This is a genomic window from Nonomuraea sp. NPDC049750, assembly GCF_040659625.1.
Lineage (GTDB): Bacteria > Actinomycetota > Actinomycetes > Streptosporangiales > Streptosporangiaceae > Nonomuraea.
The window spans coordinates 276,327-333,997 of record NZ_JBFANB010000010.1; the positions used below are offsets into that span (position 1 = coordinate 276,327).

At 71.2% G+C, this 57,671-nt stretch carries 29 protein-coding genes (2 of these 29 cut by a window edge); 12 read left to right on the forward strand and 17 right to left on the reverse strand.

Translation table 11 applies throughout. The features are described 5' to 3' along the window. A protein-coding gene (gene ugpC, locus AB0J16_RS26810) for a sn-glycerol-3-phosphate ABC transporter ATP-binding protein UgpC (protein WP_358544396.1) crosses the window boundary here: on the forward strand, positions 1–780 show its 3' portion. It extends 330 nt beyond the left edge of the window; only the last 780 of its 1,110 coding nucleotides appear in the window; its start codon lies off the left edge, out of view; the stop codon is at positions 778–780. A 47-nt stretch (positions 781–827) separates the two neighbouring features. After that, positions 828–3,344 (forward strand): ATP-binding protein, encoded by a 2,517-nt coding sequence (locus AB0J16_RS26815; RefSeq protein WP_358544398.1) that lies wholly within the window; start codon positions 828–830, stop codon positions 3,342–3,344. A 46-nt stretch (positions 3,345–3,390) separates the two neighbouring features. Here AB0J16_RS26815 and panD read toward each other — a convergent pair whose 3' ends face one another. Further along, on the reverse strand, positions 3,391–3,807 hold the full coding sequence (gene panD / locus AB0J16_RS26820; protein ID WP_358544400.1) for an aspartate 1-decarboxylase: 417 nt from the start codon (positions 3,805–3,807) through the stop codon (positions 3,391–3,393). Positions 3,808–3,937: 130 nt separating this feature from the next. Between panD and AB0J16_RS26825 the strand changes: the two genes are divergently transcribed. Then, the gene (locus tag AB0J16_RS26825) at positions 3,938–4,948 is read left to right on the forward strand and encodes an iron-siderophore ABC transporter substrate-binding protein (RefSeq protein ID WP_358544401.1); all 1,011 of its coding nucleotides are present in this window, start codon (positions 3,938–3,940) and stop codon (positions 4,946–4,948) included. A 62-nt stretch (positions 4,949–5,010) separates the two neighbouring features. Here the strand turns inward: AB0J16_RS26825 and AB0J16_RS26830 are convergent, their stop codons facing one another. The 7 genes from AB0J16_RS26830 to AB0J16_RS26860 form a co-directional block, all read right to left on the reverse strand. After that, on the reverse strand, positions 5,011–28,875 hold the full coding sequence (locus AB0J16_RS26830) for a non-ribosomal peptide synthase/polyketide synthase (RefSeq protein WP_358544403.1): 23,865 nt from the start codon (positions 28,873–28,875) through the stop codon (positions 5,011–5,013). 5 nt (positions 28,876–28,880) lie between these two features. Continuing rightward, positions 28,881–30,704: an ABC transporter ATP-binding protein gene (locus AB0J16_RS26835; protein WP_358544405.1), complete on the reverse strand. Its 1,824-nt coding sequence runs from the start codon at positions 30,702–30,704 to the stop codon at positions 28,881–28,883. Next, on the reverse strand, positions 30,701–32,521 hold the full coding sequence (locus AB0J16_RS26840) for an ABC transporter ATP-binding protein (protein WP_358544406.1): 1,821 nt from the start codon (positions 32,519–32,521) through the stop codon (positions 30,701–30,703). The genes AB0J16_RS26835 and AB0J16_RS26840 overlap by 4 nt, the downstream gene beginning before the upstream one ends. Before the next feature lie 53 nt (positions 32,522–32,574). Then, positions 32,575–32,820, reverse strand: a complete 246-nt coding sequence (locus AB0J16_RS26845; RefSeq protein WP_225295555.1) for an MbtH family protein — start codon at positions 32,818–32,820, stop codon at positions 32,575–32,577. 94 nt (positions 32,821–32,914) lie between these two features. Continuing rightward, a complete protein-coding gene (locus tag AB0J16_RS26850) occupies positions 32,915–33,970 on the reverse strand; it encodes an iron chelate uptake ABC transporter family permease subunit (RefSeq protein WP_358544407.1) in 1,056 nt (351 codons plus the stop codon). 104 nt (positions 33,971–34,074) lie between these two features. Next, positions 34,075–35,139 carry an iron chelate uptake ABC transporter family permease subunit gene (locus tag AB0J16_RS26855; protein ID WP_358544408.1) on the reverse strand — a complete coding sequence of 355 codons (1,065 nt, stop codon included), beginning with the start codon at positions 35,137–35,139 and terminating at the stop codon, positions 34,075–34,077. Next, entirely contained in the window at positions 35,139–36,464 is a 1,326-nt protein-coding gene (locus tag AB0J16_RS26860; protein WP_358544409.1) for a SidA/IucD/PvdA family monooxygenase, read from the reverse strand. The genes AB0J16_RS26855 and AB0J16_RS26860 overlap by 1 nt, the downstream gene beginning before the upstream one ends. 81 nt (positions 36,465–36,545) lie before the next feature. Between AB0J16_RS26860 and AB0J16_RS26865 the strand changes: the two genes are divergently transcribed. From AB0J16_RS26865 to AB0J16_RS26875, 3 genes are all read left to right on the forward strand, one after another. Continuing rightward, positions 36,546–37,484 (forward strand): methionyl-tRNA formyltransferase, encoded by a 939-nt coding sequence (locus AB0J16_RS26865; RefSeq protein ID WP_358544410.1) that lies wholly within the window; start codon positions 36,546–36,548, stop codon positions 37,482–37,484. A gap of 187 nt (positions 37,485–37,671) precedes the next feature. Then, the gene (locus AB0J16_RS26870; RefSeq protein ID WP_358544411.1) at positions 37,672–39,225 is read left to right on the forward strand and encodes a M28 family peptidase; all 1,554 of its coding nucleotides are present in this window, start codon (positions 37,672–37,674) and stop codon (positions 39,223–39,225) included. A gap of 104 nt (positions 39,226–39,329) precedes the next feature. Then, positions 39,330–41,258 (forward strand): cytochrome c oxidase assembly protein, encoded by a 1,929-nt coding sequence (locus AB0J16_RS26875; protein ID WP_358544412.1) that lies wholly within the window; start codon positions 39,330–39,332, stop codon positions 41,256–41,258. On the opposite strand, the gene AB0J16_RS26880 is transcribed toward AB0J16_RS26875, so the two are convergent. The 4 genes from AB0J16_RS26880 to AB0J16_RS26895 are packed head-to-tail and all read right to left on the reverse strand — an operon-like array spanning position 41,175 to position 46,264. Continuing rightward, positions 41,175–43,094 (reverse strand): hypothetical protein, encoded by a 1,920-nt coding sequence (locus tag AB0J16_RS26880; protein ID WP_358544414.1) that lies wholly within the window; start codon positions 43,092–43,094, stop codon positions 41,175–41,177. The two genes, AB0J16_RS26875 and AB0J16_RS26880, sit on opposite strands and share 84 nt — an antisense overlap. Before the next feature lie 29 nt (positions 43,095–43,123). Next, positions 43,124–44,014, reverse strand: a complete 891-nt coding sequence (locus tag AB0J16_RS26885; RefSeq protein WP_358544416.1) for a carbohydrate ABC transporter permease — start codon at positions 44,012–44,014, stop codon at positions 43,124–43,126. Beyond that, complete coding sequence (locus AB0J16_RS26890) at positions 44,004–44,876, reverse strand: sugar ABC transporter permease (protein ID WP_358544418.1); 873 nt, start codon at positions 44,874–44,876, stop codon at positions 44,004–44,006. Before AB0J16_RS26890 ends, AB0J16_RS26885 begins: the two co-directional genes overlap by 11 nt. 11 nt (positions 44,877–44,887) lie before the next feature. Then, positions 44,888–46,264, reverse strand: coding sequence for an extracellular solute-binding protein (locus tag AB0J16_RS26895; protein ID WP_358544419.1), 1,377 nt, complete (start codon positions 46,262–46,264; stop codon positions 44,888–44,890). Between the two features lie 101 nt (positions 46,265–46,365). Here AB0J16_RS26895 and AB0J16_RS26900 point away from each other — a divergent pair, with 101 nt between their 5' ends. Further along, positions 46,366–47,139, forward strand: coding sequence for a FadR/GntR family transcriptional regulator (locus AB0J16_RS26900; protein ID WP_358544420.1), 774 nt, complete (start codon positions 46,366–46,368; stop codon positions 47,137–47,139). Positions 47,140–47,260: 121 nt separating this feature from the next. Here AB0J16_RS26900 and AB0J16_RS26905 read toward each other — a convergent pair whose 3' ends face one another. The 3 genes from AB0J16_RS26905 to AB0J16_RS26915 all read right to left on the reverse strand — a co-directional run bounded on the left by AB0J16_RS26905 (position 47,261) and on the right by AB0J16_RS26915 (position 51,112). Next, positions 47,261–48,706 (reverse strand): peptidoglycan recognition family protein, encoded by a 1,446-nt coding sequence (locus AB0J16_RS26905; protein WP_358544421.1) that lies wholly within the window; start codon positions 48,704–48,706, stop codon positions 47,261–47,263. A gap of 127 nt (positions 48,707–48,833) precedes the next feature. Then, positions 48,834–50,111, reverse strand: a complete 1,278-nt coding sequence (locus tag AB0J16_RS26910) for an ABC transporter substrate-binding protein (protein ID WP_358544423.1) — start codon at positions 50,109–50,111, stop codon at positions 48,834–48,836. A gap of 128 nt (positions 50,112–50,239) precedes the next feature. Continuing rightward, complete coding sequence (locus tag AB0J16_RS26915) at positions 50,240–51,112, reverse strand: AraC family transcriptional regulator (protein ID WP_358544424.1); 873 nt, start codon at positions 51,110–51,112, stop codon at positions 50,240–50,242. A 104-nt stretch (positions 51,113–51,216) separates the two neighbouring features. On the opposite strand from AB0J16_RS26915, the gene AB0J16_RS26920 reads away from it, so the two are divergent. After that, the gene (locus AB0J16_RS26920) at positions 51,217–52,065 is read left to right on the forward strand and encodes a phytanoyl-CoA dioxygenase family protein (RefSeq protein WP_358544426.1); all 849 of its coding nucleotides are present in this window, start codon (positions 51,217–51,219) and stop codon (positions 52,063–52,065) included. 163 nt (positions 52,066–52,228) lie between these two features. After that, positions 52,229–53,191, forward strand: a complete 963-nt coding sequence (locus tag AB0J16_RS26925) for a D-glycerate dehydrogenase (protein WP_358544428.1) — start codon at positions 52,229–52,231, stop codon at positions 53,189–53,191. Between the two features lie 178 nt (positions 53,192–53,369). Here AB0J16_RS26925 and AB0J16_RS26930 read toward each other — a convergent pair whose 3' ends face one another. Continuing rightward, a complete protein-coding gene (locus AB0J16_RS26930) occupies positions 53,370–54,500 on the reverse strand; it encodes an ice-binding family protein (RefSeq protein WP_358544430.1) in 1,131 nt (376 codons plus the stop codon). A 106-nt stretch (positions 54,501–54,606) separates the two neighbouring features. On the opposite strand from AB0J16_RS26930, the gene AB0J16_RS26935 reads away from it, so the two are divergent. Then, positions 54,607–55,446: a L,D-transpeptidase gene (locus AB0J16_RS26935; protein ID WP_358544432.1), complete on the forward strand. Its 840-nt coding sequence runs from the start codon at positions 54,607–54,609 to the stop codon at positions 55,444–55,446. An 11-nt stretch (positions 55,447–55,457) separates the two neighbouring features. Here the strand turns inward: AB0J16_RS26935 and AB0J16_RS26940 are convergent, their stop codons facing one another. Next, on the reverse strand, positions 55,458–56,297 hold the full coding sequence (locus tag AB0J16_RS26940; RefSeq protein ID WP_357952221.1) for a universal stress protein: 840 nt from the start codon (positions 56,295–56,297) through the stop codon (positions 55,458–55,460). 162 nt (positions 56,298–56,459) lie between these two features. Between AB0J16_RS26940 and AB0J16_RS26945 the strand changes: the two genes are divergently transcribed. Next, a complete protein-coding gene (locus AB0J16_RS26945) occupies positions 56,460–57,014 on the forward strand; it encodes an MFS transporter (RefSeq protein WP_358544433.1) in 555 nt (184 codons plus the stop codon). A 200-nt stretch (positions 57,015–57,214) separates the two neighbouring features. After that, positions 57,215–57,671, forward strand: partial view of a PepSY domain-containing protein gene (locus tag AB0J16_RS26950; RefSeq protein WP_358544434.1) — the 5' portion only. The gene runs 974 nt beyond the window's last position; the window shows 457 of its 1,431 coding nt (coding positions 1–457); it begins with the start codon at positions 57,215–57,217; its stop codon lies beyond the right edge, outside the window.

Below are 57,671 nucleotides of genomic sequence, written 5' to 3' on the forward strand. Positions count from 1 at the left end.
GAGATCGACCGCCGGGTACGGGAGGCCGCGGGCCTGCTGGACCTGACCGAGTTCCTCGACCGCAAGCCCAAGGCGCTCTCCGGCGGGCAGCGGCAACGCGTGGCCATGGGCCGGGCGATCGTCCGCGAGCCGAAGGTGTTCCTCATGGACGAGCCGCTGTCCAACCTGGACGCCAAGCTCCGCGTACAGACCCGCACCCAGATCGCCGCCCTGCAGCGCAGGCTCGGCGTGACGACCGTCTACGTGACCCACGACCAGGTCGAGGCCATGACGATGGGCGACCGGGTCGCCGTGCTCAAGGACGGGGTGCTCCAGCAGGTCGACACGCCGTTGCGGCTGTACCAGCACCCGGCCAACGTCTTCGTGGCCGGCTTCATCGGCTCGCCGTCGATGAACCTCGCCGAGTACCCGGTCGAGGGTGACGAGGCGATCCTGGACGACACGCGGGTGCGGCTGAGCCGCGAGACGATCCAGGCGCTCAAGGAGGAGGGCGGCGACCGCGTCATCCTGGGCTTCCGGCCGGAGGGCGTCGAGGTGGTGGGCGAGGGCACGCCGGGCAGCTTCCCGGTCACCGTCACCGTCGTGGAAGAACTCGGCTCGGACGCCTTCCTCTACGGCCAGTACGCCGACACGACCGACCCGGTCCGCCTCGGACAGACCGTCATCGCCCGCGTCGACCCCAACATGCCCCCGGCCAAGGGCGAACGGGTCCGGCTGCGCATCCTGCCGGGCAAGGAACGCCTCTTCTCGGCGGCCACCGGCCGGCGACTGCCCGCCTGACCGGGTCCGTTGCCGTTCCTGTGTGGTGTGACATCTGGGGGAAGAGGATGGCCGGGAACGGGACCTGGGCCGCCAGTGCTGAGAACCAGCGGCTGCGTGGGCTCGCGCTCGCCTCCGTCGGCCTCACTGAGACCGAGGTGCTGAAGTACGCGTTGGACCAGGCGGTCGCCGAACTGCGCGGGCTGAGCGGGATGGTGCACTGGTCCGGAACGCTGGGCGGCAACGAGAAGCCGCGTCTGGTGGCGGCTTCCGGGATGCCGCCCGTCCGGCTGCAGGCCTGGGACGAGATCCAGGACGTCATCGTCCGGGTGTTGCGCGAGGGGGCGTCCACGTGCGCATCCGTCGCCCTGGGCGCCGGGTGCGCTGAGAAGGCCGGGCGCGGGAGCGCTGAGAAGACGGGCATGACCACCCCGCCCGTCGGGACCCTGACGACCGTGCCACTGCGCGTACCCGACAGGCCCATCGGCGTGCTGTCCGTAGTCTCCTGCGGGCTCGCCCAGCCGACCGGCCGCGAGCGGGCGTTCCTGCGGTCGCTGGCCGGTTGGCTGACCCAGCGGCTGGCCGTATCCGGCACCGGCTCGGACACCTGGCACCCGTGGGAGGAGGATCTCTCCGCCGACTCTCATCTCCGGGAGGCGCTGAAGGCGACCAGGATCGGATCCTGGGACTGGAACATCGTCACCGGCGAGCTGTACTGGGACGAAGCCGCCCTGACCATCATGGGGATCGACCCGGCCACCGGCCCTCACACGATCGACTACTGGGCCGACCTCGTCCACCCGGATGACTATCCCCGGGTGATGGCCGCGACCGAGGAGGCCATCCGTACCAAGGCGCTTTACGAGGTCGAATACCGTGCCCGCCGTCCGGACGGAACCACGGGCTGGCTGCAGGCACGCGGCCGGATGGTGCTGGACGAGGGCGGCGAGCCGGCCCGCATGATCGGCACGGTCTGGGACACCACGGAGAGCCACATCGCCCGCGAATCGGTCAGCCGCGCGCTGCGCTACATGAGCGACGCCTTCCTCGCGGTGGACCGCGACTGGCGGCTCACCTTCGTCAACCTCGACGCCGAACGCCTCTTGAGGGTTACCGGCCCCCATGGTCAGGTGCTGTGGGACCTGCTGGCGGGAAAGTTGCCGAACCTGCGGGCGGCGTGCCGCCGGACCGTCGCCGAGCGGGAGCCCGCCACTCTCGACGTACGGTGGCCGAGCGACGGTCGCTGGTACCACGTGCGACTGTTGCCGGTGCCCGACGGCCTGACCCTCTATTTCACCGACATCACCGACAAGCGCCTGAGAGAGGCCGAGCGCGAGGCCGCCGAGCGGGCCGCCGCCGAGCGGACCGCCTGGATCCAGGAGCTGACCCGAGCCCTCGGTGACGCCGTGACCGCCCATGATCTCGTGCGGGTCATCGTCGAACGGGTGCTTCCGCCGTTCGGCGCGGCGGGCCTGATCATGTTGACCGTCGACCGCGGCCACCTGCACGTGGCCGGAGCTTTCAACTACGCCGCGAGCGTTCTTGCCAGGCTGGAGGGCCAGGTGCCCGTGGAGCCGTCCGCCCTCTCCGACGCCCTGCGATCGGGTGCCCCGGTTTTCATCATCTCCAGGGCTGAGCACCGCCAGCGCTATCCGGACTTCGCCGAATGGACGGCCCCCAAGAGTGCCGGCAACCCAGAGATGGGCGCCTGGGCGATCCTGCCACTGCTCGTGCCCGGCCACTATCAGGGGTGCTGCGTGATCTCCTACGACCACCCGCACCGCTTCCCCGGCGAGGAGCGTACGCTGCTCACGGCGCTCAGCGGGCTGATATCCCAGGTTCTGGCGCGAGCCCGCCTGTATGACAAGGAGCGCGCCCGCGTCAAGGAGCTGCAGCGCCTGCAGGCGGGGCTGCGCGAGTCCCTCGATCGGCAGCGGCGCTTCACCGCCGACGCCTCCCACGAGCTGCGCACCCCGATGGCCGGGCTGCGGGCCCAACTGGAGGAGGCGCAACTCCACCCCGAGCAGACCGACCTCGGCGACCTGCTCGAACACGCCTTGCGCGACGTGGATCGGCTACAGGCCATCACCACCGACCTCCTGCTCCTGGCCCGGCTGGGGGCCGGCCAGGACATCGCGCTGGAGAAAGTGCACCTGACCCGGCTGATCGAGACGGAGATGCCTTGCCGCGCGAAGGGTCCGCGCCCCGTGCGGCTCCGGCTCGAACCCGATGTGGTGGTCGAGGCCGTCCCCGGGCAGATCATCCGAATACTGAACAACCTGCTCGAGAACGCGCAGCGTCATGCCGCGCGCCACATCGACGTCGGATTGCGGTGCGATGGCGACCACGCCGAGCTCACCGTCACCGACGACGGCCCGGGAGTCCCGGCGGCCGAACGCGAGAACATCTTCCAGCGTTTCACCCGGCTGGACACCGCCCGCAGCCGCGGCACGGGAGGCACCGGTCTCGGCCTGGCCATCGCCCGCGAGATCGCCCACGCCCACCACGGCACCCTGCACGTAGAAGCCCCGCCCACCCACGGCGCGCGCTTCATCCTCCGCCTCCCGCTCGCCCATCAGGGGTGAGGAGCCCGGTCACCTCCCGCTCGACCGTCGGGGGCGTGGAAGCCGGTCAGCCGACCGTCGCGCCGGACTTCTGGCCGATGGCGCCCGGCACCGGGGCGGCCGGGTCGGATCCGAGATCAACGATCCGGTTGCGCCCGTCGACGTGGACGACGGACGGGACGTACGACTTGACCTCGCTCTCGTCCACCTGCCGGTAGCTCATGATGATGACGAGGTCATCCGGGGACACGAGGTGGGCGGCCGCGCCGTTGATGCCGATCACCCCCGAGCCCGCCGGCCCTTCGATGACGTAGGTCGTCAGCCGGGAGCCGTTGGTGATGTCGACGACGTGGACCTGCTCGCCCTCGACCAGGTCGGCCGCGTCCATGAGGACTCTGTCGATCGTGATCGAGCCGACGTAGTGCAGGTCGGCCTGGGTCACGGTGGCCCTGTGGATCTTGCCGCCGAGCAGGGTGCGCTGCATGTCCATGCCCTCCGAAGAGTCGGTAAAAGTTAGGTAATGCTATCCTAAGTAGACCCATCGACTCCCGCCTGTGCAACCCCCGGGCCAGCGGTCACCGAGACGCCGGAGGGCACAGAGACAAGGAACTCAGATGACTCCTCCCGGCACCATCCGTCCCTGGCGAGCCGCGGCGATCGCCGTGGTGTGCGTCCTCATGATGGGTTCGCTGATCTCGTGTTCGAGCTCGGCGCCGGCCCCTAAGGCCGCGGCGGCGGCCGATCCGGCCTTCCCCGTGTCCATCGAGCACAAGTTCGGGTCCACCACGATCAAGTCGCGGCCCACCCGGGTGGTCACCGTCGGGTGGAACGACCAGGACTACGCCCTCGCCCTCGGCGTCGTGCCGGTGGGCACGCGGGAGTGGTTCGAGGAGTACCCAAGCTATCCGTGGGTCAAGACGGCGCTGGGCGGCAAGCCGTTGCCCACGTTCTCGGCGGAGATCAACTTCGAGGCCATCATCAAGCAGCGGCCCGACCTGATCATCGCGATCTACGAGACGATCAACAAGCAGACGTACGACAAGCTCTCGCAGATCGCCCCCACGGTGATTCAGTCCAGCGCGTATCCGGACGAGCAGACGCCGTGGGACGTCCAGACGCTCACCACGGGTAAGGCACTGGGCAAGTCCGCGCAGGCGCGGGCGCTCGTCGACAAGGTCAACGGCAAGATCGCCGCGGCGAAGCAGGCGCATCCCGAATTCGCCGGGAAGGTTCTGGTGGTGGACTACGGGCCCGAGAACGGGCAGCACTACCTGATTCCGGGCCGCGACCCGCGCCGCGCGCTCTTCGACGCGCTCGGCTTCGCCGCCCAGAGCCAGAGCGGCGACATCAGCGAGGAGCGGCTGGACCTGCTCGACAAGGACGTGCTGTTCGTCAACGGCTCGACCAAGGCGAAGATGACCTCCTCGCCGGTCTTCTCCCGGCTGAACGTGGTCAAGACCGATCGGACCATTTATACGGACTTCTCCACTCCGCTCGGGGGCGCGTTGTCGTACAGCGGGCCGGACGCGCTGCTCTACGCGCTCGACGTGCTCGTGCCTCAGCTGGCGAACGCGGCCGACATGAAGCCGTCGACCGCGATCACCGACCTGTCCAACGTCACCTGACCGGTCCTCACCCGGCTCCCACCTCAGCTCCCGCCCGGCCCTCGCCCGGCCCTCGCACGACCTCACCGGATGAGGTGGTGGGCGATCAGCGGGCCCAGGGTCTCCAGAGTGCGGGTGTCCAGCAGTTCGGAATGCCCGCACTCGACGGCGAACGTCCGTAGCTCTCCCCCGACGTACCCGCGCCACTGCTCGGAGGCCGTCCCCGCGAACCCCTGCTCCGGTACGGTCGCGTCGACGAAGACCACGTCTCCGGGGAAGACGCCGTACTCGGCCCGCTCCATCAGGCGGTCGCCGGCCAGGTAGTTCTCCACCACCCGAGCGATCTGGGCGTCCGCCAGCACGGCCACGCCGCCGCCCAGATCCCGGACGTACCCGACCGCGTCGGCGATCGACAGCGTGGCCCGCCGCCCTTCCGGCACCTGGCAGCCCATCTCGCTCAGCAGGTCGGCGATCGCCGCCGGCCGGTCCCATGCGCCTTCGGGCCTCTCGGCGAAGTCCTTACGCGTGTCGAGCATGCCGAGGAACGTGATCTCGCGCCCGCCGGCCGCCAGGCGGACCGCCACCTGGTGGGCCACCGCACCGCCGAACGACCAGCCGAGCAGGCTGACGGGCCCCTCGGGCGCGGTCCGGTCGATCAACCCGGCGTACTCCTCGACCAGCTCGGGCATCGTCGCCGGCAGGTCGGCAGTACGGCCCAGGAGGGGCGACTGCAGCCCATAGAGGGGTACGTCCTCGGGCAGGTAGCGCTTGAGCCCGGCGAACTGCCAGCTCAGGCCGCTGGCGGGCGGCAGGCAGAACAGCGGTGGCCGGGTGCCGCCGGCCCGCAGGACCAGCAGGGGAGCCATCGCGTCGCCGGCGGTCGCGGGGTTGCCGGCATGTGCGGCGCCACCGACAGGCCCAGCCTCACCGATGGACCCCGCCTCGCCGGCGGTCCCGGCAGGGGCAGCGTCGGCGACGCGCTGGGCGAGGGTGGCGGCCGTGGGTGTCGTGAACAGCTCCGCTATCGGGAGGTCGGCGCCGAGTTCCCGGCGCAAGGCCGCGGCCAGCCGTACCAGCAGCAGGGAGTGGCCGCCGAGGACGAAGAAGTCGTCGTCCACGCCGACCGAGTCGAGCCCCAGCACCTCCGCGATGACGGCGCAGACGGCCGCCTCGGTACGCGAGCGCGGCGCGGCGGGAGTGGTCAGCCGGGCGAAGTCGACGTCCGGCAGGGCCGCGCGGTCCACCTTGCCGTTCGGGGTGAGCGGCAGCTCGTCGAGTACCGTCACGACCGAGGGGACCATGTACGACGGCAGGCGCTGGGCGAGGTACTCCCGCAGCGGTGGCGTCGCTGAGGCGTCGCCAGTGGTGACATACGCGAGGATGCGGGTTTCGCCCTGCGCGTCCTGGCGGACGGCCACCGCGGCCTGCCGGACGGCGGGATGCCCGGACGCGACCGACTCGATCTCGCCCGGCTCGATGCGGAAGCCGCGCACCTTGACCTGCTGGTCCGAGCGGCCGAGGAACTCCAGCGAGCCGTCACCGGTCCAGCGGGCGAGGTCGCCGGTGCGGTAGAGGCGGGCACCGTGCGTGTACGGATCGGCGACGAACCGGGCCGCGGTGAGGCCGTGGCGGCCCAGATAACCCCTGGTGACCTGAGCCCCGCCGAGATACAGCTCACCGACGGCGCCGGGAGGCACCGGGCACAGGGACGCGTCCAGGAGGTGGACCGTGGTGCCCGGCAGGGGACGGCCGATCGTGGGGCGGTCGCACCAGCCGGTATCCACTGCGGCGAATGTCGCCCAGACGGTCGCTTCCGTGGGTCCGTACAGATTCGTCACGCTCCGGGCTCTGGCCACCAGCTCCCGGGCCAGCGGGGGCGGGAGCGCCTCGCCGCCGACCAGCGCCCGCACACCGCCGAGGTCGGCGTCAGGTGACTGTGTCAACGCCGACCACAGGGACGGGGTCGCCTGCATGACCGTGACCTGTTCGGCCTCGGCCAGCGCGGCGAGCAGTCGCGGGTCGCGTACCTGCTCCTCCGTGGCCATCACCACGCATCCGCCGGCGCGTAGGGGCGCCATCAGCTCGAGTACGGAGATGTCGAAGGACAGGGTGGTCACGGCGAGCAGGCGATCGGAGTCGCCGATCGGGGCGGCGGCGGCCACGGCGACCAGGAACGTCTCCAGATCGCGATGGGGGACCACCACGCCCTTCGGCCTGCCGGTGGATCCCGAGGTGTAGATGACGTACGCGGCGGCGTCCGGATCGGGCGAGACGGGGTGGAAGGGTCGCGCGGGCGCGCCGTCAAAGTCGCAGAGGGCTTCCTTGACCACCTTCCCCTCCGCATCCGCTTGACTCCGGCCGAGGTCGATAAGCGACGTGCCGTCAGGCAGGACGGGGAACAGCTCACGCGAGTGCTCGTCGATGACCACGACGGCGGGCCGGGCGTCATCGATCATGAATCGCAGCCGCTCGGCCGGGAACGCGGGGTCGAGCGGCAGGTACGCGGCCCCCGCCTTGGCGACGCCCAGCACCGCCACCAGCAGATCGGCCGAGCGCGGCAGAGCCAACCCGACCAGGCTCTCCGGGCTGACGCCGAGGTCGGCGAGCCTGGCGGCGAACGCGTTCGAGGCCGCGTCGAGCTCGGCGTAGCTCATCGTCCGGCCGCCCGACACGCAGGCATCCGCGTCGGGCGCCGCCTTCGCGCGTGCGGAGAACCGCGCGTACCAGGACAGGTCACCCCGTTCCACCGGCCCGCCTGACCGCCACCTGGCGAGGTCGTCGAGGTCGGTCGCGGCGAGTACCGGGATCGTGCCGACCGGCTGTTCCGGCCGGACGGTGAGCTCGCCGAGCAGCACGATGAGGCGGTCGAGCAGGCGCCGCGCGGTGCCGTCGTGGAAGCGTGCGGCGTCGTACTCCAGAGTGAGTTCGACCGGCTGTCGCGGGCCGGCGTCGACGAAGGTGAAGTTCAGGTCGACTTTCGGATCGGAAAGGTACGAGGGCGTGTCGCCCGTGGGCAGGCCCAGGGCGGCCTCGTGGCCGGTCGGCCGGTGCAGGAAGCCGATCATTACCTGGAACAGCGGGTTGCGGCCCTGTTCGCGTACCGGATTGACCGCCTCGACGACCTGCTGGAAGGGCACGTTGGCGTGCTCGAACGCGGCCAGGTCGGTCTCGCGCACCCGGCGCAACAGCTCGGTGAAGGACGGCGAGCCGGAAAGGTCGGCGCGCAGTACGACGGTGTTGACGAAGAAGCCGACCAGGTCGTTCAGCACCGCGTCGGCGCGGCCCGAGGTCGGGCTGCCGATCGGGACGTCGGTACCCGCGCCGAGGCGTTGCAGCAAGGTAGCGAGTGCGGCGTGCAGCACCATGAACAGACTCGCCGACTCGGCACTGCCCAGCTCCCGCAGCGGGTCGATCAACCCCGGCGAGAGCGCCGCGGACACTTGACCAGCCCGCCGGGCGTCATGAGCCTGACCGGCCCGCTGGGCGTGATGAGCCTGACCGGCTCGGCGGGCGTCGGGAGCCGGCCGGGGCCGGTCGGCGGGGAGGGGGATCTCGTCCGGTAGGCCGCGCAGGCGCTCCTGCCAGTAGGTCCGCTCGGCGGCGTGTCTGCTGGCCGGATTCCTGGGGTCGCCGAGCAGTTCGCGCTGCCACAGGGTGTAGTCCGCGTACTGCACCGGCAGCGGCTCCCACTGCGGGGCATGACCGGCCCGCCGTGCGGCGTAGGCGGTGTCGAGGTCGCGCAGCAGCGGCCGGTCGGACCACTCGTCCATGGCGATGTGGTGCAGGATCAGGGCCAGCACGCTGTCCCCGGTGTCCTGCTCTTGGATCAGGGTGACCCGCAAGGGCGGGTCCGCGGCCAGGTCGAAGGGTCGGGCCACCGCCGCCGACACCACGCTCCCGGTCTCGGCGGCCGGGCACTCCACGAGCGCGACTTCGATCGGGGACGGATCGAGCACGTCCTGGAACGGCTGGTCGTCCATGACCGTGACCAGCGTCCGCAGCACCTCGTGCCGCGCCACGACGTCTCCGAGCGCGGCCCGGAGGGCGTCGTGGTCGACGGATCCGCGGAGGCGGACGAGCAGCGGGTAGTTGTACGCCGTCGAGGTGGGGTCCAGTTGCTGGAGCAGCCAGAGCCGTTCCTGGGCCGCCGACAGCGGTGGGCGCTCCTGCCGCGGGCGGGAGGTGAGCCTGGGAAGTGCGGTCCCGGCTCGGTCGGCGAGACGAGCGGCCAGGCGCGCGGGCGTACGCGTGTCGAACAGGTCGCGCAACGACAGCTCCACGCCCAAAGTCGCACGCACCAGCCCGAACAGCTGGATGGCGAGCAGGGAGTGCCCGCCCCGGTCGAAGAAGTCGTCCTCAGCGCCGAACCCGCCGAGATCGCCGAGATCACCGAGATCACCAAGGACCTCGCCGAACAGTTCGCACAGCCGCCGTTCCAGCTCACCCGCCGGCGCCCTCGAACTCGACGGCAGCGACCGCGGCGCGGGCAGCGCGGCGGTGTCCAGCTTGCCGTTGATCGTCAGCGGCAGGGCCTCCACGACCGCGAAGGCCGACGGCACCATGTACCCGGGCAGCACCGACTTCAGCTCGCGATGGACGGCCACAAGCAGCGAGTCCTCATCACCGGGCTCCTCGGGAACGACATAGGCCACCAACCGTTTGCCACCCAACGGACTGGGAACCGCGAGCACCGCGCTCTGGTGCACGCCTGGCCGTGCCGTCACGGCAGCCTCGACCTCCGCCGGTTCCACCCGATAACCGCGGATCTTGACCTGATCGTCAGTACGGCCCAGGAAGTCGAGGTTGCCGTCGGCACGGGCACGTACCAGGTCGCCCGTCCGGTACATCCGCCCACCGGACACGAACGGATCCGCCACGAACCGCGAGGCGGTCAACGCGTACCGGTCGAGGTATCCACGGGCCAGCCCCGCCCCGCTGATGTACAGCTCGCCGGGCACGCCCACGGGCACCGGGCGCAGGGCGGCGTCCAGCACGTAGCCTCGGGTGTTCCAGATGGGCCGGCCGACCGTGGTGCCCGCGCTGTCCTCGGTGCCCGCGCCGAGGGTGTTGATCGTGTACTCGGTCGGACCGTACAAGTTGTATCCCGCCACCCCCTCGGCCTCGCTCAGCGCGTTCCACAACGTCTGCGGCACCGCTTCGCCACCGAGCAGCACCAGAGCCGGACGGTACGAACCGGGCGCCTCCCCATACCGTGCGCCGTCAAGCAGACCCTGGTCGAGCAGGTGCTGGGCGTACGTCGGGGTCACGTTGACGACGTCGACGCGGTGCCGGTCGCAGTACGCGACGAGCGCGCGGGCGTCGCGGCGCAGCTCCTCGTCACAGATGTGCACGTGATGGCCCTCGACCAGCCACAACAGCTCCTCCCACGACATGTCGAAGGAGAACGAGACCGTGTGCGCGATCGTGAGGATCCGGTTCCCGGCGGCGGCGATCGTGGGGGCGAAGATGGCCTCGCGGTGGTTGAGCTGCATGTTCGTCAGCCCCCGGTACGGCGTGACCACGCCTTTGGGCCGTCCGGTGGAGCCGGAGGTGTAGATGACGTACGCCGGGTGGTCGAGCCGTCCCGGACTGCCGGGCGCGAAGTCGCCCAGCTCGTGGTCCTCGATCGGGTCCGCCGATCCGGTACGCCCGCCGGCGCCGTCCAGGCACAGCACCGGCACGGGATGGGAGGCGAGCCGGGGCGCCACCGCTTCGGTGGTGACCAGCAGGACCGGCCCGGCGTCGGCCAGCATCGCCAGCAGGCGGTCGTCGGGATGGTCCAGTTCGAGGGGAAGGTAGGCGGCCCCGGTGCGGAGGACGGCGAACAACGCGGCCACCATGTCGATGGACCGGGGCACGGCCAGCGCGATGATCCGCTCGGGGCCCGCTCCCCGGTCGAGCAGCAGGCGCGCGAGCTGGTTCACCCGCGCGTCGAGCTCGGCGTAGGTCAGTGTCCGCGCGCCTGAGGTGAGCGCGGCGGCGTCCGGTGTCCGCCGGGCCTGGGCTTCCATCAGCTCCGCGATGGTCGCGGCACCGATGGGATGGGTGACGGCGTCCCATTCGGCCTCCAGCGCCGCGCGCTCGTACGGGAGGATGACGGGCACGTCGGCCACGGTCGTGGCGGGGTGCTCGGAGAGGTGGAGCAATACCTGCTCCAGCCGGGACAGCAGCGCCCGCGCCTGCTCCGGCGCGACCACGTCGGCGCGGTACTCCAGCCGCACCGCCAGCCGCGCCCCCGGCGTGGCCACCCAGGTGAGCGGGTAGTGCGTGGCGTCCACGCTCCGCACACCGACGATGCCGTGCTCGTGCTCCAGGTCGGTGAAGGTGTCGTCGTCGAGGAAGTTCTGCAGGACGTACAGGCTGTCGAAGAGCTGGTCACGGCCGGCCGCGCGCTGGATGTCGCCCAGGCCGAGGTACTCGTGCGGCATCATCTCCACGCGGTCGGCCTGCACCCGCCGCATGACCTCCAGCGCGGGCTCTCCCGGAGCCAGCCGGACATGGACCGGAACGGTGTTGAGGAAGACCCCGATCACCGAGTCGATGCCGTCCAGCTCGGTCGGCCGTCCGGCGACGGTCGTCCCGAACACGGCCTCCTGACGGCCGGAGGCATGACTCAGCACCATCGCCAGCGCCGTACTGAACAGCGCGTTGAGCGTCACCCCGCCACGGCGCGCCCGATCGGTGACGCGCCCGGTCTGCTCCCGGGTCAACCGGAACGACAGGCTGGTGGCCAGCACCGGCGCGGTCCCCACGGCCGCCGGGAACAGGATGGTCGGCTCCTCGACCCCGGCCAGCGCCCGCGCCCACGCCCGCGCGGACGCATCCGTGTCCTGCCGCCCCAGCCAGGCAAGGTAGTCGATGAACGTCGCCGTCTGTTCGGCGGTTTCTGGGGTCGGGCGGTCGTCGCGGGCGAGGGCGTATTGGCCGAACAGCTCGCGCAGCACCAGCTCCCGCGACCATCCGTCCCACAGCAGCAGGTGGTACGTGAGCAGCAGCCGGTCGCGCCCGCCGGGCAGCCGGACCACGGTCAGGCGGCACAGCGGCGGCCGGGCCAGGTCGAACGGCCGCCGACGATCCTCCTCCATCAGCACCCGGAGCCGGTCATCGTCGACCGCCCCCAAGCCGTTGTCGGCCGCTCCCGAGTCGCCGTAGACCACTTCCGAGTCGCCGTAGACCGCTTCCGAGTCGCCAGCGGCCACGTCCGACAGGTCAATCACGCCGACCGAGCTGTCCAGCGCGGTCCCGACCAGGGCGACGGGCCGGGTCGTGCCCTCGGCGGTGAAGCCGAGCCGCATGGCCGCGTGCCGGTCGAGCACGGCGGCGTAGGCGCGGCGGAGGGCCGCGACGTCGAGCCGCCCGGCGAAGTCGAACACGTTCTGCGCCACGTAAACGTCGGCGTCACCCGCGTAGCCCGCCTGGAAGTAAAGGCCCTCTTGAAGCGGCGACAGGGGCCAGATGTCCTGTACGTCGATCGGGGCCGCGGCGACCACCCGATCGATCTCATCGGGGGTGAGGGTGGGGTGGGTGACCGGGGTGGGCCGGACGGACCGGTCCGTCCCACCGGGCTCGGAAGTCGCGGAACCGGAGGACGCGGCGGCCAGCTCGCGGGCGGCCGTCACCCAGCCGTCGGCGAGCGTGTCCATGTCGGCCGCGGCGAGCCCGCCGCCCGCGTAGGTGAACACCGCGTGCAGCTCCGGCCCCGCCGCCGTGTCGTGGCAGGCGACGTTGATCTCCAGCAGGTACGGGGTGCCCAGGTCGGGGTCCGGGTGTACGCGCAGCGCCGTCGCCTCGGGTGCGGAGTCCCAGTCGCCGGATCCCCCGATGGGGAATCGGCCGAGGTAGTTGAAGAGCAACTGGGGTGTTGCCAGCCGGGCGAGCGCGGGCGCGGTGCGGGCGTTGCAGTAACGCAACTGCCCGTACCCCAAGCCCCGGTCCGGGGCGGCTCGCAGTGCCTGATCCACGTCGCCGAGTACGTCTCGGGGGCCACCGGTAACGGCGGGCAGGCGTACGGGGGCGATGGCGGTGAACCACCCCACGGTTCTGGACAGGTCGTCTCCGTCCGCGATCTGCTCGCGCCCGTGCCGCTCCAAGTCGATCACCAGCGGCGCCCCGGACTCACCGCCACGCTCCACACGCCAGCGCGAAACGGCGAGGTGCAGCGCGGCAACGAGCACAGCGGTCACATCGGCGACGGGGGCGGCCGACGCGGTGGTCAGCAGCGGTGCGGCCACCTCAGGGGGCAGGCGCACAACGTGGTCCCGGGTTTGGCCTGCTGTCAGGCTAATGGCCGGGGTTGACGGGTCGAGTTCGCCACCCGGTGCCAGGGTCGTCGTCCAGTGCTCGAACTCGGCGAGGCGGGCCGCCTGAGTGGCGTTCTCGGTGATGGACCGTGCGAAGGCGCGCAGGGACGTGCCGACCGGTTCGAGCCGGACGCGGCGCCCGGCGCTCACGGCGTCCCATCCCTGTCGCAGGTCGTCGGTCAGGATCCGCCACGAGACCCCGTCGACCACCAGGTGGTGCGCGACGAGCAGCAGCCTGCCCTGGTGCTCGGGCCCCCGATCGAACCACACCGCCCGCAGTACGTGACCGCCGTCGGGGTCCAGCCGATCGGCGGCGGCGTCGGACTCGGCGGCGACCAGGGCGCGCAGGGCGTCCTCGTCGAGACCCACCGCGTCGACCGAGGTCACGACGGGATCGGAGGCACCGGCAGGTTCCGAGGCACCAGCAAGATCGGAGCCACTGCCCGGACCGGAGACACTGCCCGGACCGGAGACACTGCCCGGACCGGAGACACCAGCGAGGCCGGAGACACCAGCGAGGCCGGAGCCGCCGGCCGGACCGGAGACGCCAGCGGGGCCGGTGACACCACTGGGACCGAGGATGTCAGCGGCCGGGCGGACCTCCAAGGACCACAGCAGCGGAGACGGCCGGTGCAGTCGCAGCCGGAGCGCGTCGTGACGCCTGACGAGCGCGTGGATCAGCGCGACGACCTGCTCGTGGGTCGCGCCCGGTGGGGTGAGCAGCAGCTCGGACTGGTTCAGCCGGGAGATCCGCCCGCCCAACTCGGCCAGCCGGTGCACGATCGGCATCAGCATGACCTCGCCCACCCCGTCGGACGCGAGCTCCGCCGACGCCCAGCCAGATCCGGACTCACGTTCGTCCGGCGCCCGCCCGGATCCGACCGCGACCTGCGCTGGCGCCCGGCCAAATCCGGACGCGAGCTCGTCCGGCGCGCGGCCGGGGCCGGTGTCCGCGCCACCGTGACCGACCGTCCCAGCAAGCGCGCCCCGCACACCATGGCCGACCGCTCCACGCTCACCGTGGCCGATCCCCCCGGCAACCACAGCCTGCGCACCGTGGCCGATCGCCTCAGCGAGCGCGGCCGGAGTGCGGTGGACGAACACGTCCCGGGGGGACAGCCGCAATGACCGGCGCCGAGCCAGGTTGACCAGCTGGATGGCGATGATGCTGTCACCCCCCAGCACGAAGAAATCGTCATCGGGGCCCACACCGTCCAGCCGTAGAACCTCCGCGTACAGCGTCCGCAACACAGCCACAGGCGACCCCCCGGTGTCGCCAACGACGGCGGCCCGAGCGGGCGAAGGGGCGGGCAGGGCAGCGCGGTCGAGCTTGCCGTTCACCGTAAGTGGCAGCGCGTCGAGCGGGACGAACGCCGAGGGGATCATGTAGCCGGGCAGCCTCTCGGCCAGGTGGGCGTGGGCCTCGGCGGCACCGAGACGCACCCCGTTCCGCACGACCAGGTACGCCACCAGCCGCCGCCCCGGCTCGTCTTCCCGCACGGTGACGGCCGCGTTCACGACGCCGTCCAGCGTGAGCAGCGCGGACTCGATCTCGCCGGGTTCGATGCGGTATCCCCGTACCTTGACCTGTTGGTCGGAGCGACCCACATAGACCAGGTCGCCGTCGGGAGTCCACCGCGCGAGGTCGCCGCTGCGGTAGAGGCGGGCGCCGCCGGTGTGTGCCACGAACCGCTCGGCGGTCAGGCCGGGGCGATCGAGGTAGCCGCGGGCGAGCTGATCGCCCGCGACGTAGATCTCGCCGGTGACCCCCGGCGGGACCGGCTGGAGACGGCCGTCGAGCAGGTGTACGCCGAGACCGGGCAGCGACCCGCCGACGACGCTGTCGCCGCTCGCGTCTTCAGCGTCGGCCGAGGTCAGCGCACGGAACGACACGTGCACACAGGTCTCGGTGATCCCGTACATGTTCACCAGGCGCGGCGTACCGTCCGCGTGACCCTGATACCAGGGCGCCAGGCGCGCGAGGTCCAGCGCCTCGCCGCCGAAGACCACGTACCGCAGGGGGAGCGCGCCCGGCCGCTCCCGTTCGGCCTCCATCAGCGGGTAGAACGCGGACGGCGTCTGGTTCAGTACGGTCACGCGTTCGCGTTCCAGCAGTGCCAGGAAGCGGCGCGGGTCGCGGGCCACATCGCGGTCGACGACGACCAGGCGACCGCCGTGCAGCAGCGCGCCCCACAGCTCCCATACCGAGAAGTCGAACGCGTACGAGTGGAACATGGTCCACACATCAGAGGGACCGAAGTCGAACAGCTCCCCGGCCGCCGCGAACAGCGACAGTACGTTGCGATGGGTCACCGCCACACCCTTGGGCAGGCCCGTCGAACCCGAGGTGTAGATGACGTACGCCGCGTTGTCCGCCGCCGTCGGGACCAGGGGCGGCGGGGCGGCGGAGTGGTCCGCGAGGACGTGCGGGTCGTCCAGCAGCATGACCGGCACCGTGAGCGGGGGCAGCGAGTCCAGCGTCGCGCTGTCGGTCAGCAGGCATACGGGGGCCGAGTCGGCGAGGATGTGGCTCAGCCGTCCGGCCGGGGCACTGATGTCCAGCGGCACGTAGCAGCCGCCCGCCTTCACGACCGCGAGCAGGGCGACAACGAGGTCCGCCGAGCGAGGCAGCGCGACGGCGACCCGCGACTCCGGCCGTACGCCTCCGGCGGCCAGCGCGCGGGCCAGCCGGTTGGCGGCCGCGTCCAGTTCGGCGTGGGTGAGCGCGGTGTTGCCCGAGGTGACGGCGATGGAGCCCGGCCGGACCGGCGCGGCGGCGTACGCGTCAGCGAGCGTCAAGCCGTCCGCCACCAGCACGTCCAGCCGCGAGACCGGCATGCTCGGCGCGGTGGCCAGCCGGTCGAGGACACGTCCCACCTGGTCGAGCAGCCGACGGGCCGCCTGCTCCCCCACCAGCTCGACGTCGTACTTGATCTCCAGCGTCAGCCGCTCCCCAGGAAAGGCCACCAGAGAGACCGGATAGTGCGGCGCATCAGTGCCGGTGAAGCCCAGCACGCTCAACCCATCCCGCGCCCCGGCCCGCACAGCGGGGAAGTTCTCCACCACCACCATCGTGTCGAAGAACTCCCGGACCCCCGCCACGGCGGCGAGCTCTCCGAGCCCCACCTGCTGAACGTCCAGCAGGTCCGTCTGCTGCTCCTGCAGCCGGGCGAGCACCTCCCGCAGCGTGTCACCGGGACGCCAGGACATCGGCACCGGGACGGTGTTGATCAGGAGGCCGACGATCGACTCGACGCCGGGCAGCTCTCCACCCCGCCCCGACACCGTGGAGCCGAACACCACCCGCTCCCGCCCGAGCAGCCTGCCGAGCAGCAGACCCCAAGCCCCGTGCACGAACGTACTGAGGGTCACCCCCTGCTCGCGGGCGGCCTCGACGAGGGCACCCGTGCGCTCGGCGGGCAGCGCGAGGTGGACGCTGTCGTGCCGGGACACCTTCTGTCCCTGGACGGCCTGTCCCTGGACGGCCTGTCCCTGGACGGCCTCCCCCTCCGCGGCGCCGACCAGGCGGGTGGCAGAGTCGATGCCGGACAGCGCGCGGGCCCACACTTCGCGGGCCCGTACCCGGTCCAGGGCGGCCACCGCCTCCACATGGTCGCGGAACGTCACCGCCGGGGCGGGCAGCTCGTACCCGCTTCCGGACCGGCCACGCTCGTAAGACTCCAGCAGGTCGCCGAACACCAGCGGGTATGACCAGCCGTCGGCGAGGATGTGGTGCATGGTCTCCACAAGCCGATGTTCGGCAGGACCGAGCGAGATCAGCGCGTAACGCAGCAGGGGCGCGGCCGACAGGTCGAAGGGCTCGGCCAACTCGGCGGCCGTGACCTCGGCCAGCCGCTCGCTCGCCGCCGCCGCGTCGAGACCGGTCAGGTCCACCTCGCGCCACGGCACGTCCACGGCACCGGCGATCACCTGGACCACCCGGCCGTCGGCCACCTCCTGGAAGCAGGCGCGCAGGGCGTCGTGCCGGTGGACCACCGCCTCCACGGCGCGGCGCAACGCCGCCCGGTCGACCGGGCCGGACAGTTCGGCCACCTGCTGCACGATGTACGTGTCGGTCTGGTCCTCGGCGAAGGACGCGTGGAAGTACATGCCCTCCTGCAACGGCAGCATCGGAAGGATGTCCCGCACGCCGTCCGGCGCGAGCCGGTCCACGTCGCCCTGGGTCAGCTCGACCAGCGGGAAGTCGGAGGGAGTACGCCCGGCGAGCTCGGCGCACCGGGTCAGGGCGGTCAGCGCGGCCATCCACAGCTCCGCCAGCTCGCCCACCTCAGCGGCCGTCATGACGCCGGACGGCCAGGACAGCGTGGCCGAGAACACCGTGCCCGCCCGCCCGTCCCGGGCCAGCGCGTTGATCTCCAGCCCCATCGCGGGATTGTTCGGGTGGACGCCTTCGCGCAGCGCACCGGCCGCCGCCCAGTCCCCGCCCTCGTCGGCGGCGAACCGTCCCAGGTAGTTGAACAGGATCTGCGGTGGCTCGCCCTGAAGGTCCGCCTCGCCGTCCAGATAGCGCAGGATCCCGTAGCCCAGGCCCTGCCGGGGTACGGCGCGGAGCTGCTCCTTGACCCGCTTCGCCGCCGCCGCCAGAGCGGGCCCCGCCTCGGTGACCTCCGCCCAGCTCAACGGTCCGGGATCGAGGCGTACGGGGTAGATGGCGGTGAACCAGCCGACCGTACGGGACAGGTCCACCCCGTCGAGGGCGTCGCGGCCGTGGCTCTCCAGGCTGAGAACCACGGCCGAGCCGGCCCTCTCGCCGCGCCAATGGGCGAGTGCGGCGGCAAAACCGGTCAGCAGGACGTCGTTGACGCCGCCGTGCATCGCGGCGGGCACGGCCGACAGCAGGGCGGCGCTCACCTCGCCGGGCAGCGAGACCGTCAGCGACTCCACGGTCGCGGCCGTGTCGATCGCGGGGTCGAGCGGGCGCGTACCCAGCAGGGGGTCCTCGGTGGCGAGAACGGCCCGCCAGTGGTCGAGCTCGTCGCGGAACGTACCCCGCGCGGTCACCTCCTCGACCAGCTTCGACCAGGTACGGAAGGAGGTCGGCACCTCATCGGGCACGGGCTCGCTACCCGCCCGTACCTCCGCCCAGGCCCGCGCGAGGTCGTCGGCGAGCACCCGCCAGGAGACACCGTCGATCACCAGGTGGTGGATGACCAGCAGCAAACGACCCGGTTCGGGCTCGTTGGGGGACCAGACCGCCTGCAGCATGATGCCGCGATCCGGGTCGAGCCGGTCGGCGGCCTCCTCCACGTCCCCGAGGACGGACTGGGTGAGCGCGTCCGCCGCGCGGAACGCCTCCGGTGGCGGCACCGACAGCGACCATTCGGCGTCGCCGTGGCGGTCGAGCCGGGCCCGCAGCAGGTCGTGGCGTTCACCGACGGCCTGGAGCACGCGTTCCAGTTGCGCGCGGGTCATGTCCGACGGGGTGCGGAAGACCATCGACTGGTAGAAGTGCTCCAGCGGTGTCTCCGCTCGCATGGTCTCGACGAGCATCGGGGTGAGCGCGACCGTACCTTCGCCATTGTCGCGTGGCCCGACGCTCGGAGCGGCCTGGGGCGCGGCCGCGGCGAGCGCCCGCACGGTGCGGCGGCGGAAGACGTCGCGCGGGGTGAGGTGCAGGCCCGCCTTGCGCGCGCGGCCGGTCGCGGCGATCGAGGAGATGCTGTCGCCACCGAGGGCGAAGAAGTCGTCGTCGATGCCGACCTCCGGCAGGCCGAGCACCTCGGCGTAGATGCCGCACAGGGTTCGCTCGCGCTCGTCGCGTGGCCGGTCGCCGCCGCTGACGGGCGCGACGGGCTCGGGCAGCGCGCTGACGTCGAGTTTGCCGTTGACGGTCAGCGGCAGCTCGCCGACGACGCCGTACAGCGCGGGGACCATGTAGCCGGGCAGCCGCTCGGCCAGCGCGGCCCGCAGGTCCGCGACGAGGGCGGTCTGGTCGGACCCGTCCGCTTGGTCGCACCCGTCCGCCTGGTCGGACCCCTCCGCCGGCACCACGTACGCGACCAGCTTCTTCAGGCCGGTCACCGCCGAGTCGGTACGGGCGATGACCGCGGCCTGCCGGACCTGGGGCAGCGCGGCCAGCGCCGACTCCACCTCGCCGAGCTCGACCCGGTAACCGCGGATCTTCACCTGGTCGTCGACCCGGCCGAGGAAGTCGAGGTTGCCGTCCGGGCGCTGCCGTACGAGGTCCCCGGTCCGGTACATGCGCCCGCCCGGCACGAACGGATCCGCCACGAACCGCGACGCGGTCAGGCCCGGCGCGTGCAGGTAGCCGTGCGCGAGCCCGGCGCCCGTCACGTAGAGCTCGCCGAGCACGCCGGGGTGGACCGGGCGCAGCCAGGCGTCCAGCACGTACGCGCGGGTGTTCCAGATGGCCCGGCCCACGGTCGGGGTGGCGCTGTCGCGCGTGCCCGCGCCCAGGGTGTTGATCGTGTACTCGGTCGGGCCGTACAGGTTGTAGCCCTCGGCGCCGTCCGGCTCGCTCAGCCTGTCCCAGACGGCTTCGCTGACCGCCTCGCCGCCCAGCAACACCAGGCGGGGCGGGTGCCCGTCCCGGTCGAGCAGGCCCTCCTCGAACAGGTGGTGGGCGTACGTGGGGGTCACGTTGATCACGTCGATGCGGTTCGCGCGGCAGTAGGCGGTCAGCGCGGCGGCGTCCCGGCGCAGTTCCTCGTCGCAGATGTGCACCTCGTGGCCCTCGACGAGCCACAGCAGCTCCTCCCACGACATGTCGAAGGAGAACGACACCGTGTGCGCGATGCGCAGCCGCTCCCGCCCGGCGCTCCGCGCGCGGGCGACGGCCGGGTCGAAGATCTCGGCCCGGTGGTTGAGCTGCATGTTGGTCAGGCCCCGGTACGGAGTGACCACGCCTTTGGGGCGGCCGGTGGAGCCGGAGGTGTAGATGACGTACGCCGGATGCTCCAGCCTGCCCGGAACCGTACCGGCGAACGCGCCCAGCTCGACATCGCTCAGAGGCTGCACATCGGGGCTGCTGAGCGGGGGTGCGAGCGGCACGTCGAGGCCATTCAGCGGGGGTGTGGCCGACGCGCCGTCGAGCACGAGGCAGTCCCCGCCCAGCCGCCGCTGCCGCTCGGCCAGCGGTGTGCCCGCGTCGGCGCACACCAGCAGCATCGGCCGCGCGTCGTCGAGCATCTCGGCGAGCCGGTTCACCGGGTGATCGAGGTCGAGCGGGAGATAGGCGGCGCCCGTACGCAGGACCGCGAACAGCGCGACCACCATCTCGGCGCCGCGCGGCAGCCCCAGCGCCACGATCCGGCCCGGTCCGGCGCCCTTGGCCAGCAGCAGCCGGGCGCAGTGGTTGATCCGGCCGTCCAGCTCGGCGTAGGTCAGTGACAGCTCCCCGAACACCAGGGCGACCTCGTCCGGGCAACTCGCGGCCCGCTCGGCGAGCAGGTCGGCGATGGTCGCCTCGCCGATCGGGTGCTCCGTGGCCGCCCACTGCCCGGCCAGCTCGGTGCGCTCCTCGTCGAGCAGCGGGTCCAGCGCGCCCGCCTGGACCGACAGGCCGTCGGCGAGCGACTCCAGCAGCCGCCTGAAGCGCCGGACCAGCCGCCGCGCGTCCGCCTCCGTCACCGCGTCGGGGCGGTATTCGAGCTTGATGCGCAGGTTGGCGCCGGGCGTCAGCACCCAGGTGTAGGGGTAGTGGGTGGTGTCGACGTACTCCACTCCGACGATGCCCTGCTCGCGTTCCAGGTCGGTGAAAGTGGTGTCGGACAGGAAGTTCTGCAGGACGTACAGGGTGTCGAAGAGCCGTTCCTGACCGGCGGCGCGCTGGATGTCGCCGAGCCCCAGGTATTCGTGCGGCGCCAGCCGGATGCGGTCCTCCTGGGCCTGGCGCGCCAGCTCGATCACCGTCATGTCGGGCGAGGCCGTCACCCGGGCCGGGACGGTGTTGAGGAACAGGCCGATCACGTTCTCGATGCCGGGCAGCCCCGCGGGGCGTCCCGCGACCGTCGTGCCGAACACGACGTCGGTGCGCCCCGTCTCGTACCCGAGGAGCAGGCCGAGCGCGGCGGTCAGCAACGAGTTGAGCGTGACGCCGCCGCGCCGGGCCTGCTCCCCCAGCCGGGTCGTCACCTCGGCCGGGAGCGCGGCCAGGACGCGTTCGGACGGGATCGGCTCCCGGCCGACCGCCTCCGGGACCAGGATGGTCGGCCCGGAGACGTCGGCGAGCGCGGCGGCCCAGGCGGCGGCGGAGGCGTCGCGGTCACGGGCGGCGATCCAGGCGAGGTGGTCGGTGAACGCCGCCTGCGCGGGCGGCAACGCGCCGCGCTCGCCTCGGGACTCGTACAGGGCGAACAGCTCGCGCAGCACCAGCTCGCGCGACCAGCCGTCCCAGAGCAGGAAGTGGGCGGTCAGCAGCAACCGGTCCCGGCCGCCGGGAAGGCGGATGACGGTCAGCCGGACCAGGGGCGGCCGACTGAGGTCGAACGGCTCCTCCCGATCGGACCGCAGCAGCTCGGCGAGGGCGTCCATCCGATCCGTAGTGTCGGTGGACAGGCCCGTTCCGGGACTGGTCGGCACGTCCGTTCTGGAGTCGGTCGACGGATCCGTTCTGGAGCCGGTCGACAGGTCCACGACCGTGACCTCGGCCGGGACCTCGGCGCCGATGTACTGCACGACACCGGGCACGCCGTCGCCGGTGAACCCGGCCCGCAGCGTGGGATGGCGCCGCAGCAGCGCCGCGAACGCCGTGGTCATGGCCTCGACGTCGAGCCGGTGGTCGAAGTCGAACACGTTCTGCGCGATGTAGGTGCCGGCGCCCTCAGAGTAGGCCGCCTGGTAGTAGACGCCCTCCTGGAGCGGCGAGACCGCCCAGATGTCGGCCACCGGAACCGGGCTGTTCGCCACAACGTGGTCGATCTCGGCCCGCGTCAGCGACACGGTTGTCAGCTCGGCCGGGTCCAGTTGGGCCGGGACCGGATGCGCCGCCAGTCCTATCAGGTGCGCTTCGATGGCGGAGGGGGTACGCAGGCGGAAGACGTCCTCCGTGGTCAGCTCGATCCCGTCGTTGGCGAGCAGGCTGACGACGCGGATGGCGAGGATGCTGTCTCCCCCGGCGGCGAAGAAGTCGTCGTGAACACCGATCCCGTCGAGGCCGAGCACCGTACCGAAGTGCCGGCAGATCAGCGCCTCCCTGGCGGTGCGCGGCAGTCCGCCTCTGGCGATGGGCTCGGGGTCCGGCAGTGCCCGGCGGTCCCGCTTGCCGTTGGGCAGGGTCGGCAGGCGGTCCAGGACGGTCACGGTCGCGGGGACCAGGTAGCCGGGCAGCTCGGCGCGCAGGGTCGCACGAAGGGCGTTGGGGTCGAGCTCCTCGCCCGGGGCGGGCACCACGTACGCGTGCAGGGAACGCGTGCTTTTGCCGGTGGTGCGTACGGCGACCACGGCGTCGGCCACGCCTGGGCGGCGCATCAGGGCGGCCTCCAGCTCACCCGGTTCCACCCGATAGCCGTTGATCTTCACTTGATCGTCGGCCCGGCCAAGGAACTCGACCCGGCCATCGGCCGTCCATCGGCCGAGGTCGCCGGTGCGGTAGAGCCGGGCGCCGTCGGTGTACGGGTCGGCCACGAAGCGGGTGGCCGTCACGCCGCCCTGACCCAGGTACCCGAGAGCGAGCTGAACCCCGCCGACATAAATCTCCCCGACGGCACCGGCCGGAACGAGGTCGAGAGCGGCATCCAGCAGGTAGACCCGCGTCCCGGGCACGGGCCTGCCCAGCGTCACCGGCCCCGCCGGTTCGACCTCGCCCTGGAGTACGTCACCCGCCACCTCCGAGGACCCATAGGAGTTGACGATCCGGGCGTCGGGGGACGCCTGCCGGAGCGCGTTCACGCAGGCCCGATCGAGGGGTTCCCCGCTGCAGATCCAGCGTCTGAGCGCGCTGAGCCGCACCGGTTCCGTGTCCGCCAGCGCACCGGCCAGGCTGGGTACGGCGAGCAGCTGGGTCGCCCCGGACCGCTCGACGAGCCTGGCCAGCGCGGCGCCGTCAGTGGCCTCGGTGGCGTCGGCGATGACCGTCGTGGCCCCGGCGACCAGGCCGCCGAGCAGCTCCGTGGTGCCGTCGATGAAGCTCAGCGAGCTCTTCGCCACCCGGACGCCGGACCCCCACTCCTGAGCGGCCCAGGTCAGCCGGTTGGCGAGCGCCTCCTGCGTCCCGACGACCGCTTTCGGCCGACCCGTCGAACCGGAGGTGTACACGACAGAAACGGCATCCCTCGGGCCCGCCCCAGTCTCGTCACCGGTCTCGTTGCCGGACCCGTCATCAGTCCCGTCAGCAGTGACGTCCGTGTCGGCGATGGCGTCGGCGGCGGCTCGTACGGTGAGCGTCGGCAGGTCGTGCGGTGGCAGCGACCTGGCGCTCGCCTCGTCGGTGAGTACGTACACCGGACGCGCGTCCCCGAGCATGAACTCGATCCGGGCCGCCGGATACCCGGGATCGACCGGAAGGTAGGCGGCCCCGGCGCGCATGACGGCAAGTAGAGCCACGGCCATGTCCGCCGAACGGCTCGTCGCCACCGCGACGACGTCGCCGCGCCGCACCCCCGCCCGGGTCAGCGTCCGGCCGACCCTCCGGGCGCGATCGTCCAGCTCGGCGTAGGTGAGCACGCGCTCCCCACAGACGACGGCCGTACGCTCCGGATGCTCAGCCACCTGCCGCGCGAACAGTTCCACCACCGTGGCACCCACCCGAGCCGGGGCACCGGAACCGACGGCCGTCAGCCGCTCGCGCTCCTCCCCGCTCACCAGCGCCAGCCGCTCGCAGGCCCGCTCGGGGTCGTCGGCGAGGGCGGTCAGCACCATCTCGTACTGGCGGGCCAGCCGGGCCGCGGCATCCGCCCCGACCACCCGCCGGTCGTGGGTCAGCGTGACGGCGATCCGCGCACCCGGCTTGGCCATCAGGGTCACCGGGTAGTGCGGCGCCTCGACGGTGTGCACCGCCGCGATCTGTATCTCGCCCGCCGGGGTGGGCTCGGCCGGGTAGTTCTCGATGACCACCAGCGTGTCGAACAGCTCCGGCACGCCCAGTCGCCGCTGCAGCCGGGCAAGCGAGACGTGTTCGTGCTCCACCACCTCACGCCGGTCGCGGGCGAAGCGCCGTACCACGGTGGCGAGGGAGTCCCCGGGCACCCACCGTACCCGCGCGGGAACGGTGTTGATCAGCAGCCCGACCATGGAGTCGATACCCGCGACGTCGGCCGCCCCGCGGCCGGACACGGTCGAGCCGAACGTCACGTCGGACCGACCGGCCAACCGCCCGACGAGGATCCCCCAAGCGGCGGCGATGACGGCGCCGACCGTCAGCCCGTGCTCCCGCGCCCAGTCACGCACCCGGTCGCCGACATCCGCAGGCAATTCACACTTCACCCGCCCGAACCCCCCGTCGGCGAGCCCGGTTTCTTGGGGAGCGTCCAGCACGTCGACGAGCCCTCCGTCTTGAGGGGTGCCCAGCACGTCGACGAGCTCTGCGGCTTGTGGGGTGCCCAGCACGTCGGCGAGCCTGGTCGGCTCGTGCACGTCAGCCAGGACGTCCGCCCATGCCTCGGTCGCCACGTCAGAGTCCTGCGCGGCCAGCATCCGCAGGAATTCCCGGTACCGCGCGGGCGCGGGCAACGCCTCGGACCGTCCCCCGGCCTCGTAGAGCGCCAGCAGGTCGCGCAGGAGCAGCGGCACCGACCAGCCGTCGGCCAGGATGTGGTGCACGGTGTGGATCAGCACATGCCGTCGCTCGCCGAGCCTGAGCAGCGCGTACCTCATGGACGGAGGCCGACCCAGATCGAACGGCGCGGACCGCTCCGCCGCAGCGATGGCGGCCACCCGCGCTGCGACATCGGTGCCGGTGAGATCCTCCACCCGCCACGGCACTCGCGGACGCCCCGCGATCACGGACACGACCCGCCCATCCCCGACAGTACGGAAGGCCGCGCCCAGATTGGGGTACCGGTCGATCAGCCGGTCCGCCGCCAGCCGCAACCGGTCGCCGTCGAGCGGGCCGGTCAGCTCGATGGTCTGCTGGACGACGTACGGGTCGGCGTCGCGGGAGAAGGTGGCGTGGAAGTAGAGGCCGAGCTGCAGCGGCGACAGGGGAAGCACTTCCCGCAGTTCCGGTGCCGCGGCCTCGATGGCGGCCACGTCGCCGGGCTTCAGGGCGAGGAGGGGGAAGTCCGAGGGGGTGTGCCCGGCGACCGTCTCGCTCGTGGCGATGCCGGTGAGCACTTCGGTCCATAGATCGGCCAGCGCTCGCACCCGCCCGCCGTCGAGCACACCGCCGGGCCAGCTGAACCGCGTCTCCAGCACCGGCCCGTCCGCCGTGTCCACGGCGACCGAGTTGATCTCCAGTACGCGCGGCAGCGGCATGCGCGGGTCACGCCGCTCGACCACGACCTCGGTGTCACCGACGGCCGCCCACACCTCGGTGGACCCGGCCGCGAACCGCCCGAGATAGTGGAACAGCACCTGCGGCGCCACCGCCAGGTCGGGACGAGGCCGGTCGCCGAGATAACGCAGAGCCCCGTAACTCAGTCCGCGCCCAGGGACCGCGCGGAGCTGCTCCTTGACCGCCTTCACCGCGTCGCCGTACGCGGTGTCGGCCGGGCCCGGATCGAGTACGGCAGGGAAGAGCGTGGTGAACCAGCCGAAGGTACGGGAGAGATCGACGTCCCCCACGGCGTCTTCCTCACGCCCGTGCCCCTCCAGTTCCAGCAGCACCTCGGAACCGGCGTCCCGGCGGTCTCCGGCCCGCCACCGGCCCAGGGCGATCTCGGAACCAGCGTCAGGGCGGTGTTCGGCCCGCCATCGGCCCAGGGCGATCGCCGCCGCCGCGACCAGCACGTCGTGCACGCCACCGTGAACGGCCGCGGGCACCGCGCCGAGCAGGCGAGCGGCCACGGGCGAAGGGACCGTGACCGTCAGCGACTCCTCGGCGGCCACCACGTCACGACGCGGGTCCAGGGGCCGCTCCCCCAGCATCGGGTCCGGCGTGGCCGCGGCCCGCAGCCAGTACGCCTCGTCGGCGGCGAACGCGCCCGCGCGGGTACGTTCGCGCAGCAGGGTCGCCCACTGCCTGAATGAGGTGGGTACGCCGGGCAGCGACACCGCCTGCCCGTCGCGGACCGCCGCCCAGGCGTGGCCGAGGTCCTCCAGGAGCACGCGGAGCGACACGCCGTCCACGATCACGTGATGGATCACCATTACGAGCCGGCCCTGCGCGTGCGGCCCGGCATCCAGCCACACCAGATCGACCATCCGACCGCCGACCGGATCCAACCGCCGCGCCGCCGCCGTGATCTCACGATCCACCACCAGGTCGAGCCGCCGCGCCGCCGGTGCGATCGCGCGGCTGGCCACGGCTTCCATTCCCGCCGTGAGCTCCCGTCCGCCGACGGCCTCCGCTGCCATCTCGCCATCGGGGCCAGCCGCGTTGCCACCGCTCGCGACCCTCATCCCGCCGTCTGGAACAGCCGCCGCCTGCGCCGGGTTACCGTCGGTCACGTCCACGCGGGTGATCAGCTGTGCCGCCCGGGGTGAGCCCACCGGCTGGACCGACAGGGTCCAGGGGGAGGCGCCGTCGGTCCGTGCCCGTAGCAGGTCGTGGGTGGCGAGTACGGCGTCGACGACGCGTTCGAGCTGTTCGGCCGTCATGCCGGCGGGTGTGCGGACCGTCAACGACTGGATGAACCCGTCCATCGATGGGCCGGTGGCCTGGAGCCACTCGGTGATCGGGGTCGCGGGCACCTCCCCGACGGCACCGGTGGTGGGCCCTGAGGTCAGGGCGACCTCGGTCACCGTGACCGCCAGCGCGGCGGGCGTGGGATGGGCGAACAGGTCGCGCGCCCGCACCACGAGTCCCGCGCGCCGCGCCTGCCGGACGACGCCGATCGCGACGATGCTGTCACCGCCCAGCGCGAAGAAGTCCTCATCGGCCCCCACCTCGTCGAGGCCGAGGACCCGCGCGAAGATCTGGCAAAGAGTGCGTTCCCGCGACTCGCCCGCGCCCACACCGCGGCCTGACTCCGGCTGGGCGCGGCGACCCACCTCGGGCTCCGGCAGAGCTCGGCGGTCCACCTTGCCGTTGGCGGTGACCGGGAAGTGGTCCAGGACGACGAAGGCGCTCGGCACCATGTACTCGGGCAGCCGGTCGGCGCACCAGCGCCGTAGTTCCGCCGCCGGAAGGTCGTCGTGGGAGGTCACGTACCCGATGAGGTGCCGTACGCCCGCCGCGTTCGTACCCACCGTGACGGCCGCCTGCCGCACCCCCGGGTAGGTGGCCAGCACGGCCTCCACTTCCTCCGGCTCCAGTCGCATGCCGCGGATCTTCACCTGGTTGTCCGCCCGCCCCACGAACTCCAGAGAGCCGTCGGCGTTCCAGCGCGCGAGGTCGCCGGTGCGGTACATCCGGGAACCGCCGTCGCCGAACGGGTTGGCCACGAACCGGGAGCCGGTCAGCGCGGGGGCGTTGATGTACCCGCGCCCGAGCAGGAACCCCGCCGCGTACAACTCCCCGACCGCACCCACCGGCAGCGGCTCCAGCCGGTCGTCGAGCACGTAGAGCTGCGTGTGCGGGTTGGGGCGGCCGATCGAGGTCGCGATGCGCTCGGCGGTGTCCCGGTAGATGACGTGCGAGACGCCGATGGTCGCCTCGGCCGGACCGTAGCCGTGGTACAGGGTGGTGGACAACCGGCTCCGAAACCGATCGAACAACTCCGGGGTGAGCACCTCGCCGCCGCACCAGACGTGCTTGAGCCCGGACAGCAGCGAGGTCCCGTCGGCCATCTCCAGCAGGGTGTCGAGCATCGACGACACCAGATAGACGAACGTCACCCGCTCCCCCGCGATCAGGTCCAGCAGGTATTGGGGGTCGCGTTCGCCACCGGGCTCGGCGACGACCACATAGCCGCCGGAGACGAGCGGCAGCAGGATCTCGTTGACCGAGATGTCGAACGACAGCGGCGCCTTGAACAGCGACGCGTCCCCCGGCCCGAATCCGAGGATCTCCTCGACCTGCCACAGCAGCCGGGTGCTGATCGCCTCGTGCCGGATCATGGCTCCCTTGGGCGTGCCCGTGGAGCCGGAGGTGAACATCACGTACGCGAGCCGTCCCCCGCTGATGGACGGCAGCGGCGGCGGCTCGACGGGTTCGCCGCCATAGCGCCAGGTGCCGAGGTCCACCTCTATGACGGAGTCGCCGGTCTCCATGCCGGGGGCGGCGATGACCAGGCCCGCCCCGGCCTCGGCGCGTACCTTGGCGCGGCGTTCCGCGGGCCAGGACGGCTCGACCGGTACGAAGGCGCCGCCCGCGACCATGACCGCCAGCACGGCGACGACCAGCTCCGCGGAGCGGGGCGTGGACACCGCGACGACGTCTTCCGCCCCCAGGCCGCGACCGCGCAGGTGGTGCGCGAGCTGGAAGACGTGGGCCCCCAATTCGGCGTACGTCAGGCGGGCGCCGGGCGCCACCACCGCGAGGGCGTGGGGAGTGCGGTGTACCTGTGCGGTGAACAGGTCGGCGACCGTGGTGATCGTCTCTGGCGTGGTCGCGTTGTTCCACCTGCGCAGTGCCTCAAGTCGCTCGCCTATGCCGTCCGGACGCCCTGGGTTCACGGTATTCGCCACGCAACTTAGGTTAGCCTAGCCTTACTTGATGGGGAAGTGGGTGTACGCGTCTCCCAAGCCCGCCACAGTTCGGCGTACCGGCCGCCGGCGGCGACCAGTTCGTGGTGCGGGCCCTCCTCGACGACCTTGCCGTGTTCGAGGACGACCACCCGATCGGCCGACGCCGCCTGGGTGAGACGGTGGGCGACGATCAGGGTGGTCCGTCCCCGGGTCGCCGCGGCGGCGGACGCCTCGATGTCGCGGGCGCCCAGGCTGCCCGCTTCCGCCGTGGCCTCGTCCAGGACGGCGATCGCGGGGTCCGCGAGCACCAGCCGCGCGAGGGCGAGTTGCTGGGCCTGGGCCGCGGTCAGCTCGTGACCGCCTTCGCCGACCACCGTGTCCAGGCCCTCCGGAAGGCTCCGCGCCCAGTCCAGCGCGCCGACGGTGTCCAGCGCGGCGGCGGCCTCGTCCGGCGAGACCCCCGGGCGGGCCAGGCGCAGGTCCTCGATCAGCGGCCCGGCGAAGACGTGGGTCTCCTGGGTGACGATCGCCACCCGCTCCCGCAGGTCCGCCGGGGCCAGCTCCGCCAGCGACACGCCGCCGACGCGCGCCTCGCCGTGCCCGGCCCGCAGGATCCCGGCCGCGATGGCCGCGAGGGTGGACTTGCCCGCCCCCGTCGACCCCACCAGCGCCACCCGCGCGCCCGCCGCGACCCGCACGCTCACGTCGTGGAGAACGTCGACCTGGCCGTCATAGCTGAAGCGCACACCGGACAACTCAAGCGAACCGTCCCCAGGTACGCGTGGCGCCCGGTCCGGACGTTGAGGCGCCGGAGTGAATTCCACCACCCCGACCAGCCGGGCCAGGCTCGCGCCCGCCGCCTGTACCTCGTCGAAGGTGAACAGCAGCATCGCGATCGGGTTGAACAGCCGATGGAAGAGGACGGCCGCGGCGGCACTCTCGCCGACCGTCACCGACCCCCCGCGCACCAGCAGGAACCCCGCCACCAAGATCGCGGCCAACCCGAAGAACTCCGCCCGGTTGACCCGGCCGACGAAGCGCGTGAACAGCGTGAAGACCGAGACCGAGATGTCGCGGGCCCGCCCGGAGGCGATCCCGATGTCGTGCAGCCGCGCCCGCTCCAGACGGTAGGCGTGCACCGTGCGTACACCCTGCATGTTCTCGACGAGCAGCTGCGACGAGTCCGCCACCGCCTGCCGCTCCCGGGCGTACTGGGGCGCCGCGCGCGGCAGGTACCACCGCAGCGCCACCGCGTACAACGGCACCGCGACCGCGCCGGCCAGCCCGAGCCGCCAGTCGATCCCGGCCATCGCGGCGACGCTCAGGACGCCGAGCAGGAACGCCGAGATCATCGTGGGAATCACGTCGGAGGCCGCCTTGCCGATCGCGGCCGCGTCGCTGCCCACTCGCGAGAGCAGATCGCCCTTCCCGGTACGTTCGAGCGTCGTGGCGGGCAGGGTCAGCGCCCGGGCCACGGTCGCCTCCCGCAGCACCGCGAGTATCTGCCCGCACAACCGGCCGATCAGGTACGTCGCCAGGCCGGTGGCCAGCCCGCCGACCACGGCCGCGACGGTGATCACGATCGTGATGGGCACGATCGCGGAGGCTGGGGCGTGCTCCCGCACCCGGTCCACGAGAGCGCCCAGCGCGTACGCCGGCACCACGGAGGCGACCGCCCCCAGCAGGCCCACCAGCAGCGCGAAGGTGAGGCTCGGCCACCGGACGCGCAGTTCGCGCCACAGCCACGCCCACGTGAGGCGCGCGCCGGCGACCGGGAGCAACTCGCGATCTCGCCCGGTGTCCGTCCCGTCGCCACCTGATCCGCTCATCTCAGTACCGCCCGGTTGTAGTCGCTGTCGGTCGCGGCCAGTTCGGTGTGGCTGCCTTCGGCGACCACCCGGCCGCCGTCGATGACGACGACCCGGTCCGTCGCGGCCAGCATCGCGGGGCTGCTCGTGACCACAATGGTGGTGAACGGGACCGCCTCGCCGCGCGGGTGCCACGGAGCCTGTACGCCCTGCTCGGGGGCCTGCCCTGGGCTCTGAGCGTGTCGCAGAGCTCGTACGCCCTGGGCGATCGCGTGTTCGGTGACGGCGTCCACGGCCGTCGTCGGGTCGTGCAGGACGAGGATCGGCGGCCGGGCCAGCAGCGCCCGGGCAAGCGCGACCCGCTGCCGCTGCCCGCCCGACAAACTGGCACCCCGCTCGGTGACCAGATGCTCCAGACCGTCGGGATGGGCGGACAGCACCTGATCGGCAGCCGAGGCAGCCAGGACCTCAGCCAACAGACCCGGACCGGCCGAGCCCGCCGAGCCCACGGGGTCCGTCGGGGCCTCTCGGCCCGCCGAGCTCACCGCGTCCACCGGGTCCGCTCGGCCCACCGCCAGTGCGCCTACGGTGAGGTTGTCCCGGATTGTGCCCGTGAACAGGTCCGTTTGATGGGGTTCCACCAGCATTGTCCGGCGGGCGTGCGCCAGCCGTATCCGGGCCAGCTCTCGACCGCCGACCAGGATCCGGCCGTCGTACTCCTCCGGCGCCACCCGCCCCGAGAGGACCTTGACCAGTGCCTCTCCGTCGGCGGAGCGGTGTGCCGCGACGCCCACGAACTCGCCGGGCCGCACGAGGAGGTCCACCCCGTCGAGGGTGCCGTATCTGAGGGCGCGCACCTCCAGACCGGGCGCCTTGTTGCCGGACGCCCCGTTGTCGAGTGGTTCGGTGCCGTCGGGTACCAGTGGGTCCGCGTTCAGGATGACGGCCACGCGCTCGGCCGACGCTCGCGCCTCCGCCACCCAGCTCGGGACGATGGCCAGCAGCCCGATCGGTTCCATCAGGAACTGGGCGAGCCCGATCACGGTGATCAGCTCCCCGGCGCTGATCCGCCCGGTCAGCGCGAACCACCCGGCCAGGATCGCGATGCCGCAGGCCAGCAGCGCGCCGCAGGTCGTCGAGGCGGCCACGTACACGCCCTGGGTGTGGGCCGCCCGGACGACGGCCCGCAAGGACCGCCCGCTGACCTCCCGGTAGCGTTGGGCGGCCGCCTCCTCGGCGCCGAGGCCGCGCAGTGGGCGCAGCCCGCTGACCAGGTCGGTCGCCAGTGACGTGGCCTCCGCCGCGCGTTCCTGCTGCTCGGTCACCCGTTTGGTGATCAGCGGCGTGCCCGCCTGGAGCGCGAGGAGCACCACGGGCGTCCCGACGAGGACGGCCAGCCCGAGCCGCCAGTCGATCACGAGCAGCGCGACGGCGCTCACCACGGTCGCCGTCACCGCGCCGGCGACGCGTGGCACGTAGTCCAGCAGGTACGAGGTGTTGTCGGTGTCGGTGGTCGAGACGGTGAGCAGGTCGCCGGCGCGACGGCCGGTACGGATGCCGCGCGGATGCATGATCTTCTCCGCCACCTCGACCCGGAGGGTGTGGGCCTCCACCGCGATGGCGAGCATGAGCTGCCGGGCGCCGAACCGGTACACCATCGTCAGCACGACGAACAGCACCGCCAGGGCCGCCACCCAGAGCACGAGGGCGCCACCGTCGCCAGGACCGATGGCCCGGTCGACGATGACCCCGATGAAAATCGGTACGAGTGACTCGCACACCTGGTGGAGGCTGATGAGAGCGGTCCCCAGGCCCAGCCGCCGCCGGTTGCGGGTCACCGTACGCAGGAGAACGCGCCACCCCGTCCGGGGCCGCGCCGTGGCTGACGCGTTCAGCTGTCGTTCACCTGGGCCGACGCGCGGGCCATGCTCTCACGCAGGCTCTTGGGACGCAGGTCCGTCCAGTTCGCGTCGACGTAGTCGAGGCACTCCTGCCGCTTGCTCTGGCCGCCTTCGCCGAAGACGATCCGCCAGCCGCCGGGCACCTCCTTGAAGGTCGGCCACAGGGAGTGCTGCTCCTCGTCGTTCACCAGGACGTAGAAGGTGCCGTTCTCGTCGTCGAAGGGGTTGTCGGACACTGTGCCTCCTTGGCATCGGGGGTGGGTGGATGGATGGGAGCGCGACCGGTCGGGAGCACCGGGTCGCCCCGCGCCACGGCGGCGATGGCTCGCCTCATCGGCTGCGTGCCTGCCTGGCCAGCAGCCAGGCGAAGTAGACGCCGCCCAGCGACACCGTGACGATGCCGACCGGGAGTTGGGTGGGGGCGAAGGCCCGCTGCGCGAGCCAGTCGCTCGTGGCCAGCAGCAGCCCGCCCGTGACCGCCGACGGCACCAGCGCGATGCCGGCCGTACGCGTCAGCAGGCGGGCCAGCTGCGGGACGGCGAGCGCGACGAACGAGATCGGCCCGGCGGCGGCCGTCGCCACCGCCGTCAGCGCGACCCCGATGACGAGGTACGCCAGGCGCGACCGCTCCGTCCGTACGCCGAGCGCCGCGGCGGCGTCGTCCCCCATGGCCAGCAGCGACAGGCGCCGCCCGAGGGCCACCAGGAGCGCGGTCGGCAGCGCGACCGAGACGGCCACGGGCAGGACCTGGTCCCAGGTCAGGGTGTTCAGGCTGCCTTGTCCCCAGATCGCGGCGGCGACGGCGGTCTGCAGGTTCACCTTGATGACGAACCACTGGTTGGCCGCGCCGAGGATCGCGCTGACCGCGATCCCCACGATGATCAGCCGGAACCCCTGGACGCCCTTCCGGTAGGCCAGAAGGTAGACCACGGCGGCGGCGAGCAGGCCGCCCACGAGCGCGCCCGCGGCCGTCTGGTAGTAGTCGCGGCCAACGAACATCATCGTGACCAGCACTCCGGTGTAGGCGCCGGTGTTGAAGCCGATCACGTCGGGGCTGCCCAGGGGATTGCGCGTCAACGACTGGAACACGGCACCGCTCAGCCCCAGAGCCATCCCGATGAGCAGGGACAGCAGCACCCGTGGCAGCCGCCACTCCATGATCACCAGCCGGGCGGGACCCGGCTCACCGCCCAGCAGGACGCGGACCACCTCCCCGACGGGCACCTCGAACTCGCCGGTGCCGAGGGCCAGCACGCCCACCGCGAGGGCCGCCAGACCCAGCACGCCGCAGATGACCGCCGTCCGCACCCCGAACCGCAGCGAAACCGACGCCCCACGCACGACCACGACCCCCCGACCGAAGTCCAGACCGGATCCCGAGTCCAAGCCGGACCCCACCGATCCCGCCGCACCGGTCCCCACCGCATTGGATCCCACCGCACCGGAGCCCGCCGCGTCAGATCCCACCGGACCCGATCCCGCCGAGCCGGTCACTGGCCGTTCACCGTTCTGCGGCGGATCAGCCAGATCAGCACCGGCGCGCCCACGAACGCCGTCACGATCCCCACCTGCAGCTCCGCCGGCCGGATGACCACCCGGCCGGCGACGTCGGCGGCGAGCATGAGGACCGGCGCGCACACCATCGTGTACGCGAAGATCCACCGCTGGTCCGGCCCGACGATCCAGCGGACGGCGTGCGGCACCATCAGACCCACGAACCCGATCGGACCCACAGCCGCGGTGGCCGCCCCGGCCAGCAGGGTCACCGCGACCATGGACAGCGCCCGCGCCCGCGCGATGTTCGTGCCCAAGGACCGGGCGAGATCGTCCCCGAGGGCGATGGCGTTGAGGGACCGCGCGACGGCCAGCGCCAGGACCAGCCCAGCCGCGACGAACGGCGCCACCGCCCCCGCGATCGACAGCGGCCTGCCCGCCAGCGTGCCGACGTCCCAGAACCGCAGGTAGTCGAACGCCCGCGGCTTCATCAGCCGGATCCCGGCCGAGACGCCCTCCATGACCGCGCCCAGCGCCACACCGGCGAGCGTCAGCTGGATCGGCGTCGCGCCCCTGCTGCCCGCCGAGCCCAGGGCGTACACCAGGACCATCGCGACGGCGCTGCCGAGGAAGGCGAACCACACGTACGACCAGATCCCGGTGAGCCCCAGCACCCCGATCGCGAAGACCACGAACAGGCCCGCGCCCGCGTTGACGCCGAGGATCTGGGTGTCGGCCAGCGGGTTGCGGGTCACGGCCTGGAGGAGCGCGCCCGCGATGCCCAGCGCCGCGCCGACGAGCAGGCCCAGCGCGGTCCGGGGGACGCGCAGCTCGCGTACGAGCACCTGGTCGTCGGTGTTGGTGAAGTGGGCGAAGGCGTTCCAGACCGTGGCCGGGGCGATGTTCTTGGTGCCGACGACGATGCTCAGGACGCAGGCGACGGCCAGCAGCACCAGGCACACCGCCAGCCACGCGCTCCGGCCCGCGTTCGTCGCGGCGACGCCGCCGGCCGGCTGCCGCTCCGTCTGCTTCGGTAAAGGTTGTGGGCGCAGGGATACCACTAGCTCGTGGCTCGCGCGCGGTTGGCGAGCAGCGAGTCGCGGATCTCGCCGGCGCGGACGGCCGTGGTGGACAGCAGGGTGGAAGTTATGCCGTGCGTGTGCTCGCTGGCCCCCTGTACGTAGATGCCGGCCGACACGTGCCAGGGCACCTCGACGCGGTAGTCGCGGCCGATCCGGACCTCGTCCTCCTCGTCGCGCAGGCAGAGCTTGGCCGTCTCGCCGAGCACGACGCCGAGGTCCTGGGGGCGGTAGCCGGTGGCGTGCACGAGGATGTCCGTGGCCAGCACCTCCCGCTCGCCGGTCGGCAGGAACTCCACCGTGACGTCCAGGCGGTCGCCGTTGACGCTGACGTCCCTGATGCGGGAGACCTTGAGGATGCGCAGGCGTTCGTTGCCCTGGACCTTCTCGCGGTACATGGTCGCGTACAGGGACTCGATGAGGTCCATGTCGACCACCGAGTAGTTGGTGCCCCGGTGATAGTCGTGGAGCGCCTGCTTGACCGAGGGCGGGGCCTGGAAGAAGGTGTCGACGGCTTCGGGGTCGAAGATCCGGTTCGCGAAGGGGCTGTCGTCGGCCGGGGTGTAGCCGTACTTCGCGAAGACCGCGCACACCTCGGCGCCGGTGAAGGTCCGATGGAGATAGTCGGCCGTCTCCGCCGCGCTCTGCCCGGCTCCGAGCACCAGGATCCGGCGTACCGGGACGCCGGCCTCGGTGAGGGCGGCCACGCGCGGGATCAGCTCGCTGTTGTGCCACACGCGGTCGGACAGGGCGGCGTCCGGCGGCAGGTGGGGTTCCAGGCCGGTGGCGACGCAGATGTTGCGGGTCCGGCGGACGATGAAGCGCTCCGGGTCGCCGGGGTCGCGGCTGGTCACGTCGAACAGGGGGACCTCGCCGTCCTCGGTGACGACGGGCTCGATGGACAGGACCTCGGCGGAGTACTCGACCATCTCCCGCATCCGGGCCGCGGCCCACTCGAAGTAGCCGTGGAAGTCGATCCGTAACGGGAACAGCGTCTTGTGGTTGAGGAAGTCCACCAGCCTGCCGCGCTCCTTCAGGTAGCACAGGAAGCTGAAGTCGCTCGCCGGGTCCCGCATGGTGACCAGGTCCTTCAGGAACGACACCTGCATGGTGGCGTCGTCGAGCAGCATGCCCCGATGCCAGCCGAAGGCGGCCTGCTTCTCCAGGAACCCGGCGCGCAGCCGGTCCGCTTCCGGGACCCGCGCGTTGTGCTCGTCGACGGCTATGGCCAGCGCCAGGTTGGATGGCCCGAATCCGACTCCCAGGATGTCGTAGATCGTGTCCGGACCACTCGGCAGGGTCTCCACCGCGGCATCGCCTCCCTTATCGGGGCAATAGTAGATAAGGTAAGGCTAACCTTTCAAGAATCATGGCAGAGAGGATCGATCATGCGAGTGGTCATGTTCGGGTACCAGACGTGGGGCCATCGGACATTACGCGCCCTGCTCGACTCCGGCCACGACGTGGTCCTCGCCGTCACCCACCCCAAGAGCGAGCACGCCTACGAGAAGATCTGGGACGACTCGGTCGCGGAGCTCGCGGAGCGGCACGACGTGCCGGTGCTGCTGCGCGACCGGCCCGACGACGCCGGCCTCCTCCAGGCGCTCCGGGACGCCGCGCCGGACATCATCGTCGCCAACAACTGGCGGACCTGGCTGCCGCCGGAGATCTTCGACCTGCCACCGCACGGCACGCTCAACATCCATGATTCGCTGCTTCCGGCGTACGCGGGCTTCTCGCCGCTGATCTGGGCCCTGATCAACGGCGAGCGGGAGGTCGGCGTCACCACGCACCGCATGAACGCCGAACTGGACGCGGGCGACATCCTGCTGCAACGGGCCGTGCCCGTGAAGGACGACGACACCACGACCGACCTCTTCCACCGGACGGTGGACCTGATCGAGCCGCTCGTACGGGAGTCGCTGGACCTGATCGCCTCCGGCCGGGCGCGCTGGGTCCCCCAGGACCGTACCCAGGCCAGCTTCTTCCACAAGCGGTCGGTCGAGGACGGCCGGATCGACTGGTCCTGGCCGGCGGAGGACCTGGAGCGGCTGGTCCGAGCCCAGTCCGACCCGTACCCGAACGCGTTCACCCACCATCGCGGCGAGCGGATCCAGATCGTCTCGGCCGCGGTGTCGCAGGCCCGCTACGGAGGCACCCCCGGACGGATCTTCATCCGGGAGGGGGATGGGGTGGTCATCGTCGCCGGCGCGGACGCGCGGACCGGGCAGCGACGCGGGCTGGTGGTCAAACGGCTGCGGACACCGGACGGCACCGAGCACGCGGCCACCGACTACTTCCGCACCATGGGCGGCTACCTCGGATAACGCAACAGGTGCGGCCACCTCGGAAGCGCCACGACATGCCTGAGCGCCTGAGGGTGTCCGGTTTTCGCGGGGCCCGCTCCTAGAATGGGGTGATCATCTGACTGGCGGTCGCCAGGTTCTTCCCGGCTGATGGTGTCCGGATCGCACTACACCCACCGCCAGTTGGAGAAGCCCTATGCCTACCGTCATGCGCGGGGGTGTCCACCGCGCCCTCACCGTGGTCGCGGCACTCACCCTCGCCCCCGTCGCCGCCCACGCCGACGCCGCCCCCGGCCCCGCCGAGGGGAGGCTGATCGGCTCCGGTGCCCTCGCGGCGGTCAAGGAGCACCTGCGGGCGCTGCAGGCCATCGCCGACATCCACCACCACACCCGCGCGGCGGGCACCCGCGGCCACGACGCGTCGCGCGACTACGTGGCCGCCAAGCTCAGGGCCGCCGGTTACCGGGTGACCGTTCAGCCGTTCGACTTCCCCTTCTACCAGGAGCGATCCACCGCGCTGATGGAGCGGGTCGCCCCGGCGCACAAGGTCTACACCCCGACCCCGCCCGACGGCTCCACCCTCGGCGACCTCGCCACGATGAGCTACTCCGGGCGCGGCGACGTCATCGCGGCCCTGCAGAACGTCGACCTGGTCCTGCCGCCCGGCCCGACACCGGGCACCTCCACCTCCGGCTGCGAGGCCGCCGACTTCGCCGGGTTCACGCCGGGCAAGATCGCGCTGTTGCAGCGCGGCACCTGCGCCTTCCTGGTCAAGGCGCGGAACGCGCAGGCGGCGGGCGCCGTGGCCGCGATCATCTTCAACGAGGGTCAGCCGGGCCGTACCGCGACTCCGCAGGGCAACCTCGGCGAACCGGTCTCCATCCCGGTCGTCGGCGCCTCCTTCGCGGTCGGCCAGGAGCTCGCCACGGGGGCGACGGTCCACCTCAAGACCGACACGATCAGCGAGGTACGCACCACCTCTAACGTGATCGCCGACTCCCCCTGGGGCGACCCGGACAAGGTGGTCATGTCCGGGGCGCATCTGGACTCCGTCCTGGAGGGGCCGGGCATCAACGACAACGGCTCGGGCAGCGCCGCGCTCCTGGCCGTCGCCGAGGCGCTCGGCAAGATCCCCACCCGGAACAAGCTCCGCTTCGCCTGGTGGAGCGCGGAGGAGCTGGGCCTGCTGGGCTCGAAGTTCTACGTGGAGCACCTGAGCCCCGCCCGGCGGAGCAGGATCAAGCTCTACCTCAACTACGACATGATCGCCTCGCCGAACTACGCCCTCAAGATCTACGACGGTGACGACTCCGACGCCACGGGCGAGCCCGCCGGTCCGCCCGGCTCGGCCGAGATCGAGAAGCTGTTCGAGAGCTACTACGACCTGCTGCAGCAGGGCCACAACGGCACCGACTTCGACGGCCGCTCCGACTACGGCCCGTTCATCGCGGCCGGCATCGCCTCCGGCGGCCTGTTCACCGGGGGCGAGGGCATCAAGACGGCCCAGGAGGCGGCCCTGTTCGGTGGTACGGCCGGCCAGCCGTACGACGCGTGCTACCACAAGGCCTGCGACACCACGACGAACATCAACGACCGGGCTCTGGCGCTGAACACCGGCGCCATCGCCGCCGCCGCCCTGGTCTACGCCTTCAAGCCCGTCCTGCCCGGCCCGGCCGCCGCCGCGGAAACCGCCACGGAGTCCGCGGCGATCACCGCGATCGCCGACCCCGGCGCCGAGCTTCGCGGAAGAATAAAGCGATAAATCCGCTCCTGCGGCCATCGAACCGCCGCAGGTACGCGGACGTACCCGTCCATAGGGGGACGCTTACCCAACAGAGGGACGCCCCCTGACAAAGGAGGACGCTGGTGCTGTCATCCGGGCGTCGGGCGCTGTTATACGCCGGTGTCGCCGTCGCGGTCGGCGTCCTGGCGCTGGTGGGCGCGTTATGGGTCGGCGGAGGCGGAACGCCGCCGCCGATCAAGGGGCTGCCGACACCCGATCCGCTGACCGTCTGGGGAGTGCCGCTGGCGCGGCTGGCGCTGGAGGTGTGCTCCGTCGGCACGGTGGGGACCCTGGTCGCCGGGGTGGTCCTGGTCCGGCGCGACGCGCCGGAGGCGAGCGCCTGCGTACGCGCCGCGGGCGGCTGGGCACTGGGCTGGGCGCTCTGCGCGCTGCTGACCTACCTGCTGACACTCGCGAACATCCTCAGCCTCCCGGCGAGCCAGGTGTTCGGCGACTTCACCCTGCTGAACTTCGGCACCACTCTCCCCCAGACGCAGGCCATGCTCGTGGTGACGTGCACGGCCACGGTCGTGGTGCTCGGCTCCTCTCGGGTACGGGACGGCCGGCGGCCCCGGTGGGCGGTCACCCTGCTCGTGGCCGCCGCGTTCGGCCTGCTGCCGCCCGCCTACGTCGGTCACGCCGCCTCGGCCGGAGATCACGACGTCGCGGTCTCGGCGCTGATGACGCACCTGCTCGCGGCGGCCGTGTGGGTCGGCGGCCTGGTGGCCGTGCTGATCCACTTCCGCCGCTCGGACCGGCTGGCCGGCGTCGTCGCCAGATTCAGCACCCTGGCCCTGTGCTGCTTCGTCGCGGTGACCGTGTCCGGTGTGGCCGGCGCCTGGGTCCGGCTGGACTCGGTGCCGCAGTTGTGGACGACGAGGTACGGCACGCTCGTCCTGGCCAAGGTGACGGCGCTGGTGGCCTTGGGCGTCATCGGGTGGATCCACCGCCGCCGTACCGTCGCCGGGATCGCCGAACACTCCAGGCGCGGCACCTTCGTCCGGCTGGCCACCGGCGAGATCGTGGTGATGGCGGCGGCCATGGGCCTGGCCGTCGGCCTGTCGCGCTCCGCGCCGCCGACCACCGGCAGCCACGACGACCTCCTGGGCTACAACCTGGCGCCCTATTCGATCGGCCACCTGATCACCGAGTTCCGGCCGAACCCGCTGGTCCTGCTCGCCCTGGCGCTTCCGGTCATCGGCTATCTGGCCGGGCTGCGCAGGCTCGCCCGGGCCGGCGTGCCGTGGCCGGTGGGCCGGACGATCGCCTGGTTCGCCGGGGTGGCGGTGCTGGCATTGGTGCTCGCCGGCGGCGTGAGCGCCTACGCGCGGGCGATGCCGTCGGCGCACGCGCTGCAGTACACGGTGCTCAACGTCGTCGGACCGCTGCTGCTGGCCTTCGGGGCGCCGCTGACGCTGACCGCGCGGGCCATCACCCCCGCCTCACAGTACGGCGACGTCACCTCCGCCATCCTGAACAGCCCCCTGACCAGGCGGCTCACTCATCCGACGACCCTCCTGGCCATCTATGTGCTGCCGCTCCTCGTCCTCTACGGCACCGAGTGGCTGGCCTGGTCGGTCACCAACCAGGCGGTCCACCTGCTCACCCAGGGCCTGTTCTTCGGCACCGGGCTGCTGTGCTGCTGGGTGCTGGCCGGGGTCGACCCGCTGCCCCAGACGATCGCCCGGCGCGATCGCACCCGACTGCTCGCGGCCGTCGCCGCGGCGCAGGTGGTGGTCGGCCTACTCCTGCTGTACGGGCCGGTGCTGGCCCAGGACTGGTTCGCGCAGGTGACCCCGCGCGGCGCGCCGGGCGTGGCGGCCGGGCAATGGCTGGCCGGCCTGATCTACCTGGCGCTGCCCGTGGCCGCCCTCGCCTTCCTGGCCGTACGGCTGACCCGGTCACGGAAGCCTGCGGGGAGGACCGGCTCAGTCCCACGGCTGCCGGTACGACGGCTGGTAAGCGTGCAGCCGCAGCCGCAGGGTCAGCGTGACGGTGGTGCCGGCCGGTAGCTCCACCGTGAGGTGCGGGCCGCCGACCGTGAGCTCGGTGGCCGACGGCACCGGCTGGTGGTGGATGTACTCGGTGTCGTGGCCGGTCCAGCCGGGCTCGGCGCCGGTCGCGACGGCGGTGGCGATCTCGTGCTCGCCGAACGCCCCCGCCTGGACGATGAGCACCCGGTCGTCGGTGGCCGAGAGGTTGACCAGCGTGACCACGGTTGCCTCCGGCTCGATCGCGCTGACCAGCGCGGCGACCTGCTCCGGCACGCCAGGGCGGCGGCGTTCGGCGTCGAAGTAGCGGACCCTGGCCTGCTGCAGACCGCCGTTGTAGATGACCTGCGGGCCGCCCCACATCGTCTGGGCCAGCGCCTCGGTCACCACCGGGTTGACGTTCTGCCACAGGTGGATCGCCTCCTCCGGCAGGTCCCGGTCGGCGTTGGCGAGCAGCAGCGCTATGCGGCGCCGGGCCTGGGCGTGCGCGGCGGCGAGGATTCGCTGGGGGTAGTCCGGGTTGTCGCCGCGCAGGTAGGCGTACCACGGCTCCTCGTGTCCGGCCTCCTCCTTGTCGCGGAACGGCCGTACCGTCGCCCAGTCGTAACCGGCCGCGGCGCGCAGCGCGTCCAGGCGGGCCCGGTCCTCGGCCGCGCCGGTGTGGTGCCAGAGCGCGAACGGGACCGAGGTCTGGATCGGGTTGTAGTCGAACCAGCCTTTGTCGCTGTGCCGGTAGGGCACGAGCAGGGTGGCGGTGTCCACGTCCGAGCCGAGATGAGCGCGCCAGCGGCCCTGGTTGGCCGAGTCGCTCTGGCTGAACGGCAGCTTGACGCCCAGGCCGATGATCGCGTCCAGCAGCGACCGGAGCAGGTCGAGGTAGCGGTCGTCGCGCGTGGCCAGCGCGGCGCTGAGCGCGCCGACGGCGGTCGCCTGGCCGACGCTGTACATGCCGTGCGGCCAGGTCCAGCCGTAGTGACCGCCGTACCAGCGCCCGTCCAGCTGGCTGCCGACCGTACCGTCCAGGCCGACGTTGTCCGGGACGATCCCGCCGTTGTCCTGGGCCCGGCGCTGCCAGGCACCGACGTACTCGCGCAGCCAGGCGGCGTATCGCTCGTCGCCGGAGACCAGGAAGGCGTTGCAGACCAGGCCGGCCACGCTCAGGTTGCCGACCGCGTCGCCCCGGCCCATACGCTCGCGCATCTCCGCGCCCAGCCGCGGGTCGTCGGCGAGCGGCGGCACCGGCGCGTCGGCCGGGACCAGCCAGTCCAGCGGGTAGCCGTACTGCGCGGCCTCGGCCTCGGTCCAGGGATAGGCGGGCGTGTCGGACACCCCGTCGCGAGCTCCCCCGCTGCCGTTGTGCGGGGCCTTGATGATGTGGTGGTCCGGGTCGTAGTTGGCCGGACCGAGATAGAGGTCGGCGAACCGAGTGGCCCGCTCCGCCCAGGCCGCCGGGTCGGCGGCGGTGAGGAAGTAGGTGAAGAGCAGGCTCTCGCCCTGGTGGAACCAGTCGTAGCCGATCTCGAACTCCTCGGCGAACATGCCGAGCTCGGTCATCTGGGCCGCCACGCCCTCCCAGTGGTGGGCGCACGCCGGGAGCAGGTCGTCCGCGCCGCCCAGCAGGTAGAGCTGGGGCCAGTTGAAGAACGGCTCGAAGAAGTCGTCCGCGCCGTCGCGGCTGGACAGCCGGCCGGAGTAGCGCAGCGAGCCGTCAGGCCGGGTGTAGCGGGAGGAGAACAGCCGCCACCCGCTGTCCAGCAGGTCGAACAGCGCGCGCTGGGACAGCGCCCAGGCCGGTGGCTCGATGACGGGGACGCTCGCCGTGACAACGGGTGGGCGCCGGGCGAAGCTGTCGGTCATATGGTGGGTACTCCTCACCTCGTAAAATCTCATCCCTTGGTCGCGCCGGCGGTCAGCCCGGCGACCAGGAAGCGCTGAGAGAACAGAAACACCAGCAACACCGGCGCGATGGAGATCAGGGTGGCCAGCACCAGTTCGGGCGGCTGCACCTCGGCGTTGGCGCCGACGACGGGGTTGAAGGTGGGGGTCGCGGCCAGCATCTGCGTCAGGCCGACCTGCATGGGGTAGTTGTCGCTGTTCGGCAGCATCACGTACGGCAGGAAGAAGTTGTTCCAGTTGTTGACGAAGCTGAAGAAGGCGACCAGTGCGACCACCGGCTTGGCCAGCGGGAGCGCCACCCGGAAGAAGGTCGCGGTCTCGCCGCAACCGTCCAGCCGCGCCGCGTCCAGCAGGTCGCCGGGGACGCTGGTGGAGAAGTAGATGTAGGTCAGGTACACGCCGAAGGGGAAGAACGACATCGGCAGCACGACCGAGGCCGTCTTGTTGATCAGCCCGAGGTAGCTGAGCTCCAGGAAGATCGGCAGCACCAGGGCGGTGGCCGGCATCAGCATCACCACCAGGGTGACGATGAGCAGCAGCCGGCGTCCGCCGAACTGCATGAGCGCCATCGCGTACCCGGCCGGGATGCCGACCAGCAGGGTCAGCGCCACCGAGAGCGCCGAGTAGACGACGGAGTTCGTCATCCACGTCAGCACCGCCCCGTCCTGGAAGGACATGAGGTGCTGCCAGTTCGTGACGAGCGAGCCGATCGAGCCCGGTGACAGCGGGTTGGCGTGGATCAGGTCGGCCGGGCTCTTGGTCGAGGCGAGCAGCAGCCACACCATCGGCAGGACGAAGAACAGCGCGAAGGCCAGCAGCAGCGCGGCGATCAGCCCCCGGCCGACCAGCCGGATGACGCCGGGCCGTTGATCAGTCCGCATCGAAGAGACCTCCCCGCGCGACGAACAGCCCGGCGCAGCACAAAGCCACGATGAGCAGGTCGATCGCGATCGCCGCCGAGCCGTTGAAGTCGTTCTGGTCGAAGGCGTACAGATAGGCGAGCTGGTTGAGCGAGTAGTCGGTCCCGACCACCCCGAAACCGGCCTGCGAGACGAGCTGCGGCTCGACGAAGAGCTGCGTGCCCGCGGCCAGGGACAGGATGAGCATGTAGACGATCCACTTGCGCAGCATCGGTAGTTGCACCCGCAACGCCGTCTTCACTGGCCCGGCGCCGTCCACCCGCGCCGCCTCGATCACCGTGTACGGGATGCTGTTCAACGCGCCGTACATGACCGTGATCCAGCCGCCCGCGCCGGTCCAGAAGGCGATGATCGTGAAGATCCAGGGCAAGTGCCCCGGCGCGATCACCTGCACGAACGTGTCACCCCACAGCGAGCGGACGAGGCCGTCGACCGGGCTCACGGATGGGTCCAGCATGAACAGCCACAGCAGCACGCTCGACGCCCCGGCCAGCGCGCCCGGCACGTAGTAGACGAACCGCAGCGCGGCCCGCGACCAGCGCGAGGTGAGCCGGTGCACCACCAGCGCGAGCAGCAGGACGAGCACGGTCAAAGTGACCAGCCACAGCACAAGGTAGGTGGCCACATGGCCGACCGCGGCCACGAACCGATAGTCCTGGGCGGTACGCAGGAAGTTGGAGATGCCGGCGAAGCGCCCCTCGCCATCGGTGAACGCCAGATTGAGCGCGTACACCGTGGGCGCGATGCCGAACGCGACCAGCAGCACCACGTACCCGGAGACGAAGACGTGCCCGGCGGCAGGCCGCCAGGAACGACTCCGCACGTGCGTAACGCTCACTTGGTGACCTGGTATCCGGACACCTGAGCCTGCTGCTCGATCGCCGTCTGCCAGTCCGGCAGCAGCGACTCGATGGTCTTGCCGGCGGTCTGGCCGGGGATGACGGTCTTGGCCCAGACCGCCTCCTGGCTGAACTCCGGCGAACCCCAGCCCGGCCAGACCTGTCCGGCCGCGGCGGCGATCGGGGCGGAGATGTCGCCCGCGTAGTAGCCGCTGTCCTGCTGCTTCTTGATCCACTTCGTCGCGGCGGCCGAGAAGGCGGGGTAGCCCGGCGAGAGGGCGACCTGGTACTCGTCGGCGGTGGCGACCCAGCCGATGAAGTCCTTGGCCGCCTTCAGGCGCGCGGTGTGCCGCGACAGCCACCAGGTGCCACCGCCGACGTTGCCGGTCACCGGCTCGCTCTGGTCCGCCCAGTGCAGCGCGTCGCCGACCGCGAGCTCGCCCTTCGGGGTCTTGATCGTCCCCTGGAACACCGCCCCGCCGTACCAGGCCGGGCCGGGCAGCATGAGCACCTTGTCGCCCTGGTTCTTGACGAAGTCGGGACCGAACAGCGGCAGCATGGACATCGTCTTGTTCGCCACGAGCTTGTCCAGCATCCGCGCGGTCCGTACGCACTTGGCGTCCGTCGCCTTGACGGTGATCGCCTTGGCGCCGGTGACCTGGTTGGCCGGGCACTCGCCGCCCCACATGTAGATCTCCGGCGCCCACGCGTCACCGGCCGTGCCGATGATGTATCCCGGGTGCTCGGCGGCCACCTTCTCGCCCAGCGCGGTGTATTCCTCCCACGTCTTGGGCAACGTGTAGCCGAACTTGTCGAGCAGCTTCTTGTTGTACCAGAGCACCACCTGGGCCAGGTCGTTGCGCAGGCAGTAGACCGTGCCGTCGACGGCGCACACGTCCAGCGCGCCCTTGGCGAAGCCGCTCAGCGTGGCGTCGTCGAGCAGGCCCTTGTTGAGCGGGGCGACGAAGGCGTCATCACCCTGCGAGGCCCAGGAGGCGGTGTTGTTGTCGGTGGTGAACACGACGTCCGGCCAGCCCTCGCCGGCCCGGTTGAACAGCTGCACCTTGGTCTTGAGGGTGTTGGAGCCGTTGGCGTTGCCGTCGTAGGTGACGATGTCCAGCGGCACGCCGGGGTGCGCCATCTGGTAGGCCTTCGCGGCGTCGAGCCGGGTGGAGTCCACCCAGACCACGAGCTTGCCGTCCTTCTGCTCGGCCGTGCTGAACCCGTACTGGGAGGCGGCACCGGTCGGCTTCGACGAGGACGAAGCCGTGGGGTTGGGGGGACCGCAGGCCGCGACGGCGAGAAGAACCGCCGCGGCGGCGGTGGCCGCAGGCACCGCACGGCGGTACGCGGCATGACTGCGTCGTCTCATAGGGCCTCCGTTAACGGAATGTTTCGAGATATGACATCATACGAATGACGTCGACACAATGGCCTATACTCAAGGCGCTGTCGTGATCAAGGGAGGGCACGTTGACTCAGCACGCGGAGGGTCCGTGGACGGACGACGCGGTGCGGCCCCAACCACCCGCGAAGCGGCCGCGCCGCGAGCGGGCCCCCAAACTGGGCACCACGGTGGTCGAGCAGCTGGTCGACGACATCATCCGCGGCACACTGCGCCCGGGTGCCACGCTGCCGCCCGAGGCCGACCTGTGCGAGGAGTTCGGCGTCAGCCGCACGGTGATCCGCGAGTCGGTCAAGGTGATCCAGGAGAAGGGCCTGGTCCGGATCGAGCACGGTCGCGGCACCCAGGTCACCGAGCCGAGGCAGTGGAACCTCCTCGACGACGTCGTGCTCGCCTCAGTGATCGCGCACGACGAGACCGCGGCCTTCCTCGACGAGCTGGTCACCGTACGCACCGCGCTCGAAGCCGAGATGGCCGCCGCCGCGGCGCTGGCCCGCACCTCCGACGACGCCCAGCGCATCGCCGAGGTGCTGGGCGTCATGCGGTCGAACCTCGCCTCTCCCCCCGATTTCGGCGCCGCCGACGTCCGCTTCCACGACGTGATCATGGCGGCCTCCCGCAACCGGCTCGGCCGCGCCATCGTCAACAGCATCCACGACAAGGCCCGCACCAGCATGCGCTACCACGGCCAGTACAACGAGGAGGTCATGCGCCAGACGCTGGACGAGCACCAGGCGATCAGCGACGCGATCTCGGCCGGCGATCCCGAGGCGGCGGCCGCGGCGATGCGCACGCACATCCTCGACTCCTGGAACCGGCGGCGCCCCACCCCGGCCCAGTGACCACGCTGGGCCCGATGATCGCCTGACATGACGAGGGCCCCGACGACGATTCGTCGGGGCCCCGTTGTCTCTGTTTCCGGCTACCCGTAGCGCATCGCGCGTCGAGGCCGGGAGGTTCCGGCTATCCGCAGTGCTCGGACGGGCTGTCGTAGGTGGACGTGCCGGCCTTGCCGCCCCATCTGACGCACTTGTCGGCCGCGTTGGCGCGTACCGGACCCGCGTAGTAGGCGAAGTTACCGCTGTCGGTGATGCGCGTCTGGCCCTCCACCTCCAGGTAGGCGCTGGTGGCCGAGGCCGTGCCGAGCTGGGTCTTCTTGATCGTGGCCACGCAGTTGTAGCCGGTGGTCGAGTTGTAGGTCAGGTAGACGGTGCCCGCCGTACCCAGCGCCGCCGAGTCGATCACCTTGAACCCGGTGCCGCACACCGATTCGGCGGTGTGCGGGTTGGTGGGGCCGGTGCCGCCATTGACGTAGTTCATGTACGTGGTCCAGTTCCAGTTCGGACCCGGGTCGGTGTGGTCGGCGCCGGGCACCTCGCTGTGGCCGAGGATGTGCGTCCGGTCCTTGGGGATGCCGTAACGGTCGGCGATGTTGCGGGTCAGCGCCGCCGAGGAGCGGTACATCGCGTCGGTGAACCAGGAGGCGTTGTCGACGAATCCCTCGTGCTCGATGCCCACCGAGCGCCTGTTGTAGTCACCGGCGTGGAAGGCCCGGTCCTTCTCCCTGACCATCTGGGTGATGGCGCCGTCCGACGAACGGATGACGTAGTGCGCCGACGTGGGATTCGGCCGCGGCCCGGTCTGGAACCAGTCGATCGTCCCGGCGTAGGAGCCCTGGGTAACGTGGATGACGATGCGGTCGATCGCGTCGCTGGTCGGGCGGTTGGAGACGGCGTAGTTGCTGCTGTGCGCCGCCGCCCACGTCGCCCCCGGGTAGTCGACCGCCGCCGCGAGCGTGTTGGTCTTGCCCAGCTCCTGCGCCTTGGCGTAGGAGCCACGCTCGGGCTCGACGACCTGTGGCGCCGCCGTGACGGCCTCGCCCTCGGGGGTGGTGGCGCGGATCCCCTGGGCCATCAGGTTGTAGACGGTGTCGGCGTACAGCCGGGCGACCTCCGGCGAGGAGGCGCCGCCGTACTTGGCCACTGCCTGGTACCACTTGGCGGCGTCCTTGCGGGCCTTGGCGTCCAGCCCCAGCTCATCGGCGTAGGCGCGCAGGACGGCGGCGCCGCCCGTGATGTTGGCCGCGGCGTCCGCCTTCAGGGCCGAGACGGGCTGCTCGGTCAGCGTGGCCGCGCGCTCAAGGCTGTGCGTGACGGGGTTGCTGACCAGGTGCATCACCCCGTAGCCGCCGGACGCGCTGGGCTGACCGCGGTGACCGTCCAGGTGGGTTTCGGAGTAGGCGAGGGACACCAGCAGGTCGCGGGGCACCTCGTACGTGGTGGCCGCGCGGGCGAAGGCGTCGGTCATGGGATCGGCGGACGCGGCTCCGGCCGGTTGGCCGGTGAGCAGCGAGAGGGGGATGAGCGCACCGGCAAGCAGCGCGGCCGAACGACGGAGTCGGGCCTGCACAGGTTTCTCCTCAAGAACTGTTCCGGGGGGCATCGCAAGGAGTGGAGGCCGCACGCGGCACCCGCTGATGATCAGCCTGCAAGCGCGGCGTACAGAATTCGTACAGGTGCCGGTGCGCCCTCGAATCTCAGCTGCCGGGCTGGTGACTGCTCCAGTACTCGTCGGCGGCGCCCTGGATGTCCTCAAGGACCTTCTGGTAGCTGTCCGGCTTGACGAGGAAGGCGCCGAAGCCGTCCAGCGCGGCCGTGAGCACGGGCGGCGGCGTGGCCTCGAAGTAGCGGTTGACCAGGCGGTACTGTCCGCTGCCCGCCGCCTTGCTGACCTCCGCGATGGCCTGGTCGGTGATGGTGACCTTGGGGTTGGCCGAGACGTCTCCCCTGGCGGTCGCCCACTTCTCCTGTGCGGCCGGCGTCACCCACCACTTGAGGTACTTCGTGCTGGCCTCGGGGTCGGGCGCCTTGGCCAGCGAGCAGAGCGGGCCGCTCTCGAAGATCATCGAGGTCTTGGGCAGCGCGGGGTTGACGTTCGGGATCGTGAAGTAGCCGTAGTCGGTGCCGGCCTTCAGATCGCGCTGCGTCATGCTCGTGTTGAACCACGTACCGAACGACACCATCGCGGTCTTGCCGGTCTTGAGTACGTCACCCGGGTCGGTCTTGTCGCCGGCGTTGTTGAAGTATCCGGCGTCGATCATCGACTTCCACCGCTTCATGACCTCGACCACGCCGGGATCGGTGTACTTCGCCTGGCCGGTGGACAGGCGGTCGTACAGGTCGGGGTCGGTGCCGGCGAGCAGCTGCTCGAACCAGACGAAGGAGAACAGCACCGAGGTGTGGTAGAACGCGGGCACGCCGTTCTTCTTCAGCGTGTCGGCGATCTTGATCAGCTCGTCCCACGTGGTGGGGGGCTTGAGGCCGTACTTGTCGAAGACCTTCTTGTTGTAGAACATCCCCCAGTAGGCGGCGTTCAGCGGCACGCAGTACTGCTTCCCGCCCACCGTGTAGTACTTCGCCAGGTCCGCCGACAGGTCGCCGTTCTTGATGGCCTCCTGCCAGAGGGCGGTCGTCTCGGCCAGCTGCTTCTGGGCGACGACCTCGGCCAGCCCGCCGCCGGTCGTCCAGGTGAACAGGTCGGGCTTGACGTTGGTGCGGAAGGACGCCTTGATGAACGCCTGGTACGTCGGCTCGTCGGTGTAGCCGACCGGCTTCATCGACAGCCCGATCTGCTGCTTGGACAGGGCGCCCATCTGGTCGAAGTATTTGCTCCAGGCGCCCTTGTCGTTGTACAGCTTCAGCTCGGTCTTGCCCGCCTCCTTCGCCGTGTTACCGCTGGAGGAGCAGCCCGTGAGGGCGAGCGGGGTGACGACGGCGCAGATGGCGGCCATGCACAGTAAACGCGACCGGATCATGCCCGGCCTCCTGTTCGATCTTGGGGGGTGTCTCGTACGTGGGCGTCGAGTGGGGGGCATGATCGCGTCCGCCGGGGGTGGATCGGGCGGCCGCACCATGCGTCCTTCGCCCAAGTGAAGTCATCTAATCACTTGATGTGTGGGGTGTCCAGGGCCGCCGGAACCACCGCCCGCCGGGTGGCCTCCCGATAGTCGCGGGGCGCCAAGCCGTATTTCTGGTGAAAAAGCCTGCCGAAGTACGACTGGCCGGAGAAACCGCAGCGCTGGGCGATCTGGCCGATGCCCTCGGTCGTCGTGGTGAGCAGCAGCGCGGCATGCTCCAGGCGGCGCCCGGAGACGAACGCGATCGGCGTGCACCCGTAGTGCGTACGCATGGAACGGGCAAGATGCCCCGGGCTGACCGCGGCCATCGCGAGCAGCCGGGGCAGCCCGTCGCGCAGGTTCTCCTCGCGGCTCATCGCCACGCAGGCCGCCACCAGCCAGCCCGGCCGCCGGTCCACGGCCGTACCGTCGGCCCGTTCCAGGAGCGGGACGACCGCCGTCCACAGCCCGACCAGGTCGAGCACGCGTGGCACACCGGAACAGGCGGCCAGCACGCGGGCGAACTCCGCCGCGACCGGCCCGTCCAGGTCGGTGCGCGCCGCCAGGGGAAGGTCGCGCCGCTCCCATTCCGCCGTGCCGGCCAGCCCGGCGAGGTCGGCGAAGGCACGCCAGCGCCAGCTGGGGAAGGCGATGTTGATGAAGCGCATCCCGTCGGCCGCCGTACCCGCGAACTCGTGCCGGTCGTGCGGCCGGACCAGCACCACGTCGCCCGCGCGCAGCGGCATCTCCGCCTCGCCGACGCGCTGCGCGCCGGCTCCCGCGGTCACGAAGACGAACTCATGGAAATCAGCATGACTGTGCGGCTCGGGCCGGTCGCGACGGCCGCCGCTCACCGGCACCAGCGCCGCGTGGTAGGGCAGGCCGTACGCGAAATCCACCCAGCGCAGCACAGTCGGCATGTCAGGAAATTAATAGTTATGGGGCGGTGAGTGCTAGTAAGTCGGGGCGCGGAGGCCGAAGAATCCGGATCGATGTCCATCGCTCCCGCGCACAGGAGAACCTCGTGACCCAGGAAGCCGACCGCACCCTCCAGGACTCCACCCGCCTTCAGGACTCCACCCGCCTTCAGGACCACGACCGTCTTCAGGACTACGACCGCCTTCAGGACTACGACCGCGACGGCTACACGATCTTCCGGAACGTCATCGACCCCGATCTGATCGCCGAGGCCGGCGACCACGTCGCCTGGCTCCAGGCCAAGCACCCCGAACTGCTCGGCGAGGACCTGGGCACCGAACTGGTGGCCGGCGACCCGTTCTGGGTGCGGCTGATCTCCGACGATCGGCTGCTGGACATCGCCGAGCTCTTCGTCGGCCCGGACCTCGCGCTGTTCGCCTCGCACTACATCAGCAAGCCGCCCTTCTCCGGCAAGGCGGTCCTCTGGCACCAGGACGGCGCCTACTGGCCGCTGGAGCCGATGCGGGTGATCACGCTCTGGCTGGCCGTCGACGAGTCCACGCCGGAGAACGGCTGCATGCGGGTGATCCCCGGCTCGCACAAGGAGGCCCTGCACGAGCTGCGGCAGCGCGACGACGTCGCCAACGTGCTCGGCTCGGAGAGCGCCGTGACGGTGGACGAGTCCCAGGCCGTGGACCTGGTGCTGGCACCCGGCGACGTGGAGGTGCACCACCCGAACATCCTGCACGCCTCCACCGCCAACACCTCCCCCAAGCGCCGCTGCGGCCTGACCATCCGCTACATCCCGACCTCGACCCGGATCACCAGCGAGGAACAGCCGTTCGTCTCGGCGCTGCTGCTGCGCGGCCAGCCGGGCGCGAATGTCTATCAGCCGTTCCCGAAGTACGTGGCAGGCGAGCACATGCCCTTCACCGGAGCCACCGACCCACACTGATCCGACCTCTCCTAACCCGCCCGCTCGTCCCCCACCCGCCCCCTGACTTCGCCGACCTCCTCTGCCCACCCTCCCCCTGACTTGGTCAACATCCAGGTGATCTATGTTGATGGAGGGATGTTGTCCGTGCTCAGGCCGGACCCCATCGGGAGGAGAGAGCAATATGCAGGCGACGGCGCCGATCGTGGTGGTCACCCGGCCGACCTTGCCGGGCACGGGTCTCGAACGGCTCGGCCGCGTCGCCCAGCTACGCCAGTGGTCCGAGGTCACGCCGCCGCCACCCGAGCGGCTGCGCGACCTCCTCACCGGCGCGGACGCGCTGCTGTGCCAGAACTCCGACCATGTCGACGCCGCGGTGCTGGAGGCGGGCGACCGGCTGCGGGTGCTGGCCCTGCCGAGCGCGGGCTACGACGGCACCGACGTCGCCACCGCGCGGGAGCGCGGCATCGTGGTCACCAACACTCCGGGTGTCCTGCACGAGACCACCGCCGACACCACCTTCGCCCTCATCCTGATGGCACGGCGGCGGCTGCTCACCGCGGCCGACAGCCTCAGGAACGGCGGGTGGACCGGGAGCCGGCTGGACGCCTACCTCGGACTCGACGTGGCGGGGGCGACCCTGGGTCTCATCGGCTACGGCGAGATCGGGCAGGCCGTCGCCCGCCGGGCGATCGGGTTCGGCATGACGGTTCAGCACACCTTGTCCCGGAAGCCCGATGACGAGCTCTCCCAGGCGGTGTCCCTGCCCAAGCTCCTGAGCACCAGCGATGTGGTGTCTCTTCACGTACCTCTCACCGACCAGACCCGCCGTCTCATCGGCGCGGACGAGCTCGCGATGATGAAACCCACCGCGACCCTCGTCAACACCGCCCGCGGCGGCGTCGTCGATGAGGCCGCGCTCCTCGCCGCCCTGCAGGCCGGGCGGCTCCATTCGGCCGGGCTGGACGTGTTCGACCGCGAGCCGCGCAACGGCGTCGGAGACCCGCTGATCCAGCACGAACGCGTGGCGGCGCTCCCGCACATCGGCTCGGCCACCGAGGCGACCCGGGCCCGGATGGTGGATCTCGCCGTGGACAACATCATCGCGGTCCTGAACGGCGAACCGCCCCTGACGCCTGTCCCCTGACGTCCATCCTCTGACGCGTCTCTGACCCCCCGCGCGCCCGTCGGCTGCGCGTCCTCTGACGCCCTGCGCGCCCGGCCTCGATGTTCACAGACGCGACCGGCTGCGGCGATGTGCGGGATGGCCTCGGCGAGCTGGTCATCCCGCACATCGCCCCGAAACAGTCAGCCGGGCAGGATCGTCAGCCGGCCACACGCAGGCGCGAGCCGACCGGGACGGGCTCGGGCGCCGGTTCGAGCCCGCAGTGGTGACCGCAGTTGTGGCGGTCGCGGTGGTGATGATCACGGTGGTGATCGGGTGTGGTCGTCCTGGAGGTGGATGTCGCCGTCGGAGTGGACGTCGCGGTCGCCGTCGGAGTCGACGTCACCTTCGGAGTAGCAATCGCCTGAGGCGTCGTAACCGTCTTGGGCGTCGAAACCACCTTCGGCGGCGTAACCGTCTGAGGAGTCGAAACCGTCGGAGGCGTCGAAACCACCTTCGGAGGCGCGTCCACCTGGGGCGTGGAAACCACCTTCGGCGTCGGAGTCGGCTTCACCGGCTGGGCCGGGGTCGGCCGCTCTACCGGAGTCGGTACCGGCCGCACCGGCGGAGTCTCCGCGCATGGCGGGAGGGCGGGCGGCGTGACCTGATGCGCCAGAGGGCAGTCGTCCTTGACGGCCGTCTCGGTCCCAGGCCTCCCCCGATCCTCGTTGACCTCCTCTTCGACCTCCTCGTCCACCGGTACGGTCACGTCGGGCATGGCGCCGGTCGTCACCGTGTTGCCCACCTCCCAGAAGACGTTGCAGTCCTGGGCGCCGCCGACGAGTTCGACGTCGCTGTCCGGGCCGGTGAAGAACGCGGTGCCGATCTGGAAGATGAAGACGGCGTCGGGATCGCCCTGAGCGTCGAGGGTGACAGTGCCGGTCAGCTCGATCGAGGACGCGGCCGTGTAGACGCCGGGTTCGAGGGTCATGCCTTCGAGATCGCCCGAGATGCTGGTGGCCGGGCTATCGCAGACGTCCTCGTTTTGGTGGCATGACCGCGGCTGGGCCGCCTTCGCACCAGATGGCCATGTGGTCAGCAGAGCCCCGGCGACGACGAGCACGAAGGCCCCCGCCAGCAGAGAGACCCATCGCGACCGGTGGGAAGCGCGACCAGAGATTACTTCCATGTAGTGAATCTTTTCTATAGGGGAGCGCGCTGGATACAGCCGGCTTCCACCCGCGCAGCTAGGTGAAACGGCAAGCAACTCGGCATGATATTCGGGGAGATCAACGACCGCCGACAACTGACCGGTAAAGGCGCGACAAAGCCTCTGCCACTTATCAGCCAAGGCCCGAGATCACCCGATGAAACGACTTATCCCAATTCTCGGCCCAAGACGCTCAAGACTCCTCCGTAAACTTCCCTTGCTCACCCCGGACATAGTGGAGGCCTTCTTGCGTGACCGCATGGCAATCGACAGGCACGGCAATGCGCGGCCGATCGCATGGAGCACGGCATTGGCCGCCATGACCATGGCCGCGGCCTGCGGAACGACCGCCCCGCCACCGGCCGCCGCGCCCCACGCCGCCCCGATCCAGCAGGTCGCGCCACTGCCGGTGTCGGCCGCGCAACGGGCTCGGCTGACGCGCTCCACGACGTACACGAGATTGCGCGGCGCGCCGAAAGACACCGCGCCTTTCGAGCCGGGAAATGGGCACGTGACCCATCCCACGCAACCACAGGTGGTTTATGCCAGCCCCGGCGGCGCACCGGTGGGCATATTGCCGACCGCTTCAGTGGGCGGCCCGGTATGGGTGCCCATAGTAGAAGAGCAGCCGGGATGGGTTCGCGTCATGCTGCCGAGCCGCCCGAATCTGTCAACGGGCTGGATATATACCGCTGGCGGCGGGTTGCGGAATGCCTACAGCCCTTATTACGTACGCATCGATTTGGCCGCTCATCAACTCACGGTGTTCAAGTCCGAGCGCAGTCTGGGCACGTGGAAAGTCGCCACCGGCGCCCCGTCGACCCCCACGCCAACGGGACGGACGTTCCTGCTCGCCTCACTGACTCCGGAGGATGCGACGTACAGCCCGCGCATGCTCGCTCTGGGCTCGCACTCGGCCGTCCTCCAGACCTTCGACGGCGGGCCCGGCACGATCGGGCTGCACGGCTGGCCGGACGAGAGCGTGTTCGGGCAGGAGGTCAGTCACGGTTGCGTCCGTGTCCCGGCCGCCGCCCTGCGCGTCCTGGCACATGTCCCGTTGGGCAGCGCGGTCGTCATCAACCCATGAATGCTCGAAACTCAACCTGGGTCGTCCTGCCGGTTCCGGACCACGGCGAGCGGGCACGGGGAGTGGTGCAGCATGGCCTGGCTGACCGAGCCCATGACCATGCCGGCGAACGCGCCGTGCCCGTGCGAGCCGACCACGAGCAGGTCGGCGCCCTCAGCGGCCTGACGCAGCACCTCCACGGGGTGACCGTGCACGGCCTCCTCGATCAATTCGACATCGGGATGGTCCTGACGGTGTCCGGCCAGCGCCTCGCGCAGGATGAGCCGCCCGTCCCGCTCATCCTCCTCGCTCGTGGGCTGGAACCCGCTCCAGGCATGTACGGCCCGCAGGGTCACACCCCGCAACTCCGCCTCGGAGAAGGCGAAGTCCAGCACCCGACGGCGGGTCCGCGGCGAGCCGTCCACCCCGGCCACCAGCTCGCCACGAGGAAGGGACGGCAGCTGCCGCACGACGACCACGTCGCAGGGCGCGTGCCCGGCCACCCCGTACGCCACGGACCCCACCAGCAGCCCGCGCACTCCCCCGAGCCCGTGGCTGCCGATGACCAGCAGCTCGGCCTCCTTCGCGGCCCCGATCAGGGCGGCTCGAGGATCGCCGGGCAGGAGCATCGTCCTGATGTTGATCTTCGGGTGTTCGCCGCGCGCCCGGTCCTCGGCCGCGGCCAGCGCCATCTCGCCCCCGTCGCGCATCCACTTGGCCACGGCGGCATAGTGGCCGGACGCCGTCTCGCAGGCCCATCCCGGCATGGCGTGCACCACGGTCAATGGCACCTCGCGCAGCGCGGCCTCCCTGGCGGCCCACCCGACGGCCTCGAGCCCCGCCCGCGAGCCGTCCACCCCGACAATGATCATGATCTGCCCCCGTCCGACGTCCCCTTCCCCGACACCCCTACCCGGCGAGCCGAAGTTTCCGCAGGTCAATCCGGTGGAGCCCACGGGACCACCGCCCATTACGGCGCGATCGAACCGAGACACCCGCTGGGCCGTATCTGCACATGTGAGCGGTGATCGCGCGTGAGCGCCGATCGGAACGAGCCCGCCGGACGTGTCGTGCGCGCGGCGGTGTTCGCGGTCGTCTGCGTGTACGCCGCGCTGGGCATGCACGTGCTGGCCGGTGGCACCGGCGCCGGGCTGGGGATCGTCGCCACCGCCACCGCCGTGACCGGCGCGGGGGCGTACGTCCTCGCGCGCCGGCGGCGGAGCTTGGGAACGCTGCTCGTCGCCTCCTTCGCCGCGCAGTACGGCATGCACCATCTCTTCGGTCCCGGCCCCGGCCTTCCGCTGACGGGACACCACCTCGGCGGACTGTCCGCCGGGGTCGGGATGCTGCTGGCGCACGTGCTGGTCGCCACGGTGTCCGCCTGGTGGCTGGAGCGTGGTGAGACGGCACTGGCCACACTGCTGTTCCTGCTGGCCTGCTCGCTCCGCGACCTGTGGCGCCCGCTGACCGACCTCCTCGTGCCGACCTCGACACCGCGCCGCGTGGCGCCGGTCGTGGCGCTCACGCCGGGGATGCCCGCCGCCCAGGTGCTGGCCTGGGAGCTGTGCCGCCGGGGGCCGCCTCAGTAGGCCACGCCTGCTGAAGCCGACCATTTACCGGCGCCGCGTGCCGCCGGGACCGACCGCGTGCATCGCCGTCGTTGTACCCGGAAGCCGCACGTCCGGTCCGTCATGACCGCCTCCGCTGTTCGCGGCTCGATCGCGCGGTCATGACCGCCCCCGCTGTTCGCGCGCCCCGAGACGGGCGCGTCTCCGGAATGGAGAACCCCATGACCTCTGTCGAGGTACGGCCGCCGACCGTCCAGCCCACCCCGGCCCTGTCGTCCCAGCGCTATCGCATCATCTGGCGCTGGCATTTCTACGCCGGGCTGTTCGTCGCCCCCGTTCTGCTCATCCTCGCCATAACCGGGTCGATCTACCTGTTCAAGGAGCCGTTCGAGGAGTGGCACTACGCCGACGTCCGCACGCTCGCCGCGCCGGTGACCACCGCGAAGCCACTGTCGGAGCAGATCGCCGCCGCCCGCCAGGCACGGCCCGGCGCGGCCGTCATGTCGGTCATCCCGCCCACCGCCCCGGACCGGACCACCCGGGTCATTCTGCAGGGCGCCGACACCGGCCCCTTCGCTCAGGGCGTCTCGGTCTACGTCGATCCGGCCACGGCCCGCGTGGTGGGGCAGATCGACGACGGCACCACCTTCATGCGCGTCATACGTACTATCCATGGTG

What these genes read in the sequence shown, in the direction of transcription:
- AB0J16_RS26865 (WP_358544410.1), top strand. Translation starts at nt 36,546, where the DNA reads ATGCGAGTGGTCATGTTCGGGTACCAGACGTGGGGCCATCGGACATTA.
- AB0J16_RS26895 (WP_358544419.1), bottom strand. Translation starts at nt 46,264, where the DNA reads ATGAGACGACGCAGTCATGCCGCGTACCGCCGTGCGGTGCCTGCGGCC.
- AB0J16_RS26910 (WP_358544423.1), bottom strand. Translation starts at nt 50,111, where the DNA reads ATGATCCGGTCGCGTTTACTGTGCATGGCCGCCATCTGCGCCGTCGTC.
- AB0J16_RS26915 (WP_358544424.1), bottom strand. Translation starts at nt 51,112, where the DNA reads ATGCCGACTGTGCTGCGCTGGGTGGATTTCGCGTACGGCCTGCCCTAC.
- AB0J16_RS26925 (WP_358544428.1), top strand. Translation starts at nt 52,229, where the DNA reads ATGCAGGCGACGGCGCCGATCGTGGTGGTCACCCGGCCGACCTTGCCG.
- AB0J16_RS26835 (WP_358544405.1), bottom strand. Translation starts at nt 30,704, where the DNA reads ATGAGCGGATCAGGTGGCGACGGGACGGACACCGGGCGAGATCGCGAG.
- panD (WP_358544400.1), bottom strand. Translation starts at nt 3,807, where the DNA reads ATGCAGCGCACCCTGCTCGGCGGCAAGATCCACAGGGCCACCGTGACC.
- AB0J16_RS26940 (WP_357952221.1), bottom strand. Translation starts at nt 56,297, where the DNA reads ATGATCATTGTCGGGGTGGACGGCTCGCGGGCGGGGCTCGAGGCCGTC.
- AB0J16_RS26815 (WP_358544398.1), top strand. Translation starts at nt 828, where the DNA reads ATGGCCGGGAACGGGACCTGGGCCGCCAGTGCTGAGAACCAGCGGCTG.
- AB0J16_RS26880 (WP_358544414.1), bottom strand. Translation starts at nt 43,094, where the DNA reads ATGACCGACAGCTTCGCCCGGCGCCCACCCGTTGTCACGGCGAGCGTC.
- AB0J16_RS26870 (WP_358544411.1), top strand. Translation starts at nt 37,672, where the DNA reads ATGCGCGGGGGTGTCCACCGCGCCCTCACCGTGGTCGCGGCACTCACC.
- AB0J16_RS26885 (WP_358544416.1), bottom strand. Translation starts at nt 44,014, where the DNA reads ATGCGGACTGATCAACGGCCCGGCGTCATCCGGCTGGTCGGCCGGGGG.
- AB0J16_RS26825 (WP_358544401.1), top strand. Translation starts at nt 3,938, where the DNA reads ATGACTCCTCCCGGCACCATCCGTCCCTGGCGAGCCGCGGCGATCGCC.